Genomic DNA, 53,299 nt, shown 5'->3' on the forward strand with positions numbered 1-53,299 from the left:
CCCTGAGCCAGGATCAAACTCTCCAACAAAAAACGCCCTAAAGGCGTCCGTGGTTAGGTGTGTTGCCCTGTTCCCGCGCTTTCAAGATCCCCCGCCGGTCCAACCGGCGCAACATTGAATGTACCAGGGAGGAAGCCTTCTGTCAAGATGGGGGCATGGTGGACCTCCTGGTGGTAGTGCCCCACCCGGACGACGAGACCTTCGGAGCTGGGGGAGCGCTACTCCTCGCCAAGGAAGCGGGGCTCAGGACAGGAGTTCTCACCCTGACCCGAGGTGAGGCTGGAAGGACCCTGGGGCTTTGCCCCCCCGAGCGCCTGGCGGAGGTACGGAGCGAGGAGCTCAGACGGGCGGCAGAGGTTCTGGGGGTGGACTACCTGGACATCCTCCCCTTCCCCAACGCCCTACCCCAAGAGGTGGGAGAAGGGCTCCGTGGGCCCGCTACGGGCCAGGGCCTCCCTGATCGCCCGGAAGCGCAGGAGGCCATCCGGGAGAGGCTCCTCGCCCTCAGGCCCAGCTTTGTCCTCACCTTTCCCCCGGACGGGATCAACGGCCACCCCGATCACGTAGCCACCAGCCGCTACGCCACGAAGGCAGCAGAGGGCTTGGCCCAAGTGGTCTACTTCGTGCGGCCCGAAGGCCCCTGGCCCGTGACCCACCGCCTTCGCCTCCCCGAGTGGGCCCTGGTGAGGAAGCTCAGGGCCTTGGCCCAGCACAAGACCCAGGCCCTCTCGGTGCTGGACTTCCTGGAGAAGCACCCTGAGCGGTTATGGAGCGAGAGCTTTTACTTCCCAGGAAGCCTGGGAACAAAGGAGGGGCCATGGTGGTAAAGCCTTTGGACCACACCGCGGACGTGGGGTTTGCCCTCGAGGCGGAAAGCCTGGAAGGGCTCTTCCAGGCGGCCCTCCAGGGCCTTCTTTCCGCAATGTTCCAATCCCCCCCCAAAGGGGGCAGGAGGCGCCGGCGGATGGCCCTCGAGGCCGAGGACCTGGAAACCCTCCTGGTGCGCTACCTAAACGAGCTCATCTACCTGATCCAGACCAAAGGCTTCGTACCCGGGAAAGCCCGGGTAAGAGTGGTGCCCACGGGAAACGGTTTCCGCCTGGAAGCCACCTTGGTGGGCGAACCTTTCCAGGAGGCCTTCGGCTTCCAAGGGGAGGTGAAAAGCGCCACCTTTCACGGCCTTCAGGTCCGGGAAGAGGGCGGGCGCTGGCAGGCCCAGGTGATCCTAGACGTCTAGGGCAGCCAAGGCCCTTCGCACCCGGTCCATGAGGCCCCCTTCCACCAGGCGTTTGGCCCGGAGAAGGGCGTTTTTGACCGCCAGGGCATCGGCAGAACCGTGGCCGACGAAGACCGCCCCCTCCACCCCCAGAAGGGGCATGGCCCCGTACTGGGCGGGGTCCACCCGTTCCCGCACCCGGCGCAAGGCTCCCCGGGCCAGAAGGGCCCCGAGCCGGGCCAGGGGGCTTGAGGTGAGGGCCTCCTTGACCCAGCCGAGGAGCACCTTGGCCTCTCCCTCGGCGAGCTTCAGCACCACGTTTCCGGTGAAGCCGTCGGTGACCACCACCCCCGCGGTGCCCAAGAAGATGTCCCGCCCCTCCACGTTGCCGTAGAAGCGCTCCCCCAAGGCCGCCTTGAAGAGGGGGTAGGCCTCCAGCACCAAGGCGTTTCCTTTCCCCTCCTCCTCCCCGATGGAGAGGAGGCCCACCTTGGCCTGGGAAAGCCCCGAGGCCTCGGCGTAGGCCAGGCCCATGGCGGCAAACTGCACCAAGAAAGAGGGCCTGCAGTCGGCGTTGGCCCCCCCGTCCAGGAGGAAGGTGCGTCCCCTTTGGCTTGGGAACTCCACCAAGAGGGCAGGCCGTTCCACCCCCTTGATCCGCCCCAGGGTAAAGAGGGCCGCGGCCATGGTGGCCCCGGTATGCCCCATGGAGACCACCGCCTGAACCTCGCCCCGCTTCAGGAGGTCCATGGCCACCATGATGGAGCTTTCCCGGCGCCTTCTCACCTCGGTGGCGTGCTCCTCCATGCGGATCCAGTCGGGGGCGTGGCGGATGGGCAAGGCACCCCCCTGGCGGGCAAGCTCCTCCTTTAGGCGGGTTTCCTCCCCCACCAGGAGGACCTCCACCCCCTCCCTGGCCGCCAGAAGAGCCCCCTGGACCGTGACCCCGGGGGCCCGGTCCCCCCCCATGGCGTCCAGGGCGATCCTCATGCGCTCGGGGGCAGGTGCTTTTGGATTTTGGCCTCAAAATTGCGCTTGGGCTGGGCCCCCACCAGCACCTCCACCGGCTGGCCGTTCTTAAAGAGGATAACGGTGGGGATGCTCATGACCCTAAAGCGCATGGCGGTCTTGGGGTTCTCGTCCACGTCCAGCTTGGCCACCAAGAGCTTCCCCTCGTACTCCTTGGCCAGCTCCTCGAGGATAGGCGCGATCATCCGGCAGGGAGCGCACCACTCTGCCCAAAAGTCCACCAAGACCAGGGGGTGTCCCCCCAGGGTGTCGTCAAAGTTAGCGTCGGTAACCACAAGGGGCTTCGCCATACCCCCTCACTCTACGGCAAAACCCCGGGGGCATAAACCCCCGGGGGCATCTTTGGGCTTAACGCTTCCTCTTGCCGCCGCCCTTCTTGCCCTTGCCGCCACCAAAGCCCCCGGTGCCGCGGAGGAAGCTTTTGAGCTTATTCTCAAACTCCGGGGACTGCTTGGGCAGACGGCGGGGCCGGGGGGGTGGGGCTCCCTCGGGGGCGGGGACCAGGTCCTTGATGGAGAGGTCCAGCCGCCCCTTGGCGTCCCGGCCCTTCACCATCACCTGGACGATGTCCCCCTCGTTGAGGAAGTCCCGGACGTTCTTCACGAACTCGTGGGCGATCTGGGAGATGTGCACCAGGCCCTGCTCGCCGCCCGGGAGCTCCACAAAGGCGCCAAAGTCCGTCACCCGCACCACGCGGCCCTCTACGATGCTTCCCGCTTCGATCTCCACTTTCCTTCTCCTCGCGCGGTCTTGCCCGCGATGCCCCCACTATAGCACAAGGGGCCGCACCCCCTTGGCGTCCAAGGGAGCAAGCAACTGGGCGAAGGTCTGGCCTAAGAGGGGGTGCCGCCCCTCGGGAATGAGGTCGCAGAGGGGCACCAGGACGAAGGCCCGTTCGTGGAGCCTGGGGTGGGGCACCTCGAGGCCCTCCTCCTCCAGGACCCAGTCCCCATAGAGAAGGAGGTCCAGGTCAATGGTCCGAGGCCCCCAGCGCTCCTTACGCTCCCGCCCCAAAGCCCGCTCGATCTCGAGAAGGGCCTCCAAGAGGCGCTGGGGAGGAAGCCCTGTGTCCACCTCCGCCACCAGGTTCAGGTAAGGAGCCTGGGGCGGGCCCACGGGATCGGTTTCGTACACGGGGGAAAGCCGCAGAAGCCGGGTCTCGGGGAGCCGGGAAAGGAGGGAAAGGGCCTGTAAAAGATAGCCCGCCCGGTCCCCCAGGTTGGCGCCCAGGGCCACGTAGGCCAGCACCTTCCCAGTTTAAGTACCCCGTCGTGGCTGGCGCCACGACGGGGGCCCCAAAGAAAGCATGGGCACGCCGCTTGGGCTTTGGCCGATGGAGCAGCTTTCGCACGCGGGTACTTAGACGTTGACAGGGACGTCCCGCCCTCCTACCCTGGAGAGGAGATGGCCGCCCGGGGCAAAAGCTGAGGGAGCCTGGGAAGCGTGGCTTCCCGGGCCCGCCCGGGGGCTTTTCTTTTGGGAGGGAAGCATGGTGAAGGAAGACTGGCGGACGCTTTTGGAGGCGGAGAAGGCCCTGGACTCTGGGGTCTACACCAAGCACGACCTCCTCTTGGTCCGAGGGCAGGGGGCCCGGGTGTGGAACGCCGAGGGCAATGAGTACATCGACTGCGTGGGGGGCTACGGGGTAGCCAACCTGGGCCACGCCAACCCCGAGGTGGTGGCGGCCATCCAAAAGCAGGCGGAAACCCTCCTCTCCATGCCCCAGACCCTGCCCACCCCTATGCGGGGGGAGTTCTACCGCACCCTGGTAAGCCTCCTTCCCCCCGAGCTCAACCGGGTCTTCCCCACCAACTCCGGCACCGAGGCCAACGAGGCCGCCATCAAGTTCGCCTGGGCCCACACGAAAAGGCGCAAGCTGGTGGCGGCCATGCGGGGGTTCTCCGGGCGCACCCTGGGAAGCCTTTCCGTCACCTGGGAGCCCAAGTACCGCGAGCCCTTCCTGCCCCTCCTAGGCCCCGTGGAGTTCATCCCCTATAACGATGTGGAGGCCCTGAGGCGGGCGGTGGACGAGGAAACCGCGGCGGTGATCCTCGAGCCCGTCCAAGGGGAAGGGGGGGTGCGCCCCGCCACCCCGGAGTTTTTGCAAGCCGCCCGGGAGGTGACCTGGGAAAAGGGCGCCCTCCTCATCCTGGACGAGATCCAGACCGGCATGGGCCGCACGGGTCGGCGCTTCGCCTTTGAGCACTACGGGGTGGTACCCGACATCCTCACCCTTGCCAAGGCCCTGGGGGGCGGGGTGCCCATAGGGGCAGCGGTGATGCGGGAGGAGGTGGCCAGGAGCATGCCCAAAGGCGGGCACGGCACCACCTTCGGCGGGAACCCCCTGGCCATGGCCGCGGGGGTGGCCGCCCTGCGCTACCTGGAGCGCACCCGGCTTTGGGAGCGGGCGGCGGAGTTGGGCCCCTGGTTCATGGAAAAGCTCAAGGAGATCCCCTCCCCCAAGGTCCGGGAGGTGCGGGGCCTGGGCCTCATGGTGGGCCTCGAGCTCAAGGAGAAGGCCGCCCCCTACATCGAGCGCCTGGAGAAGGAGCACCGGGTGCTGACCCTGCAGGCGGGCCCCACGGTGATCCGCTTCCTGCCCCCCTTGGTGATTGAGAAGGCCGACCTGGAGCGGGTGGTGGAGGCGGTGCGGGCGGTGCTTACCTCCTGAGATGAAGGCGGACGCCTTAGACCCCGTGGAGTTCCTCAAAGGGGCCCTGGAGATCCCCTCCCCCTCAGGGGAAGAACGCCTGGTGGCGGAGTACCTGGCGGAGGGGATGGAGAGGCTGGGCCTTAGGGGCTTCGTGGACGAAGCGGACAACGCCCGGGGACAGGTGGGGGAGGGCCCCGTGCAGGTGGTCCTCCTGGGCCACATCGATACCGTACCCGGGGTGGTGCCCGTCAGGCTGGAGGGCGGCAAGCTCTTCGGCCGGGGGGCGGTGGACGCCAAAGGCCCCTTCGTGGCCATGGTCTTCGCCGCGGCGGGGCTTTCCCAGGAGGCCAGGAAGCGCCTCACCGTCCACCTGGTGGGGGCCACGGAGGAGGAGGCCCCGAGCTCCAAGGGGGCCCGCTTCGTGGCCCCCAGGCTCAAACCGGACTATGTGGTGATCGGCGAGCCCTCGGGCTGGGAGGGCATCACCCTGGGCTACAAGGGGAGGCTTTTGGTGAAGGTCCGGCGGGAGAAGGACAACTTCCACTCCGCCCACCACGAGCCCAACGCCGCGGAAGAGCTCATCAGCTACTTCGTGGCCATCAAGGCCTGGGCCGAGGCCATGAACGTGGGGCAAAGGGCCTTCGACCAGGTGCAGTACACCCTGCGGGACTTCCGGGTCCACCCCGCAGAGCTCAAGCAGGTGGCGGAGATGTTCTTTGACCTGCGCCTTCCCCCTAGGCTTCCCCCGGAAGAGGCCATCCGCCACCTCACCGCCTACGCCCCTCCTACCATCGAGCTGGAGTTCTTCGGCCGGGAGGTGCCCTACCTGGGCCCCAAGGACACTCCCCTCACCCGGGCCCTGCGCCAGGGGATCCGCAAAGCCGGGGGGAAGCCCGTGTTCAAGCTGAAGACCGGCACCAGCGACATGAACGTCCTGGCGCCCCATTGGAAGGTGCCCATGGCGGCCTACGGCCCGGGGGACTCCACCTTAGACCACACCCCCCACGAGCACGTGGAGGTGGAGGAGTTCTTGAAGGGGATTGAGGCCTTGCGGGAGGCCCTCGAGGCCTTGGCCAAAGCGCACACACCCCTAGAAAACCTGGGCTAAACTGTGGGCGTGGTTCCTTATGTTTTGGGCCTTTCCGCCCTCCTCTTATTCCTCGGCTTATTTCCGCCCACCGCCCCCTGGAGCGAGCGCTTCCTCACCCCTTGCGTGGCCCTGGTGGGGGGCGGTTTCCTCATACGCCAAAAAGAACGCTCTCCTGGCCTAGGGCTCCTCTTTTTGGGCATAGGTGACCTGGCCTGGACCCTGGAGGAGTTGGGCAACCTGCCCCGCGGACTCTACCTGGAGTTTCCCTATTTGATCAGCTACGCCGCCCTCACCTTCTGGCTCCTGAGCCTGCCCGGCAGGCCGCCCCGCCTATCCCTTGGCCTCCTTCCCCTGGCGCTGTTAGGCCTGCTCTCAGCCCTGAGGCCAGAGCTGGGCATCGATCGCATCTACACCGCATGGGACGCCCTGCTCCTTCTCCTCCTCCTGCCCCGGTTGGAGTCCCTCTTCCAGGTGGGGTTAGGAGGGCGGGCCCTTTGGGGGGTGGGCTTCCTCCTCTTCTTGGTAGCGGACATGGCCTACGCCTTCCTGGAAGCGGCGGACGGCTACCCCACGGGCCACCCCGTCCACCTCCTCTGGACCTTGGGGTACGTCCTCCTGGCCCTGGGGGTGGTGGAGGAACGGGAAGGACACGCCTCCTTTTTGGGGCAAGCCCTGGCTCTGGGCAGTCTCTTTTTCATGCCCGCCGTCCTCCTCAACGACCCCACCCCCTGGAGTGTCCGGCTCCTGGCCCTCTACGGGGGGCTGGTGGGAGGGCTGGGCCTCCTCTATGCCCTCCACCTGGAGTGGCGACGCACCGAGGAGAAGCGGTTCCGCTGGACCCGCTTCTTGGAGGCGCTGGCCCGCCTTTCCCCCAGCGTGACCCAGACCCTGAGCCCAGAAGGGGTTCTCCTGGGGGCCCTGGGAGCAGCCCAGCACCTCCTTCCCCAGGCGGTGGGCCTCGAGGTGCGGGGAAGGCGGGGCCTGGTGGGGGAGCGTACCCCCCACTCTTTGCTCATCCCCCTAAACGGGGACGCCGCCTACCTCTACCTGCGCACCCCCCCGCAAGAACCCATACCCCAAGGCTTCCTCTCCCTCCTGGGGGAGCGCATCAAGCAGGTGCTGAAGCAGGTGGAGTGGGGTACCCTGGCCCTCACCGATCCCCTCACGGGCCTCCTGAACCGCCGGGCCCTGGAAACCGAGCTCCCCAAGCTCCTAGCCCTGGCCCGCCGCTACGGGGCCCCCGTGAGCGTGGTGATGCTGGACATCGACCGCTTCAAGCGGGTGAACGACACCTACGGCCATCCCGTGGGGGATGAGGTATTACGCCTCCTGGGGCGCATTCTCCAGGCCAGCGTGCGCCGCGAAGACCTGGCGGTGCGCTACGGGGGGGAAGAGTTTTTGCTCCTCCTCTACGGGGCCGACCGCGAAGCGACCAAGGAGGTGGTGGAGCGCATCCGCTACCGCTTCCGCACCCAACGGGTGGAGCCCATCCCCTACCCCCTCCCCCTCTCCGCGGGCATCGCCGGCGGAGAGGTGCCGGAAGGGGAAGCGCAGGTGGAGGACTGGATCCTGAAGGCCGACTACGCCCTCCTGCGGGCCAAGGAAACCGGGCGGGACCGGGTCACGCTGGCCTAAAACCCCGTTGCGGCTTGCGCCGCAAGGGGGGCCCCAAGAAGCGGGGCGCGCTTGGCCCTTACTTCTTGGGCATCATCTTGGCCATGAGGGCCTCGAGGGCCTTCATGTCCTCGTTGAGGTGACCAAAAGCTTTACCCAAGGCCTTCAGGAGCAAGAAGAGGACGCCCAAAGCCTTCTGCACCTCGGGGTCAGAAAGCTGCTTCAAGACCCCCGTGAGGCCTACCCGGGGCGGATCCCGCATCACCTCGGGGGTGAAGGTCTCGGAGAGGCCCCGCTGCAGGGCGCCCGCCATCATGCCGATGGCCGCGGGCTCAATGCGGGAAAGGATGTCCAGGACGTTGGCCCCATGGGAGAGGAGCCTTAGGAGCTGGGGCTCCATGAGCATTCCCAAGCCCTCCCCGAAGTTCTCCGAGAGGTGGCCCAAGAAGGCCAGGGCCCCCGATTTCTCCAGTTTCTCTAAGGTTTCCGCTAGCTTCTCCAGGGCCTCGGCCTGGTCCAGGAAGCGAGCCAGGAGGGAGATGAGCTGCAGGTTCTTGGGGTCCAAGAGAAGGCCCAGGTTCTCGGCAAGGGTCTCCCCGGCCCCCATCTGGGCCAGGAGGCCGAGCCCACTCTTTTCCAAGACCTCCTCTATCTGGGCTAGCCTTTCTTCCACCGTAAGCATCTTCTCCATGGCCCCTCCTACTCGATCAAGGTGGCGAACCAGAAGCCCTCAAAGAGCATCTTGGTCACCCGCACCCACTTGCCCACGGCCATCACGCCGCAGGAGGGCATGCCCGTGCCCGCCAGGAGCCGCTCAAAAGAGCACTGGGGCAGGAGGGCGTTGTCGCCAAAGTCCATGATGCACATGGCCACGGGGTTGAAGGGCTCGCCGATATAGGCCCCCTTGAGGTCGGAAGCGATGACCCCGGCCACGTACTCCCCTTGGAAGTGGGCCACCACCCCGGCGGGGGGCAGCATCAGGGAGGGGTTCACCGTGTCCCCGATGACGAAGACGTTGGGGAACTTGGTGGAGCGGAAGGTGGACTTGTGCACCTCGGGGAAGCCCTGAGGCCCCGCCAGGGGGGACTCCCGCACCACCCGGTTGGGGGCGAAGGGCGGGGTGAGGATGAGGAGGTCGTAGGGAAGCTCCCGCCCGTCCTTGGCCTTCACCTTGCCCCCCTCAAAGGCCACCGGCTCAAACTCCCCGTGGAAGGAGATGCCCTTGGACTTCAGGATCTCCATCACCTTGCCGGAGATCACCGGGCCCATGCCCGCCAGGGGCAAGGGGTTCAGGTGGAAAACGTCCACGGTGCTCTTTTCCCGCACCCCCTTGACCTTCAGGGCAAACTCCGCCTGGCCGGCCACCTCATAAGGGGCGGGAGGGCAGGGGTAGTAGGGGGAGGAAACCCCCACCACCACCCTGCCGCCCTTGAAGCCTTTGAGGGCCTCCCGGAGCTTCAGGGCCCCCTCGAGGCTCCAGGGGGCGAAGCTGTCCTTGGCGGGAGCGGGCATGGCCTCAGCCCCCAAGGAAACGACCAGGTAGTCGTAGGTAAGCTCCCCGGCGCTGGTCCGCACCTTGTTGTTGGCCGGGTCCAGGGCCTCCACCGTGGCCTGCAGGTACTGGATGCCCCGTTTTTCCAGGTTGGCCAGGGGCCTCTTCACCTGCTCGGGCTCCCGCATGCCGAAGGCCACCCAGGGGTAGGCGGGCATGAACTCGTGGTAGGCGTTCTTGTCCACCAGGGTAACCTCTACCTCGCGGCCCAAAAGCTTCTTCACCTTGTTGGCCGCCACCAGGCCACCCGAGCCGCCTCCCAGAACCAGAACCTTCGTCGCCATCTTCCACCTCCCGGGTACCCTTACCGTGTACCCCTAAGTCCAGGATGCACCCATCCTCTTTGTGAAGGTAGGTGCAAATGCCCCGCCCCCTGGGCGGGGCCATCCCTGGTTTAGGGAATCCTCAGGAGGGGTTCCGCAGGCGCTGGAGGAAGAAGAGGCCAAGGCCCAGGAAACCCAGCACCTCCCCGATCCCCACCCCCCGCCCCAGGGCGGGGAGCACGTACCAGGCCAGGTGCAGAAGGCGGAAAAGGGGAATCCAGAGGGCCACAGGCAGGAGGTAGCGGGCCTGCCGCTTGGGCAGGTTGGTGAGGAGGTAGAGGAAGGGGAGGAGGAACCCACCTACGGCCCATAGGGCGGCCACCCCTCCCCAAGGACCCTCCAGCCGCTTCAGGTAGAACTCCACCTCGTGGGGCAGGTCCCCGCCCCAGACGATGATGAGGGTGGTGGCCTCCACGTAGATCCAAATAATGGACAGGGCCAGAAGCAGGTTGGTATGGTTCTGGGCCTGGCCCATGAGGGCCGCCGTCCCCTGGCGGGCGGCCAAGGCCACGGCCACGGCCAGGGCCAGGAGGGCGGCGGAGAGGAGGAGGATGGCTCCAAAGGAAGCGGAGTAGAAGTGGGCCTCGAGGGCCATGAAAAGGTCATAGGTGAGGAAGGTGGCGGCGGCGAAGGTGAGGGGCAGCCCCCAGGCCCCCACCTCCGCCCGGTGCTCCCCCGGCTTCAGCTTCAGGAGTACCCAGGAGAAGAGGGTGAAGAAGAGGACGTAGCGCAGGAGCATGAAGGGGGCGTTCAAGTACCCCGCGCGGTGGGCCAGGATGGGGTCCAGGCTGGCCCCCAGCCGGGCCCAGGGGAAAAGCTCCGGCAGGAAGAGGAAGAAGGGCAGGCCCAGAAGCCCCACGAGGGGAAGGAGGCGGGCCAAGGGGTACAGGTAAGGCTCCAGGGGCACGCCCCAGCGGCTCCTTAAGGCGTTGTGCAGGAGAAGTACCAAAAGTGCCCCCAAGGTAAGGAGAAGGAAGAAGGCAAAGGGAAAGTAGGCAGCCGGAGCCCCAAAGAGAAAGGCTAAAGCGTAAAGAATCAGGCCCAGGAACAGGAAACCGGAACGGCTCGCCTCAATAGACCTCTGCATTGATCACCTCCAGAGGGCAGGCCTCCTCCTGCAGGCACCGCTTGATGTAGCGGGCGATGAGCCAGCGCTCCCTCTCGGGGATGCGGCTCTTGTAGGAAAGCATGCGGCCAAAGCCGTTGGTGGCGGCGAAGTAGAAGTAGCCCTCGGGCATGGCCTTCACCCCGGGGTCCAGGAAGGAGCGGGGCTTGGGCACCCCCAAGGGAACCACCCGTCCATCCCCTTCCCCATTTAGCCCGTGGCAGATGGCGCAGAAGGAGCGGTAGAGAACCCTGCCCCGCAAAAGCTCCCCCTCCGTGAAGGTGAAGGGGTTGTCGGCGAACCCCCCCTCGGGCTTGAGCCCGGTGCGCACCTCCAGGTTCAGGTTCTCCCCGAAGCGCACCCGTTCCGGGGCCACCTGGACCTGCAAAGGGGCTTCCCGGAAGGGCTTCACCTTGGGCTGGTCCCACATCCAGCCGCAGGCGGAAAGGAGAGGAAGAAGGAGAAGGAGCCACCTAATCACGCCGCACCTCCTCCACCTCCGCCCCCAGTTCCCGCAGAAGGGCCTTGGTGCTCTCCAGGTCGAACCGGGGGTCTGTGGCGTAGACGAAGACCCCGTACTCGTCCAAAAGGACCCGCACGTACTCCTTGGCCCGCACCGCGGGGTGGGCGGCCAGGGGGAGGCCGTTTATGTACAGGAGGAAGAGGAAGATCCCCACGGTGATGGTGAGGATGGTGAGCTCAAAGGTCACGGGGATGAAGGCGGGCCAGCCCAAAAGGGGCTTGCCCCCGGCGTTGTGGGGGTAGTCCAGGGTGGTGTAGATCTGCAGGAAAAGCCCCAGGCCCACCCCCAGAACCCCCAAGCCAAAGGCGATCCAGGGAATGCGCCCATCCCCGCCCAGCACCTCCTCAATCCCTTCCACAGGGTTGGGGGTGAGGGCCTCGAGGTGGCGGTATCCCCTTCCCTTGAGCACCCTCAAGGCCTCTAAAAGCCTTTCCGCCGAGTCAAAGTAGGCCATGAGTCCATACAGCATGGGCCCCTCCTAGTGCTTGCGCAGGCGGTGGAACAGGTGCACCATCTCCGCCACGGCGATGGGGGGAAAGAGGCGAATAAAGAGGGAAAGGCCGAAGAGGAAGAAGCCGATGGTGCCCAAGAAGAGGGTCCAGTCCACCCAGGTGGGGTAGTAAAGCTGGAAGTTCCCGGGGAGGAAGTCGTGGGACAGACTGATGATCACGATGACAAAGCGCTCCAGCCACATGCCCACGTTGGCCAGGATGGAGAAGATAAAAAGCCAGGTGAGGTTCTTGCGGAAGCGGGGAAACCAAAGGGTCTGGAGGAGGACCACGTTGATGAGCATCATGGCCCAGTAGTAGGGGGCGTAGGGCCCGGTCATGCGCCAAAGCTGCTGGGCCCACTCCGCAGGTTCCCCCGCGTACCAGGCGATGAAGATCTCCAGGAGGTAGATGTAGGCCACCCCAAGCCCCGAGGCCAGGGTCACCTTGGCCATCCAGTCCAGGTGGCGCTCGGTGATGACCCCCTCCAGCCGGTACCACTTCCTGAGGGGAATGATCAGGGTAAGGGCCATGGCGAAGCCCGAGTAGATGGCCCCCGCGGCGAAGAAGGGGGGGAAGACGGTGAGGTGCCATCCCGGCACCAGGCCATAGGCGAAGTCCATGCTCACCACCGAGTGCACGGAGATCACCACCGGGGTAGCCAGGCCTGCCAGGAGCACGTACACCGCCCGGTAGCGCTGCCAGTGGACGGCGTTGCCCGTCCAGCCCAAGGAGAGCCAGCCGTAAAGCTTCCGGCGCCACCCCCTGCTCCGCTCCCGCAGGAGGGCCAGGTCGGGGATCAGGCCCAGGTAGAGGAAGAGGGTGGAGATGGTGAGGTAGGTCATGATGGCCAGCACGTCCCAGGAGAGGGGGCTCTTGTACTGGGGCCAGAGGGCCATATGGGTGGGGTAGGGCATGACCCAGTAGAAGAGCTGGGGTCGGCCCATGTGGATGAGGGGGTAGGTGGCCGCGGCCAGCACGGCGAAGAGGGTCATGGCCTCGGTGACCCGGTTCAAGGAGTCCCGCCAGTTCTGGCGCATGAGGACCAGAATGGCGCTGATCAGGGTCCCCGCGTGGCCGATGCCGATCCACCAGACGAAGTGCACGATGTCAAACCCCCAGGCCACGGGCTGGTTGATGCCCCAGGTACCGAGGCCCCTCACGAAGGTGACGAAGAGGCCGTAGAGCCAGGCCAGGGTCAGGGCCGCCCCCACCGCCACCACCACCCTCCAGGGCCTGGGGGCGGGCTTCTCCACCGGCTCCAGAAGCTTTTCCACCAAAGCTTTTTCCGTCCACTCCCCCTGGATCAGGTCGTGGTCGGGATGGGGTTCCCTACGCGCCATGCTTCCCCTCCTTCAGCTTGGGGTTGGGGTTCTTCAGGTGGGCCAGGTAGGTGGTGCGGGGCCAGGTGTTGGCCTCCTCCAAAAGGGCGTAGTGCCGCCCCTCCTTGCGGTGGGCCTGGATGGGGTCCTCGGGGTCCAGGAGGTCGCCGAAGTGGATGGCCTTGCCGGGGCAGACCTCCTGGCAGGCGGTCACCACCTCGCCGGTGCGGATCTTGCGCCCCTCCTGGGCGGCCTGGGCCCGGGTGGTCTCGATACGCTGCACGCAGTAGGTGCACTTTTCCATCACCCCGCGGCTCCGCACCGTCACCTCGGGGTTCATGAGGAGGGCCAGGGGGCTTTCCTTAGCCCTTCTGGGGTCCCCCTTGCCCACGAAGGCCTCCCCGTAGGGGAAGAAGTTGAAGCGCCGCGCCTTGTAGGGGCAGTTGGCGGAGCAGTACTTGGTGCCCACACAGCGGTTGTAGACCATGAGGTTCAAGCCCTCGCTGGAGTGCTCTGTGGCCGCCACCGGGCAGACCGCCTCACAAGGGGCCTTCTCGCAGTGCTGGCACATCACCGGCTGGTGCACCACCCCCTCCTCGGCGAAGTAGCGGTCGATGCGGATCCAGTGCATCTCCCGCCCCTTAGCCACCTCCTCCTTCCCCACCACGGGGATGTTGTTCTCCACCTGGCAGGCCAGGGTGCAAAGCCCGCACCCCAGGCAGCGGCTTAGGTCCACGGTCATGGCCCAGGCATGCTCCCCCTGAGGCCAGGGGGGGTAGAAGGAGATCGGCTTCTCCTTCTCCGGCTCGGCCTCGAGGGCCTGGGCCTCCTCCATCACCTTCACCGCCTCCACCTCCCCCAGGTAGCCGTGGTACTGGGTGGAGACCAAGGGGTAGTCCCGGCCCGTGGGGGCCACCTCCGCGGGGAAGGCCGCGCCCTCGGGGTGGAAGAAGTGGGAAAGGGGGGCCACCGCGCCGCCTTTGGGCAGCCCGGGAAGGGGCCACAGGGGAAGCAGGGCCTCCTTCCCCCCCGCCTTAACCCGTAGGAGGGGGCGTTTAGGATCCGCTTTCCGCTCCCTGGCCCGGATATCCCCTAAGAGGCCCAGGGCCTCGGTATCCTCCTCCCCCAGGAGCAGGGCCCCGTCCCAAACCAGGCGGCTTAGGGGCCTGGGGAGCTCCTGGAGGTAGGGGTTTTCCCGGTAGCGCCCGTCAAAGAGGCTGAAGTCGGGGCGGAGGGTGAGCTCCAGGGGGGCCTCCGCCCGCAAGGGGAGCAGGCGGCCTTCTAGCCCAGGGCGCACCGCCACGAGCATCTCTTCCGCTTCCGCCAAGGGCCTCCCCTCCGCCAGGGCCCGCTTCTCCTCGGGGGAAAGGGCGGGAAGCTCCTCCCCTAAAAGCCCTGCCAACACCTCCTCCAGGCTCTTCCCGCCCCAAAGGGGCTGGATGAGGGCCTGGGCGGGCCAAAGCCGGCCCTGGGCGTCCCGATGGGTTCCCGAGGCCTCGAGGGGGTGGGCCAGGGGCAGGCTCCAGGGGGCCTCCTTGGGGTAAAGGGAGAGCAGGGCGGCGAAAGCCTTGCCCTGGAGGGCGGGCAGGGGACCCTCCGCCGCCCAGACCAGGCGCTCTGCCCCCTCAGCCTCGAGGAAAGCCCTGGGGCTTGCAACCTCGGCCTCAGGAGGCTCCACGTAGCGCACCGGCGCCTTCAGGGCCAGGTTCACCGCCTGGGCCAGGGCCTGGGCGGCCGGGGTGAGGTGCACGCCCGGCAGGACCAGCCCGCCCCTCTGGAGGTCCTCCACCAGCGCGGGGAGGAAGCCCCCGTAGTCCGAGGCCGGAGCCCCCGGCACCACCCCCAGGGCCTGGGCCAGGGCCAGGAGGAAGCCCTCCACCCCACTCGGCTTCAGGGCCAAGCGGTGGTCGGCCATGCTCCCCAGGAGGGTGGGGGCGCTCTCCACCGCGTAGATGCGGTTCATGGGAGGCACGCGCCTACGGCTCAAGGCCTCCCACCAGAGGTAGCCCGCCGGGTGCTCGTGCACCTCCACGTCCAAGAGGAGAACCGTCTCCGCTTTTTCCGGAGCGTAGATGGGCCAGGCCTTTTGCCCGAAGGCCAGCTCCGCCCCTAGGTAGACGCTCTCCAGGGTCCAGGCCTCAAACCGGGCCACCCGCAGGTTGGGGTAGCGCTTCTGGGCCCGCTTCACGAGGTCTTCCAGCCGGGGCGAAGTGGTGCGGGGAAGGACCAAGAGGGTTTCCCCTTCCCCCAGGGCCTGCCGCCAAACGGCGAAGAAGGCTTCCCAGTTCGGGGCCTTCCCCTTGCGAGCCGGGTCGTAAAGGGCGTAAAGGCTCGCCAGGGGGTAAGGGCTCATGGCCGCCTCGAGGGGCGCCACGAAAAGGGGACGCTCCTGGTAGACCTTCACCCGCACCGCCTCGGCGAAGCCCGCATGGGGAAGGGCGGTAATGAATTCCGCCTGCCCGCCCTCGACCACCCACTCGGGTTGGCGCACGTAGGGCACTCCCTTGCGGCGCACGTTAGGTGTACACGCAGCCAGGGTCAAAAGTCCCATGGCCAGCACGCCCCGACGGCTGACCGGTCCGAAGGGAAACTCCTCGCCGAAGAGGTCCTTTTCCAAAGCTTCGGGATTACCGCGTTGCTGCTTCATGGGTTCTCCTAGCGGTGGCAGGTGTTGCAACTGGTGAGGGCCTCCGCCGAGCGCACCTGGTGAAGGGCTTTGAGCTTCCTGCCCAGCTCCGGGTCAGGGGTATAGGCCATGTTGAAAACCTGCTCCCTGGGTCTTAGCCGGGCCTCGGGGTTGCGGTGGCAAGAGAGGCAAAACTTCATGGTGAAGGCCTGGGGCTGGTACACCACCGCCATCTGGTCCACCCGGCCGTGGCACTCCGCGCACCCCACCCCCTTGGCCACGTGGGCCCCGTGGTGGAAGTAGACAAAGTCCGGAAGGTTGATGACCCGGTTCCAGGGGATGGGCTCCCCGGTCTCCCAGCTCTTCCGCACCAGGGCCAGGTTGGGGCTGTCCGGCTTGACGAAGGTGTGGCAGGTCATGCAGGTTTCCGTGGGGGGAAGCCCGGCGTAGGCCGCATGCTCCGCCGCCGTATGGCAGTAGCGGCAAGAAAGCCCCAAGCCCCCGGCGTGGAAGGCATGGCTGAAGGGAACGGGCTGGGCCACGGGGAAGGTGCGCTGCTCAAAGGCCCCCACCGCCACGCCGGAGAACACCACCCCGAGCAGGGCGAAGACCCCAAGGACCCCGCCCCAGAAAAGAGACCTTACCCAACGGTTCCGTCTCCTCATGCCACCTCCGGTCTTAAAGGCCAAGGCTACGGTCAGGCCATCCCGCGGTCAATCAAGAGCTTGGGTACCTTCCATAAGAGATCCGGTTCAGTCCGGCCCCACCCTTTAGAGCTTGCTTTTCAGCGGTAAGCTAGCAGAAAAGGGAAGGGACATTTGTCCTAAACCTCCCCAACCTTGACAAGAAGGGAGCTTTTGCTACACTAAGGCTTGCGCGTGAGGCGCACCCTGCCGGGATGGTGGAACTGGTAGACACGCCATCTTGAGGGGGTGGTGCCCGCAAGGGCGTGCGGGTTCAAGTCCCGCTCCCGGCACCAAAAGGCCCTGATGGGGCCTTTTTCTTTATGCGGCTCCTCTTGACGCGCACCCTGCGGGATTTAGCGGATACCCAGGCCCTGGCCCGGGAACTCCTTCCCCTGCTCCCCCACGGAGCGAGGGTGGTCCTGGAAGGCCCCTTGGGAGCAGGCAAGACCACCTTGGCCCGCTTCCTGGCCGAGGCCTTGGGCTTCCGCGGCCGGGTCACGAGCCCCACCTACACCCTGGTCCACACCTACCCCACCCTGGAAGGCCCCGTGGTCCACGCCGACCTCTACCGCCTGAAAGACCCAACCGCCTTCCTCCCCGAACTCCTGGCAGCCCAGGAGGAGAGCCGCCTCCTCCTGGTGGAATGGGGGGACCCAAAGGCCCTGGAGGCGGACTTCCTCCTGCGCCTCATCCCCGAAGGGGGGGTGCGGCGGGCGGAGCTATGGCAGCTCCACCCCCGCCAGGAGCAAAGCGTCTAAGAGGGCCTCCCGGCCCGCCCGGCCCGCGAAGAGGGCCACCACCTTGCCTTCGGCATCCACCACGAAGGTCCAAGGCTGGCCCACCACCTTGAAGCGGTTGGCGACCTCGGGGGGTTTGTCCTTCTCCGAGGCCAGCAAGGGAATGAACCGGGGAAAGGCCTTCATGTACTCCAGTACCACCTCCTTGGTGTCCTTGGGCTCCCGGCTGATCACGTAGAAGGGCACCCCCGTTTCCGCGGCCACCCGATGAAGCCCCGGGAACTCTGCCTTGCACACCGGGCACCAGCTGGCCCAGAAGACGATGACCGCGGGCTTCTTCATGCTGGCCGGGCTGATGAGGTTGCCCCTGGGGTCCAAGAGGGCGAACTCGGGAAGGCGCTGACCCGGCTGGGCGGCCCAGGCCAAAGCCCAAAGGGCCAGCGCGCAAAGCGCCATACGCTTGAGCATACCCTTATTTTCGCCTCGGGCAGGCGGGGGTATGTAAACCCCCTCACCTTGGCCGCCGGAGACGCCTCAGGTCGTGGTCCGGCCAGATGCCGTCGGCCACCAGGTGAAGCCACTGAGAAAGGTAGTACCCCAACAACCCCCACCCCAAGGCCTCCCGCGGCCAGGCAGGAGGCGCCAGCCTCAGGTCTGCCCCTAGATAGCGGACCAGCCCCTGGAGCAGAAAGAACCCCACGAGGACCAGGCCCGCCAAATAGCCCAGCCGGGTCAGAGGCCCCACCACCCACGTGTGGGAAAGGCCCCGGTGGCGGAAGAGCCAGCCGTAAGGCCGCCACAAAACCCCCAGCACCCCCCAGCGCCGCTGGGCCCGCACCCCCTTCTCCGAGAGGTCCAGGTCCGGGGAGAGCAAAAAGGTGCCCGCCAGGTAAGCCAAGGCGAAGGCCAGGGCCCGGGGCTCCTCCGGGGCACCCCCATGGGCCAGGTACAGCACGGCACCTCCGCCCAACGCCGTCAGGTTGATGGCCTCGTGCACGCGCCCCGAGGGCATGGGGCCATGGTACCGCTAGAGGGCAGGGAGGGGGAAGCGCTCCCCCGCCGAGAAGACGTCCACCTTCAACCCCTTGACCCCCCGGCTGGTGAACTCCGCACCCCCTGCGTCCACCAGGGTGACCTCCCCCATCCAGACCTCCCCCAAGCCCTTGAGGAGGCGGAGGGCTGTGTTTTCCAGAAGCCCCAGGCCCACCAGGTCCGGGTTGCCCGCCACCAGGCGGGAGAGGGCTAAGAACCTACCCCGCTCCTCCACCCGGGGCAGAAGGGCCAGCCCCCGCAGCAGGGCAAGCCCCCAGGAGGCCCGCACCTCGCCCTCCAAGGGGTAGAACGCCGCCTCCCCCAGAAGGCCCGCGGCCTCCCCCAAGGCCACCACTCCCCCGCCCTGGCGGTGGACCTCGAGGAGGGCCTGGAGGACCAGGCTCCCCCGGATGAGGTCCAAGAACTCCGGGAGGCCCTCGGCGGCCAGCAGGACCAGGGGGCTCCCGGCCACCGCCTGGGCCACCTGCGGGTCAAAGGCCTCCTCCCGCCGCCTGAGGTGGAGCACCCGGCCCCGCTTGAGACCCAGGCTGCGGTAGGCCAGACGCCAGGCTTCCGCCAGGTCCCGCAAGGGGTAAGGGACCAGGAAAAGGGCCTCTCCCCGGGCCTCTTCCAAGAGCCGGGCCTCCACCGGGCGCAAGGCCCCCCGCAAGGGATCAGCGGTGAGCAAGGCGAAGAAGCCCTGACGCATACCTTGCCTCCTTCTCCTTAAGGTAGCGCGCTCCTCATGAAAGGAAAAGGGCGTTGTGCTAGACTTGGGGGCGTGGCCGCGATGGTATCCCCTCCGGGGGCATTCTCCAAGGATAAGAAGCGGGCCATTCTTCAGGCCACCTTGGAGGTTCTCCGGGAGATGGGGCTTTCCGGGCTCAAGATGGAGGAGGTGGCCCGGAGGGCGGAGGTGGGCAAGGGCACCATCTACCTCTACTTCCGCGACAAGAAAGACCTCCTAAAGAGCCTGGTAGAGGAGCGAACCTGGGCCTTCTACCGGGAGGTGGAGGAAATCGTGCGCCTGCGGGCGCCTTTTTTTACGCGCCTGGAAGCCCTCCTGCAGAAGCGCCTGGCCTGGATCGCCGAGTGGCGGGGCCTCTGGGCCGCAGTAGCCCGGGAGGCCATGGAGGACCCCACCCCCTGGCTGAAGGGGCTTCACCAGCACTACCTGGACCTCCTGGAAGAGCTGGTGCGAAGCGGCCAGGCAGAAGGGGTTGTGCGGCCGGAGCTTTCTCCCAAAGCCACGGCCCACGTGATCGCGGCCCTGGGGTGCAGCCCCCAGCTGGAAGTGGACGCTTACTTGGAGCACCTCATGGAAGTGCTCCGGAAAGGAGTCGCGCCGTGAAAGAGTTCCGTCCCGGCGACAAGGTGGTCTTGCCCCCTTACGGGGTTGGGGTGGTGGCGGGCATTGCCCAGCGTAGCGTGAGCGGCATCAGCCGAGCCTACTATCAGGTGGACTTCCCCGGTTCCCGCTCCAAGGCCTACGTACCCGTGGAAGCCCCCCAGAGCGTGGGCATGCGCAAGGCCCTTGCCCCGGAGGAGGTGCCCGTGATCCTGGATCTCTTGAAAAACGGCCGGATGCCCCTGCCCAAGCAGTGGGCGGCCCGGCACCGCAAGACCAGCGAGATCCTGGCGGACGGAAACCCTTACCGCATCGCCCAGATGGCGGGGCAGCTTCGGGCCTGGGAGCTGGAGCGGGGCCTTCCCGACCTGGATCGGCAGGCCCTGAGGCGGGCCATCTACCTTCTGGCGGAGGAGGTCTCCCAGACCTTGGAGATCAGCCTCCAGGAGGCCAGACGCCTCTTCGAGGAAGCCTGGGGTGAGGAGCTGAACTGAGTTGCACGCTCAACGCCCCCCTTCCCTTCAGGGAAGGGGGTTCTTTTTCCGCCTCATGCCCTTTTCCGCTAAACCCTAAGGCCCTGCTCCACCCGTTTGCCAGGGCCCCCACGCGGACAGGGTCCGCATGGGGTGGTATCAAAGGAGCAGGCTCCACGTCTTTTTCTCCATCTCCAGAATGCGCTTCAGGTAGTGGCGCAGCCGCTCGGGGTCCAGCCCGCTCAGCTGGCCCTGGGCCATGACCTCCAGGTCAAAGAGCAGGGCCTGGAACTCCGGGGCCGACCAGTGTTCGGAGAGCTCCTGCCAGGGACCTTCCCCCTCCACGTGGGCGTTCCAGGCCTCGAGGAAGAGGCGGTTCAGGAAGTAGAAGAAGACCAGGCGGTAGGGGTAAGCCATCGCGGCCATCTCCTGCAGAAGGAGCATGTACTCCCGCCGCACCGGGTGGACCTCCCCCTGGGGGTCCGCCCCTTGGGCGAGGAGCCAATCCAGCTCCTCCACCGTGGCCATGAGGGCCTGGACCAGAGGAGCCCGGTGGGGATGGGGAGCGTCCTGCAAAAGCCCCACCTGGTAACGGTACAGGGCCTCCACGAAGGGGAAGTCCTGCTTGAGCCAAAAGGCGAACCGCTCCCGGTCCCAACGGATGGGCAGGGCCTTGACCTCCTCCAGGGCCTTGGGACAGCAGCCGAACACCTCCTCCAAGGAACGCATGCTAGCCTCCCAGGGTGCCTTGCCGGGCAAAGCCCGTGCGCCTAAGGACCGCCACCACCTCCTGGGCGTGCTCGGGGCTTTGGGCGAAGCCAAAGAAGGCGCTCCCTGAGCCCGACATCAGCACCCCCCTAAGCCCCAGGGCCCTGAGCCTGGCCTTCACCTCCTTGAGTTCGGGGTAGAGGCGGAAAGCGGGGCCCTCGAGGCTGTTCCAGTAGGGGGGCTCCTCCCCCGCCTCCAGCGCCGCCACGATCTCCGCTACGGGGAGGTCCGGCCCGAAGTCGTGGGGCTTCACCTCCCCGTAGACCCTGGGGGTGGGCAGACGGAGCCCGGGAGCGAAGACCACCACGGGCAGGGAGGGCAGGGCCAGGGGCCTGAGGCGCTCCCCCACCCCCCGGGCCTCCGCCACCCCCCCCTGCAGGAAGAAGGGCACGTCCGCCCCCAAGGCGAGGGCTAGGGCGGGCAGGTCCACCTCCGCCGGGTAGAGCTCCGTTAGGCCCAGAAGCACCTGGGCAGCGTCGGAGCTTCCGCCCCCCAAGCCCGCCCCCTCGGGCAGGGCCTTCTCCAGAACGATCCGCACCCCCCCAGGCCACCCCGCCGCCTCCAGGTAGGCCTCCGCTGCCCGATACGCCAGGTTCCTCCGCCCGTAGCGGCCCCGGAACTCGATGCCCTCGGGGATGGGCTCCAAAAAGAGCCGGTCCCCGAAGGAAAGGGCAGCGAAGAGGGTGTGGAGCTCGTGGTAGCCGTCGGGCCGCCTCCCCAGGAGGGAGAGGCCCAGGTTCACCTTGGCCACCGCTAGCCGCTCCATGTCCGCGCCAAGGCCTCCGCTAGGGAAAGGTCTTCGGGGTAGGTGATCTTGAAGGCCGTCCTCTCCCCCTCCACGAGGGCCACGGGGTAGCCCAGAGCCCGCACCAGCTGGGCGTCGTCGGTGGCGGCAAGGCCCCGCTTCCGGGCGTAGGCGTGGGCCTCCCGGAGGAGGGCGGTGAAGAAACCCTGGGGGGTCTGCACCAGGCGCAGGGCCTCCCGGGGCACCACCTCCCCGTAGGCCTCTCCCTCGGGCCGAACCAGGGTGTCGGAAACGGGGAGCACGGGCACCGCCGCCCCCGTGGCCCGGGCGGCCTCGAGGACCCGCTCCGCCAAGGCGGGGCTGGCGAAGGGCCGGGCCACGTCGTGGACCAGCACCAGGGGCAGGCTCGCCGCCTCCAGGAGGCGGGCCACCGATTCCTGCCGCGTCCTTCCCCCCTCCAAGAAAACCGCCCGCAGGCCCGGAGGGGGCTCGGCCCCCGGGGGTAGGGCCACCAGCACCTCCGCCGCCTCCTGGAAGGCCAGGAGGGACCACTCCAAAAGGGTCTTCCCCCCCACCCGCAGGAAGGCCTTGGGCCCTAGGCCGAGCCTCTCCCCGTTGCCGGCGGCGGGGATGAGGACGGAAACCTCCACGCCCCTCATGGTAGCATGGGCCGCGTGAGCGCTTGGGAAGCCCTTCTCCTGGGGTTCGTGGAGGGCCTCACGGAGTTTTTGCCCGTCTCCTCCACCGGCCACCTGACCCTTCTTTTCCACCTCCTGGGCCTGCCCATCGAGGGGGACGCCTTTTTGAAGACCTTCCTCATCGCCATCCAGCTGGGGGCCATCCTGGCCATCCTCCTCCTTTACGGCCGCCGCTTCGCCTTGGACCGGGCGCTTTGGCTCAGGATCGCCGTGGCCTTCCTGCCCACCGCAGCCATAGGCTTCCTCTTCTACCCCCTCATCAAGGGGGTGATCCTGGGCAAGGACGGCATCGTGGTCTTCTTTCTCTTCTTCGTGGGCCTGGTCCTGCTCCTCGCCGACCGCCTGGCGGAACGGGCCCGCTACCAGGACGTGCTGGAGCTGCCCCTTTCCCAGGTGGCCCTGATCGGGGTCTTCCAGGGCCTCTCGGCCCTTTTCCCCGGCACCAGCCGCAGCGGGGCCACCATCCTGGGGGGGCTCCTCCTGGGCTTAAGGCGCAAGGCGGCGGCGGAGTTCAGCTTCCTCCTGGCCCTTCCCACCATGCTGGCCGCGGTGGGCTACGACCTCCTCAAAAGCGCCCCCAGCGTGCCCGATGGAGGCTGGGGCCTCCTCCTCCTGGGCTTTGCCGCCGCCCTCCTCACCGCCTTTCTCACCGTGCGGGGGATGCTGGCCCTGGTGGAGCGGGTGGGCTTTAAGCCCTTTGCCTACTACCGCATGGCGTTGGCCTTGGTCTACGCCTACTTCTTCCTACGCTAGGGCCAGCACCCGGTCCAGGGCCTCGAGGAAGACCTGGTAGTAGGCCTTCCTAGCCCCCTCCCCCATGAGGCCGAGCCGCAGGACCTGCCCCCGGGTGGGGCCGATGCCCCCGGCCACCGCCACGCCCTCGGCGTAGAGGGCCTTCACCAGGCGGTCCGCCTCCACCCCCTCGGGGGGGCGGACCACCAGCACCGTGGGCAGGGGGCTGGCCTTGGGGTAGGGACGGAAGCCCCGGGCGGAAAGCTCTTCCAGAAGCCAGGCGTAGACCTCCCGGGCCCGGCGCTCCCGCGCCTCGATCCCCTCCTCTAGGGCTAGGTCCAGGGCCTCGAGGAGGGCGTAGTGCAGGAGGACGGGGGTGGTGTGGTGGTAGCCGCCCCGCTCCCAGTGCTCGGCCACCCGCGTGAGGTCCAGGTACCAGCCCCGCTTGCCGGTGAAGGCCCTGCGGGCCTCGGGGCTCACGGCGATGGGGGCCAGGCCCGGGGGGGCGGAGAGGCACTTCTGGCTTCCCGTGAAGGCGTAGTCCACCCCCATGGCCCGCATGGAGAAGGGAAGCATGCCCAAGGTGGTCACCGCGTCCAGGAAGAACAAGGCCCCGGCCTCCTTGGCCAGGGACCCCACCTCCTCTGCGGGGTTCAGGACGCCGGTGGAGGTCTCCCCGTGGACCAAGGCCACCATGCGGTAGCGCTTGGCCCTGAGGGCCTTGGCCACGGCCTCCGGGTCCACGGGCTCCCCCGGGGGAAACTCCAGCACCGTGGGCATGAGGCCGTGCAGAGCCGCCATCTCCGCCACCCTTTGGGAGAAGGCCCCGTTCACCAGCACCAGGACCGGACCCTGGTCCAGGCCCGCCAGCCCCGCCTCCATGCCCAGGCTACCCGATCCGGCCAGGGCCGCCACCAAAGCCCCCTCGCCAGGGTCAAAGAGGGCTCGGAGACGCTCCTGGATGGCCTGGTTCACCTTCAGCACCTCGGGGTCCAAATGGCCCCGCATGGGGCGCAGGAGAGCCTTCTGCACGCGTTCAGGGATGGGGGTAGGACCGGGGGTCAAAAGGAGCATCTCAGCTTACCTCCTCTAAAAGGAGAGGCCCCCGCGGCCAAGCCGGGGGGGCCCTTCCCGAAGGAAGGGGCCCCCTACCGGATAGCTCGCAGGAGCCTCATTGACGGGCACTTTAGCAAAACCCCCTTCCCTTGTAAAGTGCTAGCTGGATGAAGGACTACTACGCCATCCTGGGGGTGAGCCGCGAGGCCACCCAGGAGGAGATCAAAAAGGCCTACCGCCGCCTGGCCCTGCAACACCACCCCGACCGCAACCCCGGGGACAAGGAGGCGGAGGAGCGCTTCAAGGAGATCAACGAGGCCTACGCCGTCCTCTCCGACCCCGAGAAGCGGGCCCAGTACGACCGGGGGCTTCTGGGGCAGCCAGAGCTACGCACCGAGGACCTCTTCGACCTCTTCGCCCAGGTCTTCGGCTTCCGCACGGGGCGCGCCGCCCCCAGGGGGGAGGACCTCGAGGCCCTGGTGGAGGTGGAACTCCAAGACCTTCTGCACGGGAAGGAAGCGGAGGTGGCCTACGCCCGCCTGGTGCCCTGCGAGGCCTGCGGAGGCCAAGGGGGCAAGCGGGTGGCCTGCCCCACCTGCGGGGGGCGGGGGATGGTGGAAACCTACCGCCAAGGCCTCTTCGGGGCCTTCGTAAGCCGCTCCACCTGCCCCCATTGCAAAGGGCAGGGCCACCTGCTGGCCGAGGCCTGCCCCGTCTGCCGGGGGAGGGGGCGCGTGGCCCAGGAGGAACGGGTTTCCGTGAAGATCCCCCCGGGGATGGGGGAGGACCACCTCCTGCGGGTGCCCGGGCACGGCAACCTGGGGCCCGGCGGCCCCGGCGACCTCTACGTGCGCCTCAAGGTCCGCCCCCATCCCCACCTGGAGCGGGAAGGGGCGGACCTGGTCTACCGCCTCCGGATCGGCCTGGCCCAGGCGGCCCTGGGCGCCCGGGTGGAGGTGCCGGGCCTGGAGGGCCCCATCCCCCTGGAGATCCCCCCGGGCACGGGCCACGGGGAGGTGTTTGAGCTCCCCGGGGAAGGCCTCCCCCACCCCGGGGGCCGGGGGCGGGGGGCTTTGCGGGTGGTGGTGGAGCTCGTGGTGCCCAAGAAGCTTTCCCCAAAGGCCAGGGAGCTTCTCCGGGCTTACGCCGAGGAGGTGGGGGAGGAGGTGGCCCCCGAAGGCTTTTGGGGGAAACTCAAGGGGTTCTTCCGCAAGTAGCCTTCCCGTGGTAGAGTGAGGTATTCCGGGTCGCTATAGGGTGGCCCCTTGGGTCTAAAGCAACCCCTAAAGTCCCGGATACGAGCCCTAAAGGGCTTGGAAGAGAAGGAGCGGTATGCAGAAGGGTCGGGTCAAGTGGTTCAACGCGGAGAAGGGCTACGGCTTCATTGAGCGCGAGGGGGACACGGACGTGTTCGTCCACTTCAGCGCCATCAACGCCAAGGGGTTCCGCACCCTGAACGAGGGCGACATCGTCACCTTTGACGTGGAGCCGGGCAAGAACGGCAAGGGCCCCCAGGCGGTGAACGTCACCGTGGTGGAGCCGGCCCGCAGGTAAGCGGTCCTTCGCCCGCCCCGGGGTTCCCCCCGGGGCGGCGGCCTTTCATCACCCGTCTCTCAGAGAGGGGGGGGTAGCATGGGAGCGATGCGGACCCTTAACCTGAGCCTACGTCCTGTGGGTTTGGAGGACGCTCCTCTTTTGCACCAGCTCTTCCTGCGAAGCCCCGGGTACTTCGCCCTGATGGGGATGGAGCCCCCGGCCCTCGAGGACGTGGCCCGCGACCTGGCCACCCTGGAGGGCGATGGGCGCCGCCGGGTCTTCCTCCTGGTGTCCGAAGGGGAGGTCGTGGGCTACCTGGACTACAAGCTCCACTACCCCGAGCCTGAAGACGCCACCCTGAGCCTCCTCCTCATCCGCGAGGACCGCCAGGGCCAGGGCCTGGGGCAGCGGGCCCTGACGCACCTGCTGGAGAACTTGGTGGGGGCAGAGCGGCTCTATGCGGTGGTCTACGGGCAAAACCCCAGGGCCAAAGCCTTCTTCCAAGCCCAAGGCTTCCAGCACGTAAAAGACGGGGGTCCCGCGCTAAGCTGGTACGTGCTGCCCCTGAAAAAGGCCCCGCCCCAGCCGACGCTGGGGCGGGAGCCCTGAGCTTTTACTCCAAACCCGCCAGCTTGCGGTTCTTCTCAATGTAGGATTTCCACTGCTCGGGAACATCCTCCTCGGGGAAGATGGCGTTCACCGGGCAGGCGGGCACGCAGGCCCCGCAGTCGATGCACTCCTCGGGGTGGATGTAGAACTGATCCCCCCCATCGTAGATGCACTCCACGGGGCAGACTTCCACGCAGGACTGGTCCTTCACGCCGATGCAGGGCTCACAGATTACGTGTGGCATCCTTCACCTCCTCAACCCCTCCCCCCTATTTTAGGCCGACGGGCCTTTTGTCAACGGGCTAGACCCCCAAGTAGCGGAAAAAGGCCTCCCGGGAAATGGCCCCCACCACCTCCTCCCCCTTGACCACCAGGACCAAGGGTTGCCGCAGGAAGAGGGGGGAAAGCTCGCTTACCGCCACTTCCGCCTCCACGCTGGGCACCTCCTCCAGGGGCAGGATGTGGTCGGCGAGGCCCAAAAGGCCCACCGGGCGCCCCTCTTGCACCAAGAGGGCCACCCCCCGGCCCTCGTAGGCCTCGAGGGCCTCCACCTGGGGCAGGGGCTTGGCCAGGCGGCGGGCCGGGGTGGGCCAGAAAAGGCCAGCGGTGAGCAGGGTGGTGCAGGGCACCCGCACCGCCCGCTTGGCCACGTAGAGGGCGAAGGTGAAGAAGAGGAGGAAGCCCAGCCCCTCGAGAAGCCCGAAAAAGTTGAAGCTTCCCCACCCCAGGCGGCCGCCGCCCCCCAGGAGGGCGTGGAGGAGGTAGGAGAAGAGAAGGCCCAGCACCAAGGCGGCCAGGTAGGCGAAAAGCCCAGCCAGGCGGAGCTCCTTCACCGTGCGCATGGGCTTAGCTTACCAGTTCCTCTTCCCGGTCCACGTCCACCCCCACCTCGGGGTAGGGGGTGATGAGGGCCCGGGCCTCCACTCCCAAAATCCTCTGCGCCCGCGCCTCCAGCTCGGGAAGGGAGAGCCGGCCCAGGAGGAGCTTGAGGAGGATGTCCAGACCGATGAGCCGGGCCAAGGCCAGGGGCTTTTTCCGCAGGGCCACCACCTTCTGGGCCAGGGGCAGGGCCTGGTAGAAAAGCCCCTTGTCCAGAAGCACCAGGTTCCCGCCGGTGAAAACCCCCTCCCGCAAGCGGGCGTAGGTGCGCCGGGTGTGGGGAAAGCGGGCCTCCACCCTTTCCTTGGGCACGATGGGGTAGACGAGGGCGGCCTCCGGGGCGTTTTCCAGCACAAAGCGCACCGCCTCGGGGGTGAGGTGGGGGAGGTCGGCGGTGGCCACCAGGACCCGGCCCTCCACGTGGGCCAAGGCGGCCTCCAGGTTCCCCAGCAGGCTTCCCGTGTCGGGGAGGGTGAGGCGGGGCGGGGGGGAAAGCCCGGGGTTCTCCCCCACGTAGATGGCGGAAAGCCCCGCCTCCTTGAGGGCAGAGAGCACCCACGCCGCCAAAGGCCTTCCTCGGTAGGGCACCAGGGCCTTGCTCCGGACCCCGTACTTCCCCGCCCAAGCCTCCTCGCCGCCTCCTAGGACGATGGCCTTCACCCCCCCATGCTACCGTGAGGACATGGGAAAGTGGCTTGCCCCTTTGGGCCTCCTCCTCACCTGGGCCCTTACCCTCTGGGCCTATTTCCAGCTCCCCGAGAGGATCCCCGCCCACTGGAACGCCCAGGGAGAGGTAGACCGCTACGGAAGCCGGATGGAGGTCTTTCTCCTCCCCCTCGTGCTCACCCTCCTCCTCTATCCCCTCCTGGCCCTGGCCCCCCGGCTGGACCCCAAGCTCCGGAGCCAGGCTCCCCCGGTCTGGCCCTGGCTTCTGGCAGCGGTGGTCTGGACCTTCACCCTTATCCAAGGAGCCTTCCTCTACGCCGCCTGGAGCTACGCCCAGGGCATAGCCTTCCCCGTGGAGTGGGCCATCCTGGGGGCGGTGGGCCTGGTCTTCCTGGTCCTGGGCCTCCTCCTTCCCCGCCTGCCCCCCAACCACCTGGCCGGGGTGCGCACCCCCTGGACCCTGGAAAGCCCAAAGGTGTGGCGGGAGGTCCACCGCCGGGCGGGGTGGATCTTCGCCTTCCTGGGCCTTTTGGCCTGGCTGGCCGCCCTTCTGGGGGGAGGCTGGCTTTGGGTGTGGTTCGCCGCCCTGCTGGCCGGGGGGCTTTACCTGGTGGCCTTCTCCTACCTGGCCTGGCGGAAGGCCCCAGAATGAGGCCACCCCACGGGGAAGCCCCGGCCCGCGAGCCAAGCCGCCCCGGCCCAGGCCGGGGCGGCGCTTCCTCCCCCTAAAGGGGCCTCAGGGTAAGCCGCAGGACCTGGTTGCCCGTGACCCGCACCTCCTGCACCAGGGTGCGGTAGCCGGGGGCCACCAGGGTGAGCTCGTGGTCGCCGAAGGGGGCCTCGAGGCGCAGGTAGCCTCCCTTGGCCACGCCCACCTCCTCCCCGTCCAGGAAGACCCGGGCCTCCACGTTCAGGTAAAGCTCCAGCACCGCCCGCACCGGGACGAGCTCCACGTAAAGCCTAAGGGACTCCGCAGGGCGCACCTCCACCTGGGCCCGGTACTCCGCGTACCCGGGGGCCAGGACCCGCACCTCGTGCAGGCCCGCCTCGAGGGTCACCCTTAAAGGGGCGCGGCCTGCCAGGCGCCCATCCACGTAGACCTCGGCCCCTTCGGGCCTGGCCTCCAGGAAGAGCTCCCCGGTGCGGATGGGCCTAAGGCTGGCGGAAAGCCTGGTCTCCCGCCCCCGCTCCACCCGCACCGTGGCCTGGTAGGGCTCGTAGCCCGGGGCGCGGAGCTCCACCCGGTACGTCCCCTCATCCAGGACCAGGCGCAAGGGGGTGCGGCCCCGGAAGGCGCCGTTCACGTAGGCCTCAGCCCCCGTGGGGCTGGACTCCAGAAGAAGGGTGCCGGTGCGAGGGATGGGGTTCAGGCGCACGTCAAGCCTCGTGGTCTCCCCCCGCCGTACCTGCACCGTGGCCCGGTAGGGCTCGTAGCCGGAAAGCCTAAGCTCCACCCCGTAGCGGCCCTCAGGGAGGGTGAGGGTCAGGGGGGTGCGGCCCCGCAGAGCGCCGTCCACATAGACCTCGGCCCCGGAAGGGCTGGAGGTGACGGCCAGGGTCCCTTGCCTGGGCTCCGGCACCAGCTGGGCGAAGACCTGCACCCGTTCCCCGGGCCTGGGGTTCACCGTGACCCGGTAGGGCTGGTGGCCGGCAAGCCTAAGCTCCACCTCGTGCCGCCCGGGGTTCACCGACAGGGTGACCGGGGTGCGCCCGGAAAGCCGCCCATCCAGGTAGACCTCCGCCCCCTGGGGCCTCGAGTCCACCGTCAGGGTGGCCGTGGCGGGGGTGGAGGGTGGAGCTGTCACCCGGCCCACGAAGTAGCGGGCCACGTCCGTGACCCAGTCCCTAGGGGGCAGGGGCTCAATCACGATGGAAAGGGCCCGGGCCAAACCCTCCGCCCCCTGGACCCGGACCCGGCTTCCCTCCACGTCCAGGATCTCCCCCAGGGAAAGGGGGCGCCGGCTCGCCACCGCCAGGATGCGGTCCTCACCCTCGGGACCGGTCACGGTGTAGCGGTAGCGGGCCCCTTCCGGGGGGAAGCGCCGGGTTTCCCCAGCCCGGAGGAAGTTCTCCCGCTCAAAGGCGTTGGGGAGGATGGGGTCGATACGTCCATCGGCGTTGATGTTGAAGAGGTAGACGTAGGCATCCCGGTTCACGTTCACATAGATGTAGATGGGCTCCCCCACCTGGTACACCGCATTCCCCCGCTTCGCTGGGTCCTTGTCCACCCAGACCTTCACCACGAGGTCGGTGGGCACCGGGTTCACGAGGATGCCCTGGGGACTGATCTGCTGCGCCAGGGCCACACCCAGGCCCAACGCCGCCAAAAGAAGCTTCCGCATAGGCCTCACCTCCACCCTCAGGCTAAAGCTTCCCTGTGAAAATCCTGAGGGAAAAGGGGCAAGGCCCCTTAAGACTCCGCGTAGGCCCCCAAGGCGCGGAAGCGGCGGTAACGGTCCTGGTAAAGCTCCTCCGGGGAAAGCCCTTTGAGCTCCTCGAGGGTCTTGAGAAGGGCTTCCTTGATGTTCTGGATGGCCCTAAGGGGGTCCTTGTGGGCCCCGCCCTCGGGCTCGGGGATGATGGCGTCCACCACCTTCTGGGCCAGGAGGTCCCTTGCGGTGAGCTTCAAGGCCTCGGCGGCCTTGGGGGCCTCCTTGGCGTCCCGCCAGAGGATGGCGGCGCAGGACTCGGGGCTGATCACCGAGTACCAGGCGTTCTCCAGGATGAGGACCCGGTTGGCCACCCCGATGGCCAGGGCCCCCCCGCTGCCCCCCTCCCCCAGGATGAGGGCGATGGCGGGCACCTTAAGGCGGCTCATCCGCTGGATGCTCTGGGCGATGACCCAGGCCTGGCCCCGCTCCTCTGCGGAAACCCCGGGGTAGGCCCCGGGGGTGTCGATGAAGGCGAGGAAGGGGTAGCCGAAGCGGTCGGCCAGGTCCATGAGGCGCATGGCCTTGCGGTAGCCCTCGGGATGGGGCATGCCGAAGTTGCGGTAGAGGTTTTCCTTGGTGTCCCGCCCCTTCTGGTGGCCCACCACCACCACCTTCTGGCCCTCCAAATAGGCGAGCCCCCCCACGATGGCGGGATCGTCGGCGAAGGCCCGGTCCCCGTGGAGCTCTAAAAAGTCCTGGAAGGCCTTCTCCAGGACGTCTAAGGTGGTGGGCCGTCCAGGGGCACGGGCCAGTTGCACCCTCTGCCAGGCGGTGAGGTTGCCGTAGATCTCCTGCTTGAGCCGGGCCAGGCGCTCTTCCAGGAGGCGGATCTCCGCCTCGAGGTCCACCCCCGTGGACCGGGCGGTCTCCTTGAGCTCGGCAATGCGTTTTTCCAGCTCCAGGATGGGCTTTTCAAACTCCAACGGCATAGGGAACTCCAGGGTGCAGATGACGAAGGGCCCGGACCAGCTCGCCCTTGAGCTTCCTGCGGTCCGTGACCCGGTCCACCATGCCGTGCTTCAGCAAAAACTCCGCGCGCTGGAACCCCTCGGGGAGCTCCTGCCGGATGGTCTGGCGGATGACCCGGGGCCCGGCGAAGCCGATCAGGGCCCCCGGCTCGGCGAAGATCACGTCGGCCAGGGCGGCGAAGCTGGCGGTAACCCCCCCGGTGGTGGGGTCGGTGAGGATGGAAACGTAGGGAAGGCGCTTTGCCCAAAGGCGGTCCAGGCTCATCACCGTTTTGGCCATCTGCATGAGGGAAAGGGCCGCCTCCTGCATCCTGGCCCCGCCCGAGGCCGCCACGATCACCAAGGCCCTTCCCTCCGCCGCCGCCCGCTCCGCCCCCCGGGCGATCTCCTCCCCCACCACGCTCCCCATGGAACCCCCGGCGAAGGCGTAGTCCATGACCAGCAGGACCGCCGGCACCCCGCCGATGGTGCAGGTGCCCCCCAGGATGGCGTCCTGGCGGCCGGTCTCCTCCTGGTAGGCCTTGAGCCTTTCCGCATAGGGCTTGGTGTCCACGAAGCCCAAGGGGTCCAGGGGTTTAAGCCCCGTGGTCTCTTGGAAGGTGCCGGCATCGGCCAGCATCTCCACCCTTTCGGAAGCAGGCATGCGGTGGTGGTGGCCGCACCTGGGGCAGACGTAGAGGTTTTCCCGGAACTCCTTTTTATAAAGCTGGACCCCGCAGGCCTCGCACTTGGTCCAGAGCTCGGGGACGTCCCGGTTTACCCCACTGGGCCTTTTTCTTCGGAAAAGCCGCTCTAGGGCCACGCCTATGCCTCCTTGGGAGCCTCGAGGGCCTTGGTCTCCCCCGCCAGGCTCTGGCCGATGAAGACCGCCCCTGCCTCCACGTCCAGGGCCTGGGCCCGCACGGTGCCGGTGAAGCGGGCCGTCTTGGAGAGGCTCACCTTCTGGGCCACCAGGTCCGCCTTCACCTCCCCGTGGATCTGGACGCTCCCTGCCTCCACCCTTTCCCCTTCCACCCGGCCCGTACGGCCCACCTCCAGCTCCCCTTCCACGTAAACCGAGCCCTTCACCAGGCCATCGATGCGCACCTGGCCCTTGGCCTTCAGGTCCCCCAGGACCTCGGTATCCGGCCCCAGGTACGTGAGGGCTCCCCCTTGCTTCCGGCCAAACATCCGCCCCATTTTACCGGTGGGCGAAAAAGGGGTCCAGGTAGGGCCTGGGATCCACCGGGGTGCCGCGTCGGTAGACGCTGTAGTGCAGGTGCGGCCCCGTGGAGCGGCCCGTGGAGCCCACGTAGCCCAGGACCTGCCCCCGCTCCACCCTCTGCCCGGGGCGCACCGCCAGGCGGGAGAGGTGGCCGTAGAGGGTCTGGTACCCTTCCGCATGGTCCAGGAGGACCGCCAGGCCGTAGGCCCCCATCCACCCCGTGCGGGCCACCACCCCGCTCCCCGTGGCGTAGACGGGGGCCCCGTAGGGCGCGGCGAAGTCCAGGCCGTCGTGGAACTCGTACCCCGGGCCGAAGGGGTTTTTCCGCATGCCGAAGAAGGAGGTGATCCCCTCATACCCCCTCAGGGGCAGGCCCCGGGGCAGGCTTTGCTCCACCTCCAAGGTCCGCTCCAGGGCGGGGGCCACCTCCTTAAGCTGGCGCTGCAGGTCCAAAACCCCCGCCCGCACCTCCCCCCAGAGGGCCAGGGCCTCCTCCGGGGAGGAAGCCCCTCCCTTCCCGCCCTCCTGGTAGCGCACAGGAAGGGCATTTATGGGGGGAAGCCCCGCCCGGCGGCGGAGCTCTTCGATGGCCTTCTTGAGGGCCTCCAGCTCCTTTTGGGTGCGCCTGGCCTCCTCGGTGAGGGCGCCGTTTTTGGCCCTCTCGGCCTCGAGGGCCAGGGAAAGCCTCCGGGCCTCCTGGGAAAGGGCCTGGAGGCGGACCTCGAGGGCCCGGGCCTCCCGGCTCTTTTGCCAAAAGTAGAGGTTGGCCCCGGTCCACAGGCCGAGGAGGGCGAGGAGGAGGAGAAGGGCCCACCCCGGCAGGGAAAGGGCGCGGCTCCCCCCGCCGCTTCGGGCCAGGAGGAGGGTGTAGCGCACGGGCCGCCGCTTCATCCCGAGGAGTATACCAGGGAGGCCTTCAGACCACGTCCAGGATCAGAGGCAGGGGCCTGGCCTCCGCCCCCAGGCGGAAGGCGGCGCGCAGGTGGTCCAACGCCTCCTGCAAGCCCCGGCTTCGGTGGTAGACCAGGGCCAGGGGCTCGCCCCTGACCACCCGGTCCCCGGGCTTCTTCAGAAGGTAGACCCCCACCCCGTGGTCGATGGCCTCCCCCTTCTTCGTCCGCCCACCCCCCAGGGCCAAGACGGCCAGGCCCACCCGGTAGGCGTCCACCTCTGCCACCACGCCCTCTTCCTCTGCCAGGAGGGGGTGTTCCTCCGCCAGGGGCAAAAGGGAAAGGTCCTCCACCACCCGCCCATCCCCCCCCTGGGCCTCGAGGAACGCCCGGAACCGCTCCAACGCCCTCCCGCTCTCCAGGGCCTCCCGGGCCAGGCTGGGGGCAAGGCCCTCCAGCCTTAGGGCCTCCTCCGCAAGGCGCAGGGCCACCGCCAGGAGGTCTTCCGGGCCTTCCCCCTTCAGGGTGAGGATGGCCTCCCGGACCTCTATGGCGTTCCCCACCGCCCGGCCCAAGGGGGCCTCCATGCTGGTGAGCACCGCCCGGACCCGCCTACCCGCCCCCCGGCCGATCTCCACCATGGTCTTGGCGAGAAGCCGGGCTTCCTCCAAGGTCTTCATGAAGGCCCCCCGGCCCACCTTCACGTCCAAGACGATGCTCCTGGCCCCAGCGGCCAGCTTTTTGCTCATAATGGAGCTGGCGATCAGGGGGATGCTCTCCACCGTGGCGGTCACGTCCCTTAGGGCGTAGAGCTTTCCGTCCAGGGGAGCCAAGTCAGGGCTTTGGGCGGCGATGACCAGGCCCACCCGCCGGGCGCGCTCCAAAAACTCCGCCTCGGTCATCTCCCCCCGCCAGCCCGGCACCGACTCCAGCTTGTCGATGGTGCCGCCGGTGTGGGCCAGCCCCCGGCCCGACATCTTGGCCACCGTGCACCCGCTGGCCGCCAGGATGGGCCCCACCACCAGGCTCACCTTGTCCCCCACCCCTCCCGAGGAGTGCTTGTCCACCGGGTGGGGCAGGCCCGAGAGGTCCAGCACCTTCCCAGAGTAGGCCAGGGTCTCCGTGAGCCAGAGGGTTTCCTCCGGGTCCAGGCCCCGCAAGAAGGCCGCCATGAGCCAGGCCGCCACCTGGTAGTCCGGCACCTCCTCCCGCAGGTAGCCCAGGAGGAAGGCCTCGAGGTCCTCCCGGCGGTGCTTGCCCCCCTCGCGCTTTTCCCGGATGAAGAGAACGGGGTTCATAGGCCCATGCTACGCTAAGGCCATGGCCCGGCGGTACCGCTTTGGCATCGAGGAGTTCGAGCGCCTCTTCCAGGGGGTCACGGGGGTGGAGCTTCTGGATGGGGAGGTGTACCAGATGAGCCCTATTGGTCCTAGGCACGCCGAGGTAGTAGCCCGTTTAGTGACCCGGTTCGCCCAGGCCCTGGGGGATCAAGCCCGCGTCTGGCCGCAAAATCCCGTGCGCCTGCCCCCGGGCTCCGAGCCCCAGCCCGATATCGCCCTTCTCAAGCCCAAGGACTACTGGGAAAGCCTCCCCACCCCTGAGGACGTCCTCCTCCTGGTGGAGGTAGCCGACGCCAGCCTGGAGTACGACCGGGAGGTAAAGCTCCCCATCTACGCCCAAGCGGGCATCCCCGAGGTGTGGCTTCTGGACCTCCAGGGAAACCGCCTCCATATCTTCCGCGCCCCCAAAGAGGGCCTCTACACGGAACACCGGGTGCTCCTCCCCGGGGAGGAGGCGGAACCCCTTCACTTCCCCGGGGTGCGGGTGGCCTGGCCCTAGGGGCTACGCCTTCCCCACGGAGCCGAAGAGCTCCATGCGGCTTTTCACCACCTCCTTCACCGCCTCCCGGGCCGGGCCCAGGTACTTCCTGGGGTCGAACTCCTTGGGGTTCTTCAGGAGGCCCTCCCGGAGAAGGGCGGTAAAGGCCAGGCGCAGGTCGGTGTCGGTGTTGATCTTGGCGATGCCCATGGCGATGGCCTTCCTTATGTCCTCGGGGTGGATGCCCGCCGCCTCCCCGATCTCCCCCCCGGCGGCGCGGAAGCGCTGGATGAGCTCAGGGGGCACGGAGCTTGCCCCGTGCAGGACCAGGGGGGCCTCCACCAGCCCGGCGATCCGCTCCAGGCGGGGGAAGTCGATGAAGGGCCTTCCCTTCCCCTTGTAGGCCCCGTGGCTGGTGCCGATGGCCACCGCCAGGTAGTGGGCCCCGGTGCGCTCCATGAAGAGGCGGGCCTCCTCGGGGTTGGTGAGGAGGGCGTCCTTCTCGTCCACGGCCACGTGCTCCTCGATGCCCGCCAGGCGGCCAAGCTCCGCCTCCACCGTGACCCCCACCGCCTGGGCCGCCTCCACCACCCGCCGGGTCTCCCGAACGTTGGTCTCGAAGTCCTCGTGGGACTTGTCGATCATGACGCTGGTGAAGCCCTCCCGGAGGGCCCTTAGCACGCTTTCGTAGCTGGAGCCGTGGTCCAGGTGAATGGCCACGGGCACCCGGGCCTCCTGGGCCAGGGCCACCGCCATGCGGGTCAGGGCCCGGCCCCCGTACTTCATGGCCCCTTCGGAGAGGGCCAGGATCACCGGGCTCCTGAGCTCCTCGGCGGCCTCGAGGATGGCCTGGGTGAGCTCCATGTTGTTGGTGTTGAAGGCCCCCACGCCGTAGCCTTCCGCCCGCGCCTTCTTCAGGATTTCCAAACCGGTCACCAACATAAGCGCCTCCGCCGGGATTATACCCCGCCGCTTATGGAAGCGTGGAAAGGTTGCTAGGCCCCGCGCTCCTCCCGGGGGGCCTCAGTAGGCCTGGCCCGTGGCCTTGGTGAGGAGGAGGCGGAACTCGTGGGGGCTGGTGGCCGAGGCCAGGGCGTCCTCCAGGGAGATGAGCCCCCCGGTGTAGAGCTCCACCAGGTGCTGGTCGAAGGTGCGCATGCCGTGGATGGAGCCCTCCATCATGGCCTCCTTGATCTGGGGGGTCTTGTCCTCGTCCTTGATGAGCTCCCGCACGTAGGGGGTGGCGATGAGGACCTCGAGGGCCAAGACCCGCCCCGCCCCGTCCGCCCGGGGAAGAAGCCGCTGGGAAAGGATGCCAAGAAGCGACTCCGCCAGGAGGATGCGCACCTGCTGGTGCTCGTGCAGGGGAAAGAACTCGATGATGCGGTTGATGGTGCGCCAGGCGTCCAGGGTGTGCAGGGTGGAGAGGACCAGGTGCCCGGTCTGGGCGGCCATGAGGGCGGCCTCCACCGTCTCCTTGTCCCGCATCTCCCCAATGAGGATCACGTCCGGGTCCTGGCGCATGGCGTACTTGACCCCGGAGTAGAAGCTGTCCGTGTCCAGCCCCACTTCCCGCTGGACCACCAGGCTCTTCTTGTGCCGGTGCAGGAACTCGATGGGGTCCTCGATGGTGATGATGTTCTTGGCGTAGTGCAGATTGATGTGGTCGATGAGGGCCGCCAAGGTGGTGCTCTTCCCTGAGCCCGTGGGCCCCGTGACCAGGATCAGGCCCCGCTCCTTACCCGCCAGCCCCTCCATCACCTCCCGGGGCAGGCCCAGGGCCTCAAAGCTGGGAATGACCTCTGCCACCACCCGCATGACCAGGCCGAAGCTTCCCCTTTGCCGCATAAGGTTGCAGCGGAAGCGGGCCACCCCGGGGATGGTGTAGGCGAAGTCCAATTCCTTGCGGTACTCCACCTCCTCCCACTGCTCCGGGGTGAGGAGGGCCTTGGCGATGGCTTCGGTGTCCTTGGGGGTAAGGGGGCGGTTGCCGAAAGGGCGGAGCTTCCCATCCACCCGGATCACCGGGGGGGCCCCCGCCTGCAGGTGGATGTCCGAGGCCCGGGCCTGCACCATGGCCTTGAACATCTCCAAAAGGCTCCCCTTCCCCTCCTGGGTGAAGGCCTCGCTCATGGATGGACCTCCAGGTTGTCGATGAGGCGCACCTCAGGAAAGCGCCCGGCGGCGATCCCCCGGGCCCCCGGCACCCAGTCGGAAAGGGGGAGGAGGGTTTCCGGATGCACCAGGGCCAGGTAGTCCTTGCGGAACTCGGGCACCTCGGCCAAAACCCCCTCCCCGGCCCGCAGGGCCTCGGCCACACTCCCGCCCGCCCAGGCCACCTCCCGCATGGCCCAAAGGGCCCGGTAAAGGAGGTTGGCCTTCCCGCGGGTTTCCGGGGAGAGGTAGACGTTGCGGCTGGAAAGGGCCAGGCCGTCCTCCTCCCGCACCGTGGGCACCCCCACCACCTCGAGGGGGAACCCCAGGTCCCGCACCATCCTGCGGATCACCAGAAGCTGCTGGTAGTCCTTCTCCCCGAAATAGGCCCGCTCCGGGTGCACGAGGAGGAAGAGGCGGGCCACCACCGTGGCCACCCCCTGGAAGTGGCCGGGGCGCACCGCCCCCTCCCAAAGGGCCGTGAGGGGCCCCTCCACGCTGACCCGGGTGGAGAAGCCCGCCGGGTACATCTCCTCCACGCTGGGAGCGAAGAGGAGGTCTACGCCCGCCGCTTCCAAAAGGGCCCGGTCCCGCTCCAGGTCCCGGGGGTAGCGGTGGTAGTCCTCCCCCGGGCCGAACTGCAGGGGGTTGACGAAGATGGAAACCACTACGAAGGGGTTTTCCCTCCGGGCCCGCTCCACCAAGGCCAGGTGCCCCCGGTGCAGGTAGCCCATGGTGGGGACAAAGCCTACCCCCTCCCGGGGCAGGGCCGCCCGGAGTTCCGCCACGGTGCCCACCACGTTCACGGGGCTCAGTATACTTTCCCCGTGGGCAAGAAGAAGCGCGAGGAAAAGCTCAAGAAAAAGGCCCTGAAGGAATGGGAGGAAAAGCGGCCGAAAACTTTTCGCGAGGCCCTAAAGTACTTCCCCGGGGTCTTTTTGCGCACCACCTTGGTGATGGTGGGCGCGGTGGCCCTGATCCTACTGGCGGGCCTCCTGGGCCTAGGGGTGGCCGAGAGCTTTTGGTTCCAGCTCCTGGTGTACCTGGGCTTCTACCTGGCCTTCCAGCGCTTCATCATGGGGCCTTTGGCCCCACCCCGGATAAAATGAGGGCCGATGGCTGAGCCCGCGGAGGTCCAGCGCCCCCTGACCCTCGAGGCCTACCTGGAGGAGGAAGCCCAAAGCCCCGTGCGCCACGAGCTGGTCCGGGGCTTCCCCAGGGCCATGGCTGGGGCCAGCCGCCGCCACAACCTCCTGGTGGTGGCCCTGGTGGCGGCCCTCTTCCCCAGAGCCCGGGAAAAGGGGTGTCGGGTACATGCGGAAACCTTCAAGCTCAAGGTGGCCCCCGACACCGTCTACTACCCCGACCTCATGGTGGTTTGCGGCCCTCCCGGGGAAAACCCCTTCTGGGAAGAGCGCCCCTGCCTGGTCCTGGAGGTCCTCTCCCCTTCCACAGAGGCCCAGGACCGCTGGGAGAAGATGCGGGCCTATCTGGGCCTGGAAACCCTCCAGGCCTATCTGCTCCTGGACCCCGAACAGAAGGGCCTCGAGGGGTATTTCCGCGAGGGGAAAGGGTTCAGCCTAAGGCGCTACACCGGGGGGCGGGTGCCCCTGCCCTGTCTGGACACTTCCCTAGACCTCGAGGCCCTCTACTCGGCCCTGGGGTAGTCAGATCCTCTCGGCGTCCGCCCAGAAGCCTTCCAGGTCGTAGTACTCCCGGGCCTCGGGGGTCATGAGGTGGACCACCACCTCCCCGTAGTCCAGGACCACCCAGCGGGGGCTCTGCCCCTCCGTGGGCCGGGGGCGGAGGCCCTCCTCCTCCAGCTTCTCCTGCACGTGCCGCTCCAGGGCCTGCAGGTGGGGGGTGCTGGTGGCGCTGGCCACCACAAAGTAGTCCAGGCTCTCGGACACCGCCCGGAGGTCCAGGGCCACCACCTTTTCCGCTTTCTTTTCCCAAAGGAGATCCTTGATCCTGGCTACCAGCTTCACTGCCTCGAGGGTCTTTACCATCTACCCCTATTGTACCAGGTCCCGCCCGAGCTCCACCACCACCCCGGGAACCGGCTGGTGGGGGGCCAAAAGAGGCAGATGAAAGAGCTCCGCAAAGTAGCCTCCCGCCTCGAGGTCCTTGGCGTACACGGCGCTCCGCGCCACCTCCGCCTCCTCCACCTGCACCTCCACCCCCTCCCGGGCCAAAAGGGCCTGGCCCCAAAGGATCAGGTCCCTTTCCCCCCGTAGGCGCACGGGAACCTGCGGCGGGGATGAGGGCAGGGCCATGCCCATCCATGCGGCCAGGAACTGGGCCTTGGCCCGCTCGTCCACATAGAGGAAGGTCCCCTTCCCCTCCTGGGTGGGCAGGGTGGCAAGGGAAAGCCTAAGGCCTCGGATTCCAGGGAGGTGGGCCAAAACCTCCTCCAGGGAAAGGTCGGTGTCCAGCTCCCGCCAGGCCTCCCTTAGGGCCAGGGTCACGGCCGGCCAGGTGCGGGGGTCCTGGGCCTTTTTGAGCACCTGGGAGACCACCCCCTTGATGCGGTCCAGCCGGGCGTAGTCCCCCAGGGCGTCCATGCGGAAGCGCATGTACTTCACCGCCTCCTCCCCATTTAGGTGAAGCCTTCCCGCAGGGAAGTCGATGAAAAGCTTCGCCGCCCGGTCGGTGTAGCGCATGGGCCTTTCCAGGTAGACCTCCACCCCTCCCACCGCATCCACCATCCGGGCCACGCTTTCCAGGGTGAGGATGACGTGCCTTTCCACCACCAGGCCCGTGGCCTCCTCCACCGCCCGCTTGAGGAGCTCCGCCCCGCCCCGGGCGTAGGCGGCGTTGATCTTGCCCCCCACCATGGGGCTATAGAGGTCCCGGGGAATGGCCAAGGCCCTGGCCTCCCCTCCCCTTAGGCGCACGTAAAAGATGGTGTCCGTGCGGCTTCCCGGGCCGCAGGGGGTGTGGTAGCCGCAGTACTCGATGTCCCGGGCCGCCACCACCACTCCCATCTCGGGCAAGGCCCCAACCCTCCTGGGCCGCACCCCTTCCTCCTCCCCCGGCCGGGGCCAGGAAAGCGCCAATCCCAGGGCGAAAAGGCTCAGGGCCAACAGGAGGAAGGAGGTCCTAGGACGCATGGAGCAGGCTCTGGTACACCGCCAGGGTCCTCGGGTGGACGGGGATCCCCTTGCCCTTCAGGTACTCCACCTTGTTGCGCACCGCCTGGCGGTAGGCCTCCAGGAGGTTTCCCGAAAGGGCGAGCTCCCGGATCTCCCCGTTCACCCCCCGGCCGGGCTCAGAGACGTCGGCGATGTAAAGGGCCATGCCGAGGCCGTTTCTTGGGTCCACCCCGTACACGTGCCCCTCCACCGCCTCGAGGACCTCCTTGTCCTCTACCCCCCAGGCCTCGGCCAAAACCCGGGCCGCCCGGCCGTGGAGGGATAGGGGATGGGCCTCCTCCACCTCGTTTTCCGGAGGGGCCAGGCGGGCCAGCTCCTCCAGGGGAAGGTCCCGGGCGGCGTCGTGCAGGATCCCCGCCAGATAGGCCCTTTCCCCGTCCAAGCCGTTTTTCTCCGCGATCTCCCGGGCCAGGGCCGCCACCCTTTGGATGTGGGCCCACCGCTCGGGACGGACCAAGGCCTTGACCTTCTCCAGAAGCTCAGCGGTAGAGACCGTGCCGTTCAAGGTACACCTCCACGGGCCTGGGCACCCAAAAGCGCACGCTTTTCCCCTCCCGGATGCGCCTGCGGATCTCGGTGCTGGATATCCCCACCTCCGGGACCAGAAGGGGCACCACGGGCACCGGCATGGTTTCCAAGGGGTAGCCGGGCCGGGCCACGGCCACCAGGGTGGCCAGCTCGGGAAGCCGGTGCCCTTCCTTCCAGGTGAGGACGTCCCGGTAGGCGTCCGCCCCGGTGATGAAGAAGAGCTCGTCCCCTGGGAAAAGCCTCCGGGCCTCTTCCAGGGTGTCCACGGTGTAGCTGGGCCCAGGGCGGTCCAGCTCGAGGCGGGAGGCGAAGAAGCGCCCCTCCTCCGCCGTGGCCAGGAGGACCATCTCGTAGCGGGCCTCTGGGGGCGCCACCGGGGTCTTGTGGGGCGGCCTGGCGGCCACCACGAAGAGCACCCGGTCCAGCCCCAAGGCGCTTGCGGCCTCGCTGGCGGCCAGGAGGTGCCCCAGGTGGATGGGATCGAAGCTGCCGCCGAAAAGGCCAATGCGCACCGCTAAACCTCCGGGATGTACTCAAACTCCTTGTCCCCGATGCGCACGAGGTCCCCCGCCCGCACCCCCTTGGCCTTGAGGGCCGCCTCCACCCCGTGGCGCCGGAACACCTCCTGAAGGTAGCCCGCCGCCTCCTGTATATCTCCCTTGAGCCGCCTCAGGTAGCGCTCCACCTGCGGGGCCCGCACCTCGTAGACCCCTTCCGCCACCGGCACCACCTCCACCCCGGCCTCCACCACCGCCTTTGGCGCAGGCTTGGGAAGCTCGGGGGCAGGGGTGGCCTTCACCAGGCTCAAAAGGGCTTCCTTCAGGGCCTCCAGGCCCTCCCCCGTGAGGGCGCTCACCGGCAGGACGGGAAGCCCCTCTCCCGCCAGCTCCGCCACCTTTTCCTTCACCTCCTCCGGGGAAAGGAGGTCCACCTTGTTGAGGGCGATGAGGCTTGGCCGCCTGAGGAGGTCCTTGTCGTAGGCCCCCACCTCCTGGCGCAGGGTATGGAGGGTCTTGAGGGGCTCCTGGGTAGCGTCCAGGACGTAAAGGAGCACCCGGGTGCGGGCGATGTGGCGCAAAAACTCCAGGCCCAAGCCCTTTCCCTGGCTTGCCCCCTCGATGATGCCGGGGATGTCCGCCAGGGTGAAGCGCTCCTTCTCCACCTCCCCCACCTCCACCACCCCCAGGTTGGGGCTCAGGGTGGTGAAGGGGTAGGGGGCAATCTTGGGGTGGGCCCGGGTGGTGGCGGCGAGGAGGCTGCTCTTCCCCGCGTTGGGGTAGCCCACCAGCCCCACGTCGGCGATGAGCATGAGCTCCAGCCTCAGGCGGCGCCTCTCCCCTTCCTCCCCCGCCTCGGCAAAGCGGGGCGCCTGGCGGGTGGGGGTGACGAAGTGGGCGTTGCCCCGCCCTCCCTCTCCCCCACGGGCCACCAGGAGGACCTGGCCCTCCTCCGTGAGGTCTCCAAGAAGCTCCCCCGTGTCCGCATCGAAGACCCGGGTGCCCCGGGGCACCTCCACGTAGAGGTCCCGCCCCGCGCGTCCGTGCTGGCCGCTTCCCTTGCCGTGCTCCCCGTCCTCGGCCCTATAGGTGCGCTGGGAAAGCTCGGAAAGGGAGTCCACGCTCCCCTTGGCCCGGAGGTAGACGCTCCCCCCCCGCCCCCCATCCCCCCCGTCCGGCCCCCCTTTGGGCACGAACTTCTCCCGCCGGAAGGAAACGGCACCGTCGCCACCCCTTCCGGCGGCGACGGTGATCAGGAGAACGTCTTGGAACATCCGGGCACGCCCCTTTGGCCTACGCCAAGGGGCGCACGCTCACGAAGCGGCCCAGCCGCCCCTTGTCCTGAAACTCCACCACCCCGTCCACCAGGGCGAAGAGGGTAAAGTCCCGGCCCATGCCCACGTTCTTCCCGGGCTTGAACTGGGTGCCCCGCTGGCGGACCAGGATGTTCCCGGCCCTCACCACCTGGCCCCCGTAGCGCTTGACCCCGAGGCGCTTGGCCTGGGAGTCGCGGCCGTTCTTGGTGGAACCCAAACCCTTTTTATGTGCCATGGCTCACCCCTGGATCTCCTTGATGAGGATCTCCGTGTAGGGCTGGCGGTGCCCCTTCTTCCTGCGGTACTGGACCTTGGCCTTGAAGCGGGAGATGGTCACCTTCTTGCCCTTCCCGTGGCCCAGGACCTCGGCCACCACCTTGGCCCCCTCCACCACGGGAGCCCCCACCGCCGCCTTCTCGCCCCCCAGGAGGAGGACGGGAAGCTCCACCAGGCTTCCGGGCTCGGCCTCGAGCTTCTCCACCCGAAGCCTCAGCCCGGGCTCCACCCGGTACTGCTTGCCGCCGGTCTTGACGATCGCGAACATGGCTTCCCCTTCCCAAAAGCCCCCGAAGGGGCTACCGGCTTTCCACTATACCCAACCCCGGGCCTTCCTTCAAGCAAGGCCCCCCAGGCTACCCCGCCGCCTCCGGCTTGGGCGCTCTCAGGGCTTCCGCCACGAAGGCCGCCATCACCCCCAGCATGAGCCCCAGAGCCACCGCCAAGGCCAAGATGAGGCCCCGCTTGGGGGCCACCTTCTCGTAGACGGGGAAGGCCGGGGCGATGACCTGGGCCAGGGCGTTCTGGGAGCTCGCCAGCTCGATCTGCAGGTCGGTTTTCTTCTGGGCGAGGGCCAGGTAGGCGTTCTTGGCCAGCTCCAAGGCCTGGCTGAGCCGGTCCTGCTCCACCTGGGCCCGGGCCACCCGCTCCTTGAGGAGGTTGATGCGGCTTTCCACCTGGGCGATGCGGGCCTGAAGGGCCGCCCTCCGGGCCGAAAGCCTCGCCTCCTCCGCTTGAGCGTCGATGAGGGCCGAGCGCAGGCGTTGGTACTCGGGGTTGGGGTTGTCAAAGGCCAGGTCCTGCGCGGTGAGGTTGGCGATCTGGTCGTAGCGTGAACGGAAGGCTTCATAGGCCGCCTTCTTGGTGTTGTATTCCAGAAGAATAGCCTCCTTTTCCCGCTCTTGAACGGCGATCTGGGTCCGCAGGCTCTGGATGCGGCGCTCGTACTCCTGGAGGTTGCGCTCCAGCGCCTGGCGCTCGGCTTCCAAAGCCGCCCGCTCGGCCTCGAGGGCCACCACCTGGTCCCGGAAGCGCAGGACATCCGGGCTCACCTCCCGAAGCCGCATGTCCGGCTTCGCCGCCAACCGCTTCAGGTTCTCCGCATACCGGTACACCGCATTGTAAATGTCCCGCGCCACGTCCAGCTCCGTGGCCAAACGCACCCGCCTCGCCTCCTCCTCCGCTATCCGCTCCTGCAACGACTGCACCTGCGGCTCAAGCCGCGAGGCCTCAGCCCCAAGCGCCTTTTCCTCCGCTTCCAGCGCCGCCAGTTGGACCTCTAGGTCGATGATCTGGTCCCGGAAGCGCAGGACATCCGGGCTCACCTCCCGAAGCCGCGTGTCCGGCTTCGCCGCCAACCGCTTCAGGTTCTCCGCATACCGGTAAACCGCATTGTAAATGTCCCGCGCCACGTCCAACTCCGTGGCCAAACGCACCCGCCTCGCCTCCTCCTCCGCTATCCGCTCCTGCAACGACTGCACCTGCGGCTCAAGCCGCGAGGCCTCGTCCTGCAAAGCTGCCTCTTCACGCTCCAAAGCCGCCAGATCGGCCCGAAGGTCCAAAGCGGTAAAGAGAAGCTTTTGGTGGGTGGGGTTCAGCTCCTGGTTCCGCAACTTCAACCCCACCAAGGCCTGAAGATCTCCCCCACGGGCCAGGACCGCAGCCACCGCCGGATCCGCCACCACCTCCCTTTCCAAGGCCAGAAGCTTGGGCTCTTTAGCGAGTTCCGCTTCCGCTTCCGCAAGGCGCCTTTGGAGCACCGCTCGCTCCGTGGGGATCCTCTCAAGGCGCTGCCTGATTCCCGCCACCCGGTCGGTAAAGCCCCCCAGCTGCTGCTTCAACACCGCCAACTGGCTCTCACGCTGGTACGCCTGCCACGCAGCCTCCGCCGCCTTCAGCCGACCATCCGCCTCCCTCAACCGCTCCGCTACCAAAGCCTCCGCCTCCTTCACCGTTAAACCCGCCACCAGGTTCTCCAGCGATAGGCCCGGAAGCTCGGCCTTGAACTGCTCAAATCGTTGCCGGGCTACCCCAAGTGCCTCCTGCACCCTGGCACGCTCCGTCACAATCCCGTTCAACCGCTGCCGGGTCCCTGCCACCCGGTCGGCAAAGCCCCCCAGCTGCTGCTTCAGCACCGCCAACTGGCTCTCCCGCTGGTACGCCTGCCACGCAGCCTCCGCCGCCTTCAGCCGACCATCCGCCTCCCGGAGGCGCTCCGCTACCAAAGCCTCCGCCTCCTTCACCGTTAAACCCGCCACCAGGTTCTCCAGCGATAGGCCCGGAAGCTCGGCTTTATACTCCTCCAAGCGGGCCTGCGCCTCCCGCAGCTGGGTTTCCCGGACAGCCAGCTCCTTGCGGATGCCCAGCAACCGGGATTGGGCGGAGGCAAAACCCTCCACATAAGCGCTGAGCTCTGCCTGCCACACGGGAATGCGCTCACGCCCTTTGAACTTCTCTAAGGACTGGGCGGCGGCGGCATAGCTTTGCTGCGCTCTTTCCGTTTCCCGCTTCAAGTTCGCCTTAGCTGCCTCCAATTGCCTGCCCATGATGGCCAGCTGCTCGGGGCTGGTGCCGATGGGCACCAAGGCGGCCTGCCTCCGGGCTTCCGCTTCCAGGGCATCCGCCTTTCCCCGTACCGCCGCCAGGTCCCTATCCAGGGCCGAAAGCTCCTGGTCCAGGCTCACCCGCTCCCCCGTTTTGGCATCCAGCTCCGCCTTGTCCTGAGCCAAGGTGGTGGCGCGCTGAAAGGCCTCCCAGCGGCCCTGGGCCTCCCGGTAGGCCCTCTCCGCCGGGGCGATCTGCTCCTCCAGGGCTTGGAGGTTGGCCTCCAGGCGGGCCAAGGGAATGCGGTTCACCCGCTTGGTGACCGCCTCCGCCCACAGGTTGGCCGCCCGTGCCGCCACCTCGGGGGCGGGGGCCTCCACCGTGAGGGAAGCCACCACCGGGGGCACCTGGCCCTGGGGCACCGCCTGCTGCCTGGGGGACTCGTTCTTGATCTTGAAGTCCTTCACCATCCGCTCCAGGCCCGGGGTGCCCCCCTGGTCCTGCCAGGCGGTGGGGAGCTTGCCCTCCCGCCTCAGGGCCTCCCAAACCTCCCGCGTCACCTCCTCGGAGAAGGCCAAAGCCCTTAGGCCCTCAAAGGTGAGGAGGTTTTGCCCTTGCACCTGGATGCGCTGCTCCAGCTGGGCCTGCACCTGCACCGGGGCCACGTTCACCGTGGCGGTGGAGGCGTAGCGGGGCTCGGCGATGAAGAAGGCGTAGATGAGGGCCACCACAGCTAAGACCAAGGGAAAAGCCCAAAGCAGACGGCGGTGCCGCCCGAGAATGGCCACCACGTCCCGAAGGGAAAGCTCGTCCTGAGGCGCCTGCAGCATACTCGGGCCAGTATACCCTTAGTGGGCACCCTTGCGCGTCAGAAGCACCCAGACCGTACGGGCCAGAATATAAAAGTCCAGCCAAAGGGACCAGTTGCGAACGTAATACGCTTCTAGGGCCACCCTGTCAGCAAATTCAAGTTGATTCCTCCCCATTACCTGCCATGGTCCCGTTATCCCTGGACGCACACTTTCATACAGCTTCGCAAGAGGACCATAATATGTCTCGAGCTCTTCCTTAAAAGCTGGGCGAGGTCCTACCAAACTCATATCCCCGCGTATTACGTTCCACAGTTGGGGTAGCTCGTCCAAACTCGCTTTACGCAAAACCTTGCCTATCACCGGCAACACCCTCGGGTCGTTTTTTAGTTTGCGAAATCTTTCCCATTCTTCCTTGGCTTTGGGGTCTTCTTCTAGAAGAACTTTCAGCCTCTCCTCCGCATCTAAATACATAGTGCGCAACTTCCAAATACGAAAGGGCTTGCCCCCGTAGCCAATGCGCTCTTGGAAAAACAAGAAGGGTCCTCTGTCCACGAGGATAATCAGAAGGCCCAGTATGGCCATGAGGGGCAGGCTAAGCAGAAACAAGGGCACACTCAAACTCAAATCTAAAACACGCTTTGTCAATTGATTGCGGCGTAAAAGCAAATTCTTCTTAATCTCCAGCCCCAAAGTACCTCCCAAATCGCGCGCAGAGACCCAGAGGCTTTGCATCTCCAAAAGGTCCGGCACCAAGATCACCTGCGGAAAGGAGAGGCCTTCCAGGACTTCCAATAAGCGCCTCCTGCCCACCCCCGGCATGGCCAAGACGGCCGTCCTCACCCCCCGCCGGGCCCACGCTTCCGCTTCCGCCAAGGTCCCCAAGACGGGCAGGCCCTCCACCTCCTTCTCCCGCTTTGCGGGGTCGTCGTCCAGGAAACCCACGGGCCTTAGCCCCAAGGCCTTTTCCCGCAGGAGGGCTCGGGCCACCAACGCCCCCGTCTTGCCCGCCCCCAGGATAAGGACCGGCGTTCCCCAAAGGCCCAGGCGCACGAGACCCTCCCTCATCAGTGCTTCAGCTAAGGGGGGCAGGACCAGGGCAAAGGCAAAGGCAAAGGCCAGGACCCCTCGAGACCACCCCTCCCGCAGAAGCAACCATTCCCAGGCGATGAGGGCCAGGAACATGAGCAGGGTCACCTGCACCTTCCGGCGCATCCGCTCCACCGGGGGAAGCCCGTACCCGGGGTAGAGGCCGGCCAGGGCGTAGCCCAGGGGAAAGAGGAGAAGGGCCAAGGCAAGGGAACCCGGGATTTGGGGGGGCACCTTGGCGGGCAGAAATGCATCTAAGGCCAGCCGCAGAGTGTAGCCGAGCAAAAGGGAAAGCTCCAGGGCCAGAAGGTCCGCCACCAGCAGTCCCAAAAGCGGGGCCACCCGCCTCACGATCCCAAAGCGCTCCGCCAAAGGCGCCCTCCGAGGCGCCATCACAACCGGTCCCTGCTGCATGCTTCCAGCACCTCCCCATAGAAGGCCAGGGTTTCCCGTACCATCCTCTCCACGGTGAAACCCGAAGCCTTTTTTCGGCTCTCCTCCCCCATCCTTCGCCGCAGGGCTGGATCTGCCGCTAGAATGCCCATGAAACGGGCCAGGGATACAGCGTCGCCAACCGGATAGATAAACCCATTAACCCCTTGCGTAACGATATCCGTAGCCCATCCCACTGGGGTGGTGAGTATGGGTAAACCTGCACCGGCAGCCTCCAACAGCACAATGACCGCCGATTCATAAGCGCTAGAGAGCACGAAGGCATCAAATCCGCGCATGGCCAAACGCCCCTCCTGATACCCCAGGAAAAGCGTGGCGTGCGCAATCTCCAGGTCCTTGGCCATGGCCTCGAGGGAGGGGCGAAGGGGCCCATCCCCCACGAACACCAGCTTAGCCCTTCCCGGGAAGCGAGAGACAAACTCGGCAAAAGCCCTTAGGGCCACCTCAGGGGCCTTTTGAAGGTCCAAGCGCCCCACAAAGCCGAAGACCACCTCATCCCCTTGGAGGCCCCAAGAACGGCGGAGGAACTCTCGCTCGACCGGGGATGGGGGCTCTAGGGATAAACCGGCCGGCGGAATGATCCTGAAGGGCACCTTGGAAAACCCTAGGCGCTCGTACTCCCGGTGCTCATAGGTTGAACCCAGGATGAAGCCATCGGTAAGGCGGGCTAGGGCACTTTCTGCTGCGGCGTAAAGCCACCTCTCTGCGGGTTTTAGGTAGGGGGACAGCGTTACAAACGCATGCGGGTTGTACACTACCTTAGACCGAGGGAAAGCCAGCTTAAGAAGGCGCGCCAGAGCACCCCCCTTGGAGCTGTGCCCGTGGACGATGTCAAAGGGGCCGCGACGCAGGGCATACCCCACCAGCCCCGCCCAAGCCCGCAGGTCTGAAGGATGGGGAGAACGACGCATAGGGATCTCCACAAGGGAAACCCCCGCCTCCCGCAGGGCGTTCAGAGCCTCCAACATAAAGGCGTCCGCCCGCAGGAGGGAGTAGGCCAAGTGGTTTTCTACCCCCTCCCTCGCAAGCCCGGGCAACAACTGCGCCACGTGCCGGGCCGTTCCACCCGCAGTAGCTTCCAAGATGTGAAGCACTCGCATTATAGCCACCCGCGCCACCTCGCCAAACGCCTTTTCAAGAACTGCACCACAGGTACAGGCACGGCTAAAAGAATGATGCTTTTCATCAAGCCAAGCCAGCTTTCTTTGTAGTGAGGCTCAAAGTACTTCAACATAACCTTTATTCGGCTCAAAATCTGCCGCCTACGCTTGGCCAGCGAAATACCCTTTGGATTCACGTGGCATGTCAGCACCACGTCGGGCAGGTTAGCAACTTTATAACGCTTGGTCAGTCTGAAAAACAGCTCATAATCCTCAGCCGCAGGAAAATGCTCGGAGTAAAAACCCACCTCCTGAAGGGCGGACGACCGCAACATCACCGCTGGATGGATGAAGCAGCTTCTAGCATGCATAATTCGGCTAATTTCTTCGTGGCTCGTCGGGAACTTTTCGGGGAACAATTCAACGCCGCTGTCATCCACAAATCGCACCTGGCCCCCAACAAGGGCGTATTCTTGGTGTTTTTCTAGAAAATCTCTCTGCTTGAAAAATCTTCCCGGATAGCAAAGGTCGCCTGCATCCAAGCGAGCCACATAACGGTAACCCCTTTGTAGAATCCAACTTAAACCATAATTGAGCGCGTGTTCTATGCCCATGTTTGCATCTAACCGTAAGACAAACCCTCGGTGCGGCTGAGGAAGCCCCCTCAACTGAATCGGGGGATCGCTCCCGTCGTCCACCACTACGACATCGAGGGGAAAGTTCTCGTCTATGGAAGCTAGGCTACGCTCGAGGCCTTCCTGGTTGTTATATACGGGGATTAAAACAGCTATGTCAGGTCTCATGGCGACCCCTCAGGGATTGTAGTTGAAAACCGTCCTATACGGCAAGAAGGGTGTTAACGTACCCGTCAGCTGGCCATCGTAATCGGAAAGGAAATTCCTGTACAAGAAGAAGCAACTTGCTATACCTGCTAGGGTCAAACCTAACCAAAAGGCTTTAGAGGGAGCTAGTCCGTTACGATCAAGCCAGCGTAAAAGAACTAGGGGGGTACTAGCAGCCAATATGTCCAGGATGCGCAATCCGGCGTAGGAGAAAAGAGCAAGACCTTGCCCCAAAAGGGTTAGCATAAGCAGCAAGGTCGCTACCTTCATTCTCCGTACATCAAATGGCATAATGAATCCAAAAAGGATTGTAGTGACTGCAAACGAGCGGGACAAGCCCGACCACACGGATGGTGAGGCGTAATCCGCATATAGAAATAGCTTTGCTTCCAAATACTCCTGCCTACTTACCGCTAAAAGAAGCAGCCCAACCAAAAAGACCGTCGCTCCAGCCACAACTGCCGGCCTTTTCAAGTTTATTTCCAATAGAAAGAGCAAAAGGGCGATAACAGCAGCAGAGTAGTGGAACAAAGTGGCTGTCAAACTAAGAACAACATATGCCCAAAACTTTCCTCGCCTTAAGGCTTGCCACCCCAATAAAATGAAGGCAAAAGCAAGCCCAAAGCGAATAGCGTTCATACCCAGCTGATACACAAAAGCAGGGAAAAGGTAAAGGAAAAACACTTTTTGTTCTGTTTTGTCGGCTCTCATGTAAAAGAGAGTCAACGTAGCCATAAAGAGCAACCCAATGGCGCGTACCGACCAGACCTCAGATTGGGTTATATGCAAGAAAATTTTCGAAACCGCTACAAAGGCAGGCTCCCACCCGCTAAGGAAAAGAGATTGCTCACCCCTTAAAAGTTGCCCCAGCAACTGCTCATAGATTCCAAAGGTATCAGTACCGCTGTAGCGTATTACAATTACGATTGTTACATAAAGAAGGGCAGGCAGGAAAACCAACTTACTCCGCAAGCCCATATACCACAGCATCGCACCCCAATAACTCAGCAACCACCCAGCAATGTACACCACGCAGCACCTCCCTATTGAACCTACCTAGCCGTACCGCCAATAAGCGCACCATGCATGGGTGCGGGCACTGCCCCTCGACAGGAAAGTAAAGTATAAGTTTCCATCACCAGCGGCTGTCGTAAAAGTCCCCCACCTCACCTTACGCGGCCCTGGCCAGCCGCTTCACCAGCAAGCGTAGCATGCCCAAGTACAACCACGCCTCGCTGACGGAAGGATGCTGCTCGTAATCCTTGCTCAACCTCCGGTTCCTCCCCAACCACGCCAACGCCCGCCCCATCCCCCACCGCTTGGGCAACGGTTTGGTCACGGGCATAGCCTGGCGTAAGGAGGGCGAACGTACGCCCGGAGCATCCTCCCCCCGGTATCCACCACCACCTGGCGTTGCAAGCTAGCCTTCGGCTGACCCGCCCCTTCACCCTCTTGGCTCCGTCGTTGCCTCGGGGCCCCCCCTTTTTCGTGGTCTTCACCGATTGGCCCTCCACCACCAGGGCGCTGGGAGAGGCATACCGCCTTTCCCGGTCCCGCCGGACCAGGGTCTGGGCTGCTCTCTCCCAAACCCTTACAAGCTAGCCTTCGGCTGACCTTTTTGCCCCTTGCGGAAGTAGTTGCGGTTCCTTTGGGGTGGGGGCCCCAAAGACGATCTCTCGGCGAGGCACCTTGGCGGGGCGACCCCCGGGCTTGAGAGCAGGCATCAGGGGCTCAAGGATGGCCCATTCCTCATCGCTGAGGTCGCTGGGGTGGGATGGGCGTGTCCTCTGCGCCCTTCAAGGGTGCAAGACTTTTACAACCGTCTCTTAGGTGCGATCACTCGATGCAAGCACCTGTTCAAAAAACAAAAGCCTTTCTTTCTCTTTAACTGCTAGGTCCAAGTGGGAAATCGCACTCCTTGAAACTCGCCTACCTTTCCACTCTTCCACGAACCTTTTAATCTCCGTTAAAGAGCCTTCTATATTATTTTCCGTATTCGGCAAGCGCAAAATAAAGGGGGCACCCTCTGGAAAATCCGTATCGTCATAAGCGATGATAACTGGCAGTCCTAAGGCCAGGTATTCACGCACCTTTAGGGGTGACGCTTCGTTCATACCGTTCCGATGAAGGGCAAGGGTACCTATCCCCACATCGGCTGTGGCAATTATAGGCAAATACTGTTCTTTCGTGAGAAAGCCGTGGGCAACTACATTTGCCGAAGCGCACACCACCTTGTCCACCCCGATCAAGTGGAACTTCCAGTCAGGAAATGCAAGAGCTAACCGGCAAATCTTATCTATACCGTGCCACGGTGCAACCTCCGCAAGAAATACCAGCACAGGCTTCTCATTCACCGCTGGGGGTAGGGTTGGGATAACCCTAAAATCAATGCCATTGGCAATAACTTTCTTATGAGCCAAGACTCTCCTGTAATAAGAGGAATATGCAAGCTCTCTTGTAGGGAATACAAATCCTTTTACCCTCCTGTCCAAGAGAGGCCGCGATAAAGAGTGGTAGACGTGGTGGGCAAACTGCTTGTATAAGCGTAACTCTGCAAGCTCATCGGAGTTAATCTCAACTACCGTTGGGAATGTCTCCGCTAGAGCCACATAGGTGGGGTACACCATGTCTCTTCTCAAATATACCAAGTCTGGGGACCAGCTTCGGACGCGGTACCCCAGGTCCCTTAATGCCAGATGGCGCGAAGCAGACATGGGGCCACCCTTATACACAATAAACTCTTCCCACTCCGAAGCTCCGGCCTGCAATTCCTCCTTCCTGGTCAGCCAGAATACCCGCACGAGATGCCCAAACTGCCTCCACCAAGTAGCCTGTGACAGTATTTTCTTTACAACCCCACTGCTTCTTGAAAAATTAACGTGTGCTATGTACGCGATCTTCATGTACCCTCCATTCAACCCACCTTTTGGGAAGTGGTCCTCTTTATAGAAAACAGACACCTCTTTCGGATATTCACCCGCATACCCAGCTCACGCCACCGCCAGCAACACCCGGGCAATGGGCAGACCCGCCTCCCCAAGAAGCTGGGCCACCACGCTCCAGGCCATCATCCACGCCTCCACCTGCCCTACCACTGCCTTCAGCCCCCTCAGCAGGCCAAAAACCGTCTCCACCTCCCACCACCGCCCCAAAAGCCTCCGGTACGCACCCCTCCTCCGCCGCCGCAGGTTGGCTACCCGCCCCTCCCCCTTGGACCTCCCCCGTCTCCGGTTGTGTCTCGTCACCAGAAGCATCCCCCGTCCCACCGGGGAGTCGTGGGAAGGGGCAGGGGTCACCCGCAGAGCCAGCGCCTCCCCTGTGTCCAGGTCCACCAGCAGCCCAGGAGCCTGCGGAGCTGGGGGTTGCGGGCCAGTTCCCGGCGCAGGCGCTCGGTGGAGAAGCCCAGGAGGATGCGGACCAGTTGGAAGAGGAGAAGGCTGAGGTCTGAGAAGGTCCTGGGCCTGCCGGGTTTTCTCTCCGGTACTGGCAAGCGGGCTTGGAGCCATGCTTGGAGGAGGGAGACCAGGTCCTCCAGGGGCAGGGGTAGGATGGAGGAGGGTGTTTGGTGTTTTTCCATACGTTACCAAACACCCCCTTCTCCTTTGGCCTGTCAAGGGGGTATGCGGTGAATATCCGAAAGGGGGGAATATAATGGATAGAGCAATAGATGCACTAAAAAAATGCCGAGAGAATCGACGGAACCTGAATAGGGCGATTG

General features: G+C 66.1%; 62 protein-coding genes and 1 tRNA gene. 17 read left to right on the plus strand and 46 right to left on the minus strand.

Annotated features, from left to right (window positions below; translation table 11 throughout):
* The first annotated feature begins 158 nt into the window (after positions 1–158).
* Both L1088_RS08475 and L1088_RS08480 read left to right on the plus strand, forming a co-directional pair.
* Entirely contained in the window at positions 159–827 is a 669-nt protein-coding gene (locus L1088_RS08475; RefSeq protein ID WP_234554610.1) for a PIG-L deacetylase family protein, read from the plus strand.
* Positions 818–1,237 (plus strand): archease, encoded by a 420-nt coding sequence (locus L1088_RS08480; RefSeq protein WP_234554540.1) that lies wholly within the window; start codon positions 818–820, stop codon positions 1,235–1,237. The genes L1088_RS08475 and L1088_RS08480 overlap by 10 nt, the downstream gene beginning before the upstream one ends.
* Here the strand turns inward: L1088_RS08480 and plsX are convergent.
* Genes plsX through folK form a run of 4 tightly spaced genes read right to left on the minus strand, consistent with a single transcriptional unit; the run spans position 1,226 to position 3,493 of the window.
* Positions 1,226–2,206 (minus strand): phosphate acyltransferase PlsX, encoded by a 981-nt coding sequence (plsX, locus tag L1088_RS08485; RefSeq protein WP_234554541.1) that lies wholly within the window; start codon positions 2,204–2,206, stop codon positions 1,226–1,228. The two genes, L1088_RS08480 and plsX, sit on opposite strands and share 12 nt — an antisense overlap.
* Complete coding sequence (trxA, locus tag L1088_RS08490; protein WP_234554542.1) at positions 2,203–2,535, minus strand: thioredoxin; 333 nt, start codon at positions 2,533–2,535, stop codon at positions 2,203–2,205. The genes plsX and trxA overlap by 4 nt, the downstream gene beginning before the upstream one ends.
* A gap of 58 nt (positions 2,536–2,593) precedes the next feature.
* Entirely contained in the window at positions 2,594–2,974 is a 381-nt protein-coding gene (locus L1088_RS08495; RefSeq protein ID WP_234554543.1) for a S1 RNA-binding domain-containing protein, read from the minus strand.
* Positions 2,975–3,013: 39 nt separating this feature from the next.
* Entirely contained in the window at positions 3,014–3,493 is a 480-nt protein-coding gene (folK, locus tag L1088_RS08500; protein WP_234554544.1) for a 2-amino-4-hydroxy-6-hydroxymethyldihydropteridine diphosphokinase, read from the minus strand.
* Positions 3,494–3,734: 241 nt separating this feature from the next.
* Between folK and lysJ the strand changes: the two genes are divergently transcribed.
* Genes lysJ through L1088_RS08515 form a run of 3 tightly spaced genes read left to right on the plus strand, consistent with a single transcriptional unit; the run spans position 3,735 to position 7,623 of the window.
* On the plus strand, positions 3,735–4,916 hold the full coding sequence (lysJ, locus tag L1088_RS08505; RefSeq protein WP_234554546.1) for a [LysW]-aminoadipate semialdehyde transaminase LysJ: 1,182 nt from the start codon (positions 3,735–3,737) through the stop codon (positions 4,914–4,916).
* Between the two features lies 1 nt (position 4,917).
* On the plus strand, positions 4,918–6,006 hold the full coding sequence (locus L1088_RS08510; protein ID WP_234554549.1) for a [LysW]-lysine hydrolase: 1,089 nt from the start codon (positions 4,918–4,920) through the stop codon (positions 6,004–6,006).
* 9 nt (positions 6,007–6,015) lie between these two features.
* Positions 6,016–7,623 (plus strand): GGDEF domain-containing protein, encoded by a 1,608-nt coding sequence (locus L1088_RS08515; RefSeq protein ID WP_234554551.1) that lies wholly within the window; start codon positions 6,016–6,018, stop codon positions 7,621–7,623.
* Positions 7,624–7,681: 58 nt separating this feature from the next.
* Here L1088_RS08515 and L1088_RS08520 read toward each other — a convergent pair whose 3' ends face one another.
* From L1088_RS08520 to L1088_RS08555, 8 genes are all read right to left on the minus strand, one after another.
* Entirely contained in the window at positions 7,682–8,293 is a 612-nt protein-coding gene (locus L1088_RS08520) for a helical membrane plugin domain-containing protein (protein WP_234554553.1), read from the minus strand.
* 8 nt (positions 8,294–8,301) lie between these two features.
* Positions 8,302–9,438, minus strand: a complete 1,137-nt coding sequence (locus L1088_RS08525; RefSeq protein WP_038049115.1) for an NAD(P)/FAD-dependent oxidoreductase — start codon at positions 9,436–9,438, stop codon at positions 8,302–8,304.
* 121 nt (positions 9,439–9,559) lie between these two features.
* Positions 9,560–10,564 (minus strand): hypothetical protein, encoded by a 1,005-nt coding sequence (locus L1088_RS08530; RefSeq protein WP_234554555.1) that lies wholly within the window; start codon positions 10,562–10,564, stop codon positions 9,560–9,562.
* Entirely contained in the window at positions 10,548–11,063 is a 516-nt protein-coding gene (locus tag L1088_RS08535) for a c-type cytochrome (RefSeq protein ID WP_234554556.1), read from the minus strand. The genes L1088_RS08530 and L1088_RS08535 overlap by 17 nt, the downstream gene beginning before the upstream one ends.
* Positions 11,056–11,574: a DUF3341 domain-containing protein gene (locus L1088_RS08540; RefSeq protein ID WP_038040390.1), complete on the minus strand. Its 519-nt coding sequence runs from the start codon at positions 11,572–11,574 to the stop codon at positions 11,056–11,058. Before L1088_RS08540 ends, L1088_RS08535 begins: the two co-directional genes overlap by 8 nt.
* A gap of 9 nt (positions 11,575–11,583) precedes the next feature.
* Entirely contained in the window at positions 11,584–12,936 is a 1,353-nt protein-coding gene (gene nrfD / locus L1088_RS08545) for an NrfD/PsrC family molybdoenzyme membrane anchor subunit (RefSeq protein WP_234554557.1), read from the minus strand.
* Positions 12,926–15,562, minus strand: coding sequence for a 4Fe-4S dicluster domain-containing protein (locus tag L1088_RS08550; protein ID WP_234554558.1), 2,637 nt, complete (start codon positions 15,560–15,562; stop codon positions 12,926–12,928). Before L1088_RS08550 ends, nrfD begins: the two co-directional genes overlap by 11 nt.
* 8 nt (positions 15,563–15,570) lie before the next feature.
* Positions 15,571–16,206: a cytochrome c3 family protein gene (locus L1088_RS08555; RefSeq protein ID WP_234554559.1), complete on the minus strand. Its 636-nt coding sequence runs from the start codon at positions 16,204–16,206 to the stop codon at positions 15,571–15,573.
* 227 nt (positions 16,207–16,433) lie between these two features.
* On the opposite strand from L1088_RS08555, the gene L1088_RS08560 reads away from it, so the two are divergent.
* Positions 16,434–16,520 (plus strand) — tRNA-Leu (locus L1088_RS08560).
* 27 nt (positions 16,521–16,547) lie between these two features.
* On the plus strand, positions 16,548–16,985 hold the full coding sequence (tsaE, locus tag L1088_RS08565) for a tRNA (adenosine(37)-N6)-threonylcarbamoyltransferase complex ATPase subunit type 1 TsaE (protein ID WP_234554560.1): 438 nt from the start codon (positions 16,548–16,550) through the stop codon (positions 16,983–16,985).
* Here tsaE and L1088_RS08570 read toward each other — a convergent pair.
* Genes L1088_RS08570 through L1088_RS08580 form a run of 3 tightly spaced genes read right to left on the minus strand, consistent with a single transcriptional unit; the run spans position 16,947 to position 18,705 of the window.
* Positions 16,947–17,420 carry a TlpA family protein disulfide reductase gene (locus tag L1088_RS08570; RefSeq protein WP_234554561.1) on the minus strand — a complete coding sequence of 158 codons (474 nt, stop codon included), beginning with the start codon at positions 17,418–17,420 and terminating at the stop codon, positions 16,947–16,949. The genes tsaE and L1088_RS08570 overlap by 39 nt on opposite strands.
* 55 nt (positions 17,421–17,475) lie before the next feature.
* Positions 17,476–17,976 (minus strand): metal-binding protein, encoded by a 501-nt coding sequence (locus L1088_RS08575; protein ID WP_234554563.1) that lies wholly within the window; start codon positions 17,974–17,976, stop codon positions 17,476–17,478.
* Positions 17,977–17,991: 15 nt separating this feature from the next.
* Positions 17,992–18,705, minus strand: a complete 714-nt coding sequence (locus L1088_RS08580) for a type 1 glutamine amidotransferase family protein (RefSeq protein WP_038049097.1) — start codon at positions 18,703–18,705, stop codon at positions 17,992–17,994.
* Positions 18,706–18,786: 81 nt separating this feature from the next.
* Here L1088_RS08580 and L1088_RS08585 point away from each other — a divergent pair, with 81 nt between their 5' ends.
* Positions 18,787–19,347: a TetR/AcrR family transcriptional regulator gene (locus L1088_RS08585; RefSeq protein ID WP_038049095.1), complete on the plus strand. Its 561-nt coding sequence runs from the start codon at positions 18,787–18,789 to the stop codon at positions 19,345–19,347.
* Positions 19,344–19,838: a CarD family transcriptional regulator gene (locus L1088_RS08590; protein ID WP_038049093.1), complete on the plus strand. Its 495-nt coding sequence runs from the start codon at positions 19,344–19,346 to the stop codon at positions 19,836–19,838. The genes L1088_RS08585 and L1088_RS08590 overlap by 4 nt, the downstream gene beginning before the upstream one ends.
* A gap of 138 nt (positions 19,839–19,976) precedes the next feature.
* Here L1088_RS08590 and L1088_RS08595 read toward each other — a convergent pair whose 3' ends face one another.
* From L1088_RS08595 to ispD, 3 genes are read right to left on the minus strand one after another with little or no spacing between them, the layout of a single operon-like run.
* Positions 19,977–20,546: a TenA family protein gene (locus L1088_RS08595; RefSeq protein WP_234554565.1), complete on the minus strand. Its 570-nt coding sequence runs from the start codon at positions 20,544–20,546 to the stop codon at positions 19,977–19,979.
* 1 nt (position 20,547) lies between these two features.
* Positions 20,548–21,351, minus strand: coding sequence for a 4-(cytidine 5'-diphospho)-2-C-methyl-D-erythritol kinase (gene ispE / locus L1088_RS08600; RefSeq protein WP_234554566.1), 804 nt, complete (start codon positions 21,349–21,351; stop codon positions 20,548–20,550).
* Positions 21,339–21,989, minus strand: a complete 651-nt coding sequence (gene ispD, locus L1088_RS08605) for a 2-C-methyl-D-erythritol 4-phosphate cytidylyltransferase (RefSeq protein ID WP_234554567.1) — start codon at positions 21,987–21,989, stop codon at positions 21,339–21,341. Before ispD ends, ispE begins: the two co-directional genes overlap by 13 nt.
* 15 nt (positions 21,990–22,004) lie before the next feature.
* Here ispD and L1088_RS08610 point away from each other — a divergent pair, with 15 nt between their 5' ends.
* A complete protein-coding gene (locus tag L1088_RS08610; protein ID WP_500303538.1) occupies positions 22,005–22,781 on the plus strand; it encodes an undecaprenyl-diphosphate phosphatase in 777 nt (258 codons plus the stop codon).
* Here L1088_RS08610 and L1088_RS08615 read toward each other — a convergent pair.
* The gene (locus tag L1088_RS08615; protein ID WP_234554570.1) at positions 22,773–23,834 is read right to left on the minus strand and encodes an aminotransferase class V-fold PLP-dependent enzyme; all 1,062 of its coding nucleotides are present in this window, start codon (positions 23,832–23,834) and stop codon (positions 22,773–22,775) included. The two genes, L1088_RS08610 and L1088_RS08615, sit on opposite strands and share 9 nt — an antisense overlap.
* 149 nt (positions 23,835–23,983) lie before the next feature.
* Between L1088_RS08615 and L1088_RS08620 the strand changes: the two genes are divergently transcribed.
* The 3 genes from L1088_RS08620 to L1088_RS08630 all read left to right on the plus strand — a co-directional run bounded on the left by L1088_RS08620 (position 23,984) and on the right by L1088_RS08630 (position 25,961).
* Positions 23,984–25,033, plus strand: coding sequence for a DnaJ C-terminal domain-containing protein (locus tag L1088_RS08620; protein WP_234554572.1), 1,050 nt, complete (start codon positions 23,984–23,986; stop codon positions 25,031–25,033).
* Between the two features lie 115 nt (positions 25,034–25,148).
* Positions 25,149–25,370 carry a cold-shock protein gene (locus tag L1088_RS08625; RefSeq protein ID WP_014516375.1) on the plus strand — a complete coding sequence of 74 codons (222 nt, stop codon included), beginning with the start codon at positions 25,149–25,151 and terminating at the stop codon, positions 25,368–25,370.
* A gap of 78 nt (positions 25,371–25,448) precedes the next feature.
* Positions 25,449–25,961 carry a GNAT family N-acetyltransferase gene (locus L1088_RS08630; protein WP_234554573.1) on the plus strand — a complete coding sequence of 171 codons (513 nt, stop codon included), beginning with the start codon at positions 25,449–25,451 and terminating at the stop codon, positions 25,959–25,961.
* A 4-nt stretch (positions 25,962–25,965) separates the two neighbouring features.
* Here L1088_RS08630 and L1088_RS08635 read toward each other — a convergent pair whose 3' ends face one another.
* Genes L1088_RS08635 through L1088_RS08645 form a run of 3 tightly spaced genes read right to left on the minus strand, consistent with a single transcriptional unit; the run spans position 25,966 to position 27,500 of the window.
* Complete coding sequence (locus L1088_RS08635) at positions 25,966–26,205, minus strand: ferredoxin (protein ID WP_003043460.1); 240 nt, start codon at positions 26,203–26,205, stop codon at positions 25,966–25,968.
* A gap of 58 nt (positions 26,206–26,263) precedes the next feature.
* Positions 26,264–26,803, minus strand: a complete 540-nt coding sequence (locus tag L1088_RS08640) for a CBS domain-containing protein (RefSeq protein ID WP_234554574.1) — start codon at positions 26,801–26,803, stop codon at positions 26,264–26,266.
* Positions 26,804–26,807: 4 nt separating this feature from the next.
* Positions 26,808–27,500: an NTP transferase domain-containing protein gene (locus L1088_RS08645; RefSeq protein WP_234554575.1), complete on the minus strand. Its 693-nt coding sequence runs from the start codon at positions 27,498–27,500 to the stop codon at positions 26,808–26,810.
* Positions 27,501–27,522: 22 nt separating this feature from the next.
* Here L1088_RS08645 and L1088_RS08650 point away from each other — a divergent pair, with 22 nt between their 5' ends.
* Positions 27,523–28,158 carry a DUF1648 domain-containing protein gene (locus tag L1088_RS08650; RefSeq protein WP_234554576.1) on the plus strand — a complete coding sequence of 212 codons (636 nt, stop codon included), beginning with the start codon at positions 27,523–27,525 and terminating at the stop codon, positions 28,156–28,158.
* 73 nt (positions 28,159–28,231) lie between these two features.
* Here the strand turns inward: L1088_RS08650 and L1088_RS08655 are convergent, their stop codons facing one another.
* The 6 genes from L1088_RS08655 to L1088_RS08680 form a co-directional block, all read right to left on the minus strand.
* Positions 28,232–29,848 carry a PEGA domain-containing protein gene (locus L1088_RS08655; protein WP_234554577.1) on the minus strand — a complete coding sequence of 539 codons (1,617 nt, stop codon included), beginning with the start codon at positions 29,846–29,848 and terminating at the stop codon, positions 28,232–28,234.
* Between the two features lie 68 nt (positions 29,849–29,916).
* Complete coding sequence (locus L1088_RS08660) at positions 29,917–30,867, minus strand: acetyl-CoA carboxylase carboxyltransferase subunit alpha (protein ID WP_234554578.1); 951 nt, start codon at positions 30,865–30,867, stop codon at positions 29,917–29,919.
* Positions 30,851–31,708, minus strand: coding sequence for an acetyl-CoA carboxylase, carboxyltransferase subunit beta (gene accD / locus L1088_RS08665; RefSeq protein ID WP_038040428.1), 858 nt, complete (start codon positions 31,706–31,708; stop codon positions 30,851–30,853). The genes L1088_RS08660 and accD overlap by 17 nt, the downstream gene beginning before the upstream one ends.
* A gap of 2 nt (positions 31,709–31,710) precedes the next feature.
* Positions 31,711–32,076 carry a bactofilin family protein gene (locus L1088_RS08670; RefSeq protein ID WP_234554579.1) on the minus strand — a complete coding sequence of 122 codons (366 nt, stop codon included), beginning with the start codon at positions 32,074–32,076 and terminating at the stop codon, positions 31,711–31,713.
* A 10-nt stretch (positions 32,077–32,086) separates the two neighbouring features.
* Positions 32,087–33,001 (minus strand): peptidoglycan DD-metalloendopeptidase family protein, encoded by a 915-nt coding sequence (locus L1088_RS08675; RefSeq protein WP_234554580.1) that lies wholly within the window; start codon positions 32,999–33,001, stop codon positions 32,087–32,089.
* A 25-nt stretch (positions 33,002–33,026) separates the two neighbouring features.
* The gene (locus tag L1088_RS08680) at positions 33,027–34,298 is read right to left on the minus strand and encodes a thymidine phosphorylase (RefSeq protein WP_234554582.1); all 1,272 of its coding nucleotides are present in this window, start codon (positions 34,296–34,298) and stop codon (positions 33,027–33,029) included.
* Between the two features lie 22 nt (positions 34,299–34,320).
* Here L1088_RS08680 and L1088_RS08685 point away from each other — a divergent pair, with 22 nt between their 5' ends.
* Positions 34,321–34,839, plus strand: coding sequence for a Uma2 family endonuclease (locus L1088_RS08685; protein ID WP_234554583.1), 519 nt, complete (start codon positions 34,321–34,323; stop codon positions 34,837–34,839).
* A gap of 3 nt (positions 34,840–34,842) precedes the next feature.
* Here L1088_RS08685 and fba read toward each other — a convergent pair whose 3' ends face one another.
* From fba to panC, 3 genes are all read right to left on the minus strand, one after another.
* Positions 34,843–35,760, minus strand: coding sequence for a class II fructose-1,6-bisphosphate aldolase (gene fba, locus L1088_RS08690; protein ID WP_234554584.1), 918 nt, complete (start codon positions 35,758–35,760; stop codon positions 34,843–34,845).
* Positions 35,761–35,841: 81 nt separating this feature from the next.
* Positions 35,842–36,951 carry a type IV pilus twitching motility protein PilT gene (locus tag L1088_RS08695; protein WP_234554585.1) on the minus strand — a complete coding sequence of 370 codons (1,110 nt, stop codon included), beginning with the start codon at positions 36,949–36,951 and terminating at the stop codon, positions 35,842–35,844.
* Positions 36,948–37,778 carry a pantoate--beta-alanine ligase gene (panC, locus tag L1088_RS08700; RefSeq protein ID WP_234554586.1) on the minus strand — a complete coding sequence of 277 codons (831 nt, stop codon included), beginning with the start codon at positions 37,776–37,778 and terminating at the stop codon, positions 36,948–36,950. Before panC ends, L1088_RS08695 begins: the two co-directional genes overlap by 4 nt.
* Positions 37,779–37,799: 21 nt before the next feature.
* Here panC and L1088_RS08705 point away from each other — a divergent pair, with 21 nt between their 5' ends.
* Both L1088_RS08705 and L1088_RS08710 read left to right on the plus strand, forming a co-directional pair.
* Entirely contained in the window at positions 37,800–38,081 is a 282-nt protein-coding gene (locus L1088_RS08705; RefSeq protein ID WP_038049042.1) for a hypothetical protein, read from the plus strand.
* 6 nt (positions 38,082–38,087) lie between these two features.
* Complete coding sequence (locus L1088_RS08710) at positions 38,088–38,639, plus strand: Uma2 family endonuclease (RefSeq protein ID WP_234554587.1); 552 nt, start codon at positions 38,088–38,090, stop codon at positions 38,637–38,639.
* On the opposite strand, the gene rsfS is transcribed toward L1088_RS08710, so the two are convergent.
* From rsfS to L1088_RS08790, 15 genes are all read right to left on the minus strand, one after another.
* The gene (gene rsfS / locus L1088_RS08715; protein WP_234554588.1) at positions 38,640–38,981 is read right to left on the minus strand and encodes a ribosome silencing factor; all 342 of its coding nucleotides are present in this window, start codon (positions 38,979–38,981) and stop codon (positions 38,640–38,642) included.
* A gap of 6 nt (positions 38,982–38,987) precedes the next feature.
* Entirely contained in the window at positions 38,988–40,085 is a 1,098-nt protein-coding gene (locus L1088_RS08720) for an LCP family protein (RefSeq protein WP_234554589.1), read from the minus strand.
* Positions 40,075–40,632: a bis(5'-nucleosyl)-tetraphosphatase (symmetrical) YqeK gene (gene yqeK / locus L1088_RS08725; RefSeq protein ID WP_234554592.1), complete on the minus strand. Its 558-nt coding sequence runs from the start codon at positions 40,630–40,632 to the stop codon at positions 40,075–40,077. The genes L1088_RS08720 and yqeK overlap by 11 nt, the downstream gene beginning before the upstream one ends.
* Positions 40,607–41,167, minus strand: a complete 561-nt coding sequence (gene nadD, locus L1088_RS08730; RefSeq protein ID WP_038049029.1) for a nicotinate-nucleotide adenylyltransferase — start codon at positions 41,165–41,167, stop codon at positions 40,607–40,609. The genes yqeK and nadD overlap by 26 nt, the downstream gene beginning before the upstream one ends.
* Positions 41,168–41,169: 2 nt before the next feature.
* Positions 41,170–42,426: a GTPase ObgE gene (gene obgE, locus L1088_RS08735; protein WP_234554594.1), complete on the minus strand. Its 1,257-nt coding sequence runs from the start codon at positions 42,424–42,426 to the stop codon at positions 41,170–41,172.
* A 19-nt stretch (positions 42,427–42,445) separates the two neighbouring features.
* Positions 42,446–42,703 (minus strand): 50S ribosomal protein L27, encoded by a 258-nt coding sequence (gene rpmA, locus L1088_RS08740; protein WP_135343779.1) that lies wholly within the window; start codon positions 42,701–42,703, stop codon positions 42,446–42,448.
* Positions 42,704–42,706: 3 nt separating this feature from the next.
* Complete coding sequence (rplU, locus tag L1088_RS08745) at positions 42,707–43,012, minus strand: 50S ribosomal protein L21 (protein WP_038049025.1); 306 nt, start codon at positions 43,010–43,012, stop codon at positions 42,707–42,709.
* Between the two features lie 88 nt (positions 43,013–43,100).
* Complete coding sequence (locus L1088_RS08750) at positions 43,101–46,118, minus strand: Wzz/FepE/Etk N-terminal domain-containing protein (RefSeq protein ID WP_234554596.1); 3,018 nt, start codon at positions 46,116–46,118, stop codon at positions 43,101–43,103.
* Between the two features lie 18 nt (positions 46,119–46,136).
* Positions 46,137–47,558, minus strand: a complete 1,422-nt coding sequence (gene wbaP / locus L1088_RS08755; RefSeq protein ID WP_234554598.1) for an undecaprenyl-phosphate galactose phosphotransferase WbaP — start codon at positions 47,556–47,558, stop codon at positions 46,137–46,139.
* A 20-nt stretch (positions 47,559–47,578) separates the two neighbouring features.
* Positions 47,579–48,733 carry a glycosyltransferase gene (locus tag L1088_RS08760; RefSeq protein ID WP_234554600.1) on the minus strand — a complete coding sequence of 385 codons (1,155 nt, stop codon included), beginning with the start codon at positions 48,731–48,733 and terminating at the stop codon, positions 47,579–47,581.
* A 5-nt stretch (positions 48,734–48,738) separates the two neighbouring features.
* Positions 48,739–49,542: a glycosyltransferase gene (locus L1088_RS08765; protein WP_234554601.1), complete on the minus strand. Its 804-nt coding sequence runs from the start codon at positions 49,540–49,542 to the stop codon at positions 48,739–48,741.
* A gap of 9 nt (positions 49,543–49,551) precedes the next feature.
* Positions 49,552–50,613 carry an EpsG family protein gene (locus L1088_RS08770; RefSeq protein WP_234554602.1) on the minus strand — a complete coding sequence of 354 codons (1,062 nt, stop codon included), beginning with the start codon at positions 50,611–50,613 and terminating at the stop codon, positions 49,552–49,554.
* A gap of 794 nt (positions 50,614–51,407) precedes the next feature.
* Positions 51,408–52,484, minus strand: coding sequence for a glycosyltransferase family 4 protein (locus tag L1088_RS08780; RefSeq protein ID WP_234554603.1), 1,077 nt, complete (start codon positions 52,482–52,484; stop codon positions 51,408–51,410).
* Positions 52,485–52,571: 87 nt separating this feature from the next.
* A complete protein-coding gene (locus L1088_RS08785; RefSeq protein ID WP_234554604.1) occupies positions 52,572–52,913 on the minus strand; it encodes a hypothetical protein in 342 nt (113 codons plus the stop codon).
* Positions 52,874–53,158, minus strand: a complete 285-nt coding sequence (locus L1088_RS08790; RefSeq protein WP_234554605.1) for a hypothetical protein — start codon at positions 53,156–53,158, stop codon at positions 52,874–52,876. The genes L1088_RS08785 and L1088_RS08790 overlap by 40 nt, the downstream gene beginning before the upstream one ends.
* Positions 53,159–53,299 lie beyond the last annotated feature (141 nt).

Source organism: Thermus caliditerrae, assembly GCF_021462525.1.
In the GTDB taxonomy this organism is placed as follows: Bacteria; Deinococcota; Deinococci; order Deinococcales; family Thermaceae; genus Thermus; species Thermus caliditerrae.

Bases quoted from the DNA above. Each gene is read 5' to 3' on its own strand.
- L1088_RS08480 (WP_234554540.1), top strand. From the start codon at position 818: ATGGTGGTAAAGCCTTTGGACCACACCGCGGACGTGGGGTTTGCCCTC.
- plsX (WP_234554541.1), bottom strand. From the start codon at position 2,206: ATGAGGATCGCCCTGGACGCCATGGGGGGGGACCGGGCCCCCGGGGTC.
- trxA (WP_234554542.1), bottom strand. From the start codon at position 2,535: ATGGCGAAGCCCCTTGTGGTTACCGACGCTAACTTTGACGACACCCTG.
- lysJ (WP_234554546.1), top strand. From the start codon at position 3,735: ATGGTGAAGGAAGACTGGCGGACGCTTTTGGAGGCGGAGAAGGCCCTG.
- L1088_RS08510 (WP_234554549.1), top strand. From the start codon at position 4,918: ATGAAGGCGGACGCCTTAGACCCCGTGGAGTTCCTCAAAGGGGCCCTG.
- L1088_RS08520 (WP_234554553.1), bottom strand. From the start codon at position 8,293: ATGGAGAAGATGCTTACGGTGGAAGAAAGGCTAGCCCAGATAGAGGAG.
- L1088_RS08525 (WP_038049115.1), bottom strand. From the start codon at position 9,438: ATGGCGACGAAGGTTCTGGTTCTGGGAGGCGGCTCGGGTGGCCTGGTG.
- L1088_RS08530 (WP_234554555.1), bottom strand. From the start codon at position 10,564: ATGCAGAGGTCTATTGAGGCGAGCCGTTCCGGTTTCCTGTTCCTGGGC.
- L1088_RS08540 (WP_038040390.1), bottom strand. From the start codon at position 11,574: ATGCTGTATGGACTCATGGCCTACTTTGACTCGGCGGAAAGGCTTTTA.
- nrfD (WP_234554557.1), bottom strand. From the start codon at position 12,936: ATGGCGCGTAGGGAACCCCATCCCGACCACGACCTGATCCAGGGGGAG.
- L1088_RS08550 (WP_234554558.1), bottom strand. From the start codon at position 15,562: ATGAAGCAGCAACGCGGTAATCCCGAAGCTTTGGAAAAGGACCTCTTC.
- L1088_RS08555 (WP_234554559.1), bottom strand. From the start codon at position 16,206: ATGAGGAGACGGAACCGTTGGGTAAGGTCTCTTTTCTGGGGCGGGGTC.
- tsaE (WP_234554560.1), top strand. From the start codon at position 16,548: ATGCGGCTCCTCTTGACGCGCACCCTGCGGGATTTAGCGGATACCCAG.
- L1088_RS08570 (WP_234554561.1), bottom strand. From the start codon at position 17,420: ATGGCGCTTTGCGCGCTGGCCCTTTGGGCTTTGGCCTGGGCCGCCCAG.
- L1088_RS08575 (WP_234554563.1), bottom strand. From the start codon at position 17,976: ATGCCCTCGGGGCGCGTGCACGAGGCCATCAACCTGACGGCGTTGGGC.
- L1088_RS08580 (WP_038049097.1), bottom strand. From the start codon at position 18,705: ATGCGTCAGGGCTTCTTCGCCTTGCTCACCGCTGATCCCTTGCGGGGG.
- L1088_RS08585 (WP_038049095.1), top strand. From the start codon at position 18,787: ATGGTATCCCCTCCGGGGGCATTCTCCAAGGATAAGAAGCGGGCCATT.
- L1088_RS08595 (WP_234554565.1), bottom strand. From the start codon at position 20,546: ATGCGTTCCTTGGAGGAGGTGTTCGGCTGCTGTCCCAAGGCCCTGGAG.
- ispE (WP_234554566.1), bottom strand. From the start codon at position 21,351: ATGGAGCGGCTAGCGGTGGCCAAGGTGAACCTGGGCCTCTCCCTCCTG.
- ispD (WP_234554567.1), bottom strand. From the start codon at position 21,989: ATGAGGGGCGTGGAGGTTTCCGTCCTCATCCCCGCCGCCGGCAACGGG.
- L1088_RS08615 (WP_234554570.1), bottom strand. From the start codon at position 23,834: ATGCTCCTTTTGACCCCCGGTCCTACCCCCATCCCTGAACGCGTGCAG.
- L1088_RS08620 (WP_234554572.1), top strand. From the start codon at position 23,984: ATGAAGGACTACTACGCCATCCTGGGGGTGAGCCGCGAGGCCACCCAG.
- L1088_RS08625 (WP_014516375.1), top strand. From the start codon at position 25,149: ATGCAGAAGGGTCGGGTCAAGTGGTTCAACGCGGAGAAGGGCTACGGC.
- L1088_RS08630 (WP_234554573.1), top strand. From the start codon at position 25,449: ATGGGAGCGATGCGGACCCTTAACCTGAGCCTACGTCCTGTGGGTTTG.
- L1088_RS08635 (WP_003043460.1), bottom strand. From the start codon at position 26,205: ATGCCACACGTAATCTGTGAGCCCTGCATCGGCGTGAAGGACCAGTCC.
- L1088_RS08640 (WP_234554574.1), bottom strand. From the start codon at position 26,803: ATGCGCACGGTGAAGGAGCTCCGCCTGGCTGGGCTTTTCGCCTACCTG.
- L1088_RS08650 (WP_234554576.1), top strand. From the start codon at position 27,523: ATGGGAAAGTGGCTTGCCCCTTTGGGCCTCCTCCTCACCTGGGCCCTT.
- L1088_RS08655 (WP_234554577.1), bottom strand. From the start codon at position 29,848: ATGCGGAAGCTTCTTTTGGCGGCGTTGGGCCTGGGTGTGGCCCTGGCG.
- L1088_RS08660 (WP_234554578.1), bottom strand. From the start codon at position 30,867: ATGCCGTTGGAGTTTGAAAAGCCCATCCTGGAGCTGGAAAAACGCATT.
- L1088_RS08670 (WP_234554579.1), bottom strand. From the start codon at position 32,076: ATGTTTGGCCGGAAGCAAGGGGGAGCCCTCACGTACCTGGGGCCGGAT.
- L1088_RS08675 (WP_234554580.1), bottom strand. From the start codon at position 33,001: ATGAAGCGGCGGCCCGTGCGCTACACCCTCCTCCTGGCCCGAAGCGGC.
- L1088_RS08680 (WP_234554582.1), bottom strand. From the start codon at position 34,298: ATGAACCCCGTTCTCTTCATCCGGGAAAAGCGCGAGGGGGGCAAGCAC.
- L1088_RS08685 (WP_234554583.1), top strand. From the start codon at position 34,321: ATGGCCCGGCGGTACCGCTTTGGCATCGAGGAGTTCGAGCGCCTCTTC.
- fba (WP_234554584.1), bottom strand. From the start codon at position 35,760: ATGTTGGTGACCGGTTTGGAAATCCTGAAGAAGGCGCGGGCGGAAGGC.
- L1088_RS08695 (WP_234554585.1), bottom strand. From the start codon at position 36,951: ATGAGCGAGGCCTTCACCCAGGAGGGGAAGGGGAGCCTTTTGGAGATG.
- L1088_RS08710 (WP_234554587.1), top strand. From the start codon at position 38,088: ATGGCTGAGCCCGCGGAGGTCCAGCGCCCCCTGACCCTCGAGGCCTAC.
- rsfS (WP_234554588.1), bottom strand. From the start codon at position 38,981: ATGGTAAAGACCCTCGAGGCAGTGAAGCTGGTAGCCAGGATCAAGGAT.
- L1088_RS08720 (WP_234554589.1), bottom strand. From the start codon at position 40,085: ATGCGTCCTAGGACCTCCTTCCTCCTGTTGGCCCTGAGCCTTTTCGCC.
- obgE (WP_234554594.1), bottom strand. From the start codon at position 42,426: ATGTTCCAAGACGTTCTCCTGATCACCGTCGCCGCCGGAAGGGGTGGC.
- rpmA (WP_135343779.1), bottom strand. From the start codon at position 42,703: ATGGCACATAAAAAGGGTTTGGGTTCCACCAAGAACGGCCGCGACTCC.
- rplU (WP_038049025.1), bottom strand. From the start codon at position 43,012: ATGTTCGCGATCGTCAAGACCGGCGGCAAGCAGTACCGGGTGGAGCCC.
- L1088_RS08750 (WP_234554596.1), bottom strand. From the start codon at position 46,118: ATGCTGCAGGCGCCTCAGGACGAGCTTTCCCTTCGGGACGTGGTGGCC.
- L1088_RS08765 (WP_234554601.1), bottom strand. From the start codon at position 49,542: ATGAGACCTGACATAGCTGTTTTAATCCCCGTATATAACAACCAGGAA.
- L1088_RS08780 (WP_234554603.1), bottom strand. From the start codon at position 52,484: ATGAAGATCGCGTACATAGCACACGTTAATTTTTCAAGAAGCAGTGGG.
- L1088_RS08790 (WP_234554605.1), bottom strand. From the start codon at position 53,158: ATGGAAAAACACCAAACACCCTCCTCCATCCTACCCCTGCCCCTGGAG.